This is a genomic window from Palleronia sediminis (assembly GCF_004358695.1).
In the GTDB taxonomy this organism is placed as follows: Bacteria; Pseudomonadota; Alphaproteobacteria; order Rhodobacterales; family Rhodobacteraceae; genus Palleronia; species Palleronia sediminis.
On sequence record NZ_SNAA01000007.1, the window covers coordinates 1 to 56,085 of the forward strand.

Annotated in this window: 51 protein-coding genes, 1 tRNA gene and 1 pseudogene (1 of these 53 only partly in view); 19 read left to right on the plus strand and 34 right to left on the minus strand. The window is 69.1% G+C overall.

All coding sequences use genetic code 11. The features are described from left to right. Nucleotides 1–107: pseudogene (locus tag E2L08_RS07635) on the plus strand (IS5/IS1182 family transposase); the annotation flags it as partial. A 90-nt stretch (nt 108–197) separates the two neighbouring features. On the opposite strand, the gene E2L08_RS07640 reads toward E2L08_RS07635, so the two are convergent. The 3 genes from E2L08_RS07640 to E2L08_RS07645 all read right to left on the minus strand — a co-directional run bounded on the left by E2L08_RS07640 (nt 198) and on the right by E2L08_RS07645 (nt 1,420). Further along, entirely contained in the window at nt 198–404 is a 207-nt protein-coding gene (locus tag E2L08_RS07640) for a cold-shock protein (protein WP_133396484.1), read from the minus strand. A 191-nt stretch (nt 405–595) separates the two neighbouring features. After that, nucleotides 596–733, minus strand: a complete 138-nt coding sequence (locus E2L08_RS16980; protein WP_168771079.1) for a hypothetical protein — start codon at nt 731–733, stop codon at nt 596–598. 63 nt (nt 734–796) lie between these two features. Next, nucleotides 797–1,420 carry an exopolysaccharide biosynthesis protein gene (locus E2L08_RS07645; RefSeq protein ID WP_133396485.1) on the minus strand — a complete coding sequence of 208 codons (624 nt, stop codon included), beginning with the start codon at nt 1,418–1,420 and terminating at the stop codon, nt 797–799. A 73-nt stretch (nt 1,421–1,493) separates the two neighbouring features. Here E2L08_RS07645 and E2L08_RS07650 point away from each other — a divergent pair, with 73 nt between their 5' ends. The 3 genes from E2L08_RS07650 (at nt 1,494) to E2L08_RS07660 (ending at nt 4,745) form a co-directional block, all read left to right on the plus strand. Next, a complete protein-coding gene (locus E2L08_RS07650) occupies nt 1,494–2,120 on the plus strand; it encodes a nucleoside/nucleotide kinase family protein (RefSeq protein WP_133396486.1) in 627 nt (208 codons plus the stop codon). Nucleotides 2,121–2,187: 67 nt separating this feature from the next. Beyond that, nucleotides 2,188–3,342, plus strand: a complete 1,155-nt coding sequence (locus tag E2L08_RS07655; protein WP_133396487.1) for a lytic murein transglycosylase — start codon at nt 2,188–2,190, stop codon at nt 3,340–3,342. 212 nt (nt 3,343–3,554) lie between these two features. Next, nucleotides 3,555–4,745, plus strand: a complete 1,191-nt coding sequence (locus E2L08_RS07660) for an HNH endonuclease (protein WP_133396488.1) — start codon at nt 3,555–3,557, stop codon at nt 4,743–4,745. A 341-nt stretch (nt 4,746–5,086) separates the two neighbouring features. On the opposite strand, the gene E2L08_RS07665 is transcribed toward E2L08_RS07660, so the two are convergent. Next, a tRNA-Arg gene (locus E2L08_RS07665) sits at nt 5,087–5,163 on the minus strand. A gap of 101 nt (nt 5,164–5,264) precedes the next feature. Between E2L08_RS07665 and E2L08_RS07670 the strand changes: the two genes are divergently transcribed. Next, complete coding sequence (locus E2L08_RS07670) at nt 5,265–5,804, plus strand: superoxide dismutase family protein (RefSeq protein ID WP_133396489.1); 540 nt, start codon at nt 5,265–5,267, stop codon at nt 5,802–5,804. A gap of 59 nt (nt 5,805–5,863) precedes the next feature. Here the strand turns inward: E2L08_RS07670 and cyoD are convergent, their stop codons facing one another. The 8 genes from cyoD to E2L08_RS07710 form a co-directional block, all read right to left on the minus strand. Then, entirely contained in the window at nt 5,864–6,175 is a 312-nt protein-coding gene (gene cyoD / locus E2L08_RS07675; RefSeq protein ID WP_133396490.1) for a cytochrome o ubiquinol oxidase subunit IV, read from the minus strand. Continuing rightward, nucleotides 6,172–6,792, minus strand: a complete 621-nt coding sequence (locus E2L08_RS07680) for a cytochrome c oxidase subunit 3 (RefSeq protein WP_133396491.1) — start codon at nt 6,790–6,792, stop codon at nt 6,172–6,174. The genes cyoD and E2L08_RS07680 overlap by 4 nt, the downstream gene beginning before the upstream one ends. Next, nucleotides 6,789–8,912: a cbb3-type cytochrome c oxidase subunit I gene (locus E2L08_RS07685; protein ID WP_240758159.1), complete on the minus strand. Its 2,124-nt coding sequence runs from the start codon at nt 8,910–8,912 to the stop codon at nt 6,789–6,791. Before E2L08_RS07685 ends, E2L08_RS07680 begins: the two co-directional genes overlap by 4 nt. Then, a complete protein-coding gene (locus E2L08_RS07690; protein WP_206076990.1) occupies nt 8,909–10,045 on the minus strand; it encodes a cytochrome ubiquinol oxidase subunit II family protein in 1,137 nt (378 codons plus the stop codon). The genes E2L08_RS07685 and E2L08_RS07690 overlap by 4 nt, the downstream gene beginning before the upstream one ends. Nucleotides 10,046–10,126: 81 nt before the next feature. Further along, a complete protein-coding gene (locus E2L08_RS07695) occupies nt 10,127–11,275 on the minus strand; it encodes a glycosyltransferase (RefSeq protein WP_133396492.1) in 1,149 nt (382 codons plus the stop codon). After that, on the minus strand, nt 11,272–12,261 hold the full coding sequence (locus E2L08_RS07700; protein WP_133396493.1) for a glycosyltransferase family 2 protein: 990 nt from the start codon (nt 12,259–12,261) through the stop codon (nt 11,272–11,274). Before E2L08_RS07700 ends, E2L08_RS07695 begins: the two co-directional genes overlap by 4 nt. Continuing rightward, a complete protein-coding gene (locus tag E2L08_RS07705) occupies nt 12,254–13,435 on the minus strand; it encodes a glycosyltransferase (RefSeq protein ID WP_133396494.1) in 1,182 nt (393 codons plus the stop codon). The genes E2L08_RS07700 and E2L08_RS07705 overlap by 8 nt, the downstream gene beginning before the upstream one ends. Beyond that, entirely contained in the window at nt 13,428–15,464 is a 2,037-nt protein-coding gene (locus E2L08_RS07710; RefSeq protein ID WP_240758160.1) for an HAD-IIB family hydrolase, read from the minus strand. The genes E2L08_RS07705 and E2L08_RS07710 overlap by 8 nt, the downstream gene beginning before the upstream one ends. 171 nt (nt 15,465–15,635) lie before the next feature. Here E2L08_RS07710 and E2L08_RS07715 point away from each other — a divergent pair, with 171 nt between their 5' ends. Next, complete coding sequence (locus tag E2L08_RS07715) at nt 15,636–16,409, plus strand: sulfotransferase family protein (RefSeq protein WP_133396495.1); 774 nt, start codon at nt 15,636–15,638, stop codon at nt 16,407–16,409. A gap of 119 nt (nt 16,410–16,528) precedes the next feature. Continuing rightward, complete coding sequence (locus E2L08_RS07720) at nt 16,529–16,951, plus strand: response regulator (protein ID WP_168771081.1); 423 nt, start codon at nt 16,529–16,531, stop codon at nt 16,949–16,951. Here E2L08_RS07720 and E2L08_RS07725 read toward each other — a convergent pair. The 3 genes from E2L08_RS07725 to E2L08_RS07735 form a co-directional block, all read right to left on the minus strand. After that, entirely contained in the window at nt 16,942–17,334 is a 393-nt protein-coding gene (locus tag E2L08_RS07725; RefSeq protein ID WP_168771082.1) for a response regulator, read from the minus strand. The genes E2L08_RS07720 and E2L08_RS07725 overlap by 10 nt on opposite strands. Further along, nucleotides 17,324–21,580, minus strand: coding sequence for a PAS domain-containing protein (locus E2L08_RS07730; RefSeq protein ID WP_168771083.1), 4,257 nt, complete (start codon nt 21,578–21,580; stop codon nt 17,324–17,326). Before E2L08_RS07730 ends, E2L08_RS07725 begins: the two co-directional genes overlap by 11 nt. Nucleotides 21,581–21,686: 106 nt before the next feature. Beyond that, nucleotides 21,687–21,998 (minus strand): ETC complex I subunit, encoded by a 312-nt coding sequence (locus E2L08_RS07735; protein ID WP_133396499.1) that lies wholly within the window; start codon nt 21,996–21,998, stop codon nt 21,687–21,689. A gap of 330 nt (nt 21,999–22,328) precedes the next feature. On the opposite strand from E2L08_RS07735, the gene uvrB reads away from it, so the two are divergent. Both uvrB and E2L08_RS07745 read left to right on the plus strand, forming a co-directional pair. Then, entirely contained in the window at nt 22,329–24,527 is a 2,199-nt protein-coding gene (gene uvrB / locus E2L08_RS07740; protein WP_133396500.1) for an excinuclease ABC subunit UvrB, read from the plus strand. Nucleotides 24,528–24,717: 190 nt separating this feature from the next. After that, complete coding sequence (locus tag E2L08_RS07745; protein WP_133396501.1) at nt 24,718–25,377, plus strand: hypothetical protein; 660 nt, start codon at nt 24,718–24,720, stop codon at nt 25,375–25,377. A gap of 35 nt (nt 25,378–25,412) precedes the next feature. Here the strand turns inward: E2L08_RS07745 and E2L08_RS07750 are convergent, their stop codons facing one another. From E2L08_RS07750 to E2L08_RS07760, 3 genes are all read right to left on the minus strand, one after another. Continuing rightward, nucleotides 25,413–27,704 (minus strand): glycosyl hydrolase family 28-related protein, encoded by a 2,292-nt coding sequence (locus tag E2L08_RS07750; protein ID WP_133396502.1) that lies wholly within the window; start codon nt 27,702–27,704, stop codon nt 25,413–25,415. Between the two features lie 88 nt (nt 27,705–27,792). Further along, nucleotides 27,793–28,194, minus strand: coding sequence for a DUF4864 domain-containing protein (locus tag E2L08_RS07755; protein ID WP_133396503.1), 402 nt, complete (start codon nt 28,192–28,194; stop codon nt 27,793–27,795). 69 nt (nt 28,195–28,263) lie between these two features. After that, nucleotides 28,264–29,853 (minus strand): lysine--tRNA ligase, encoded by a 1,590-nt coding sequence (locus tag E2L08_RS07760; protein ID WP_133396504.1) that lies wholly within the window; start codon nt 29,851–29,853, stop codon nt 28,264–28,266. Between the two features lie 92 nt (nt 29,854–29,945). On the opposite strand from E2L08_RS07760, the gene E2L08_RS07765 reads away from it, so the two are divergent. Together E2L08_RS07765 and E2L08_RS07770 are read left to right on the plus strand one after the other, a co-directional pair. Next, nucleotides 29,946–30,368: a tellurite resistance TerB family protein gene (locus E2L08_RS07765; RefSeq protein WP_133396505.1), complete on the plus strand. Its 423-nt coding sequence runs from the start codon at nt 29,946–29,948 to the stop codon at nt 30,366–30,368. A gap of 52 nt (nt 30,369–30,420) precedes the next feature. Continuing rightward, on the plus strand, nt 30,421–30,606 hold the full coding sequence (locus E2L08_RS07770) for a PLDc N-terminal domain-containing protein (protein WP_133396506.1): 186 nt from the start codon (nt 30,421–30,423) through the stop codon (nt 30,604–30,606). Between the two features lie 7 nt (nt 30,607–30,613). Here the strand turns inward: E2L08_RS07770 and dacB are convergent, their stop codons facing one another. From dacB to E2L08_RS07785, 3 genes are all read right to left on the minus strand, one after another. After that, nucleotides 30,614–32,098, minus strand: coding sequence for a D-alanyl-D-alanine carboxypeptidase/D-alanyl-D-alanine endopeptidase (gene dacB / locus E2L08_RS07775; RefSeq protein ID WP_240758161.1), 1,485 nt, complete (start codon nt 32,096–32,098; stop codon nt 30,614–30,616). A 69-nt stretch (nt 32,099–32,167) separates the two neighbouring features. Then, complete coding sequence (locus E2L08_RS07780) at nt 32,168–32,776, minus strand: nicotinate-nucleotide adenylyltransferase (protein ID WP_133396507.1); 609 nt, start codon at nt 32,774–32,776, stop codon at nt 32,168–32,170. An 86-nt stretch (nt 32,777–32,862) separates the two neighbouring features. Continuing rightward, entirely contained in the window at nt 32,863–33,420 is a 558-nt protein-coding gene (locus E2L08_RS07785; protein WP_240758162.1) for an HdeD family acid-resistance protein, read from the minus strand. A gap of 229 nt (nt 33,421–33,649) precedes the next feature. On the opposite strand from E2L08_RS07785, the gene ctaD reads away from it, so the two are divergent. Together ctaD and E2L08_RS07795 are read left to right on the plus strand one after the other, a co-directional pair. Next, nucleotides 33,650–35,326: a cytochrome c oxidase subunit I gene (gene ctaD / locus E2L08_RS07790; protein WP_133396508.1), complete on the plus strand. Its 1,677-nt coding sequence runs from the start codon at nt 33,650–33,652 to the stop codon at nt 35,324–35,326. A 5-nt stretch (nt 35,327–35,331) separates the two neighbouring features. Beyond that, nucleotides 35,332–35,868 (plus strand): DUF2244 domain-containing protein, encoded by a 537-nt coding sequence (locus tag E2L08_RS07795; protein WP_133396611.1) that lies wholly within the window; start codon nt 35,332–35,334, stop codon nt 35,866–35,868. On the opposite strand, the gene E2L08_RS07800 is transcribed toward E2L08_RS07795, so the two are convergent. Beyond that, nucleotides 35,865–36,341, minus strand: coding sequence for a GatB/YqeY domain-containing protein (locus E2L08_RS07800; protein WP_133396509.1), 477 nt, complete (start codon nt 36,339–36,341; stop codon nt 35,865–35,867). The genes E2L08_RS07795 and E2L08_RS07800 overlap by 4 nt on opposite strands. A 126-nt stretch (nt 36,342–36,467) precedes the next feature. On the opposite strand from E2L08_RS07800, the gene carA reads away from it, so the two are divergent. Both carA and E2L08_RS07810 read left to right on the plus strand, forming a co-directional pair. Further along, nucleotides 36,468–37,619, plus strand: a complete 1,152-nt coding sequence (carA, locus tag E2L08_RS07805) for a glutamine-hydrolyzing carbamoyl-phosphate synthase small subunit (protein ID WP_133396510.1) — start codon at nt 36,468–36,470, stop codon at nt 37,617–37,619. Between the two features lie 75 nt (nt 37,620–37,694). Then, nucleotides 37,695–39,443, plus strand: coding sequence for a glycosyltransferase (locus E2L08_RS07810; protein ID WP_168771084.1), 1,749 nt, complete (start codon nt 37,695–37,697; stop codon nt 39,441–39,443). On the opposite strand, the gene E2L08_RS07815 is transcribed toward E2L08_RS07810, so the two are convergent. Beyond that, on the minus strand, nt 39,395–40,042 hold the full coding sequence (locus tag E2L08_RS07815) for a GntR family transcriptional regulator (protein ID WP_133396512.1): 648 nt from the start codon (nt 40,040–40,042) through the stop codon (nt 39,395–39,397). The two genes, E2L08_RS07810 and E2L08_RS07815, sit on opposite strands and share 49 nt — an antisense overlap. Nucleotides 40,043–40,141: 99 nt before the next feature. On the opposite strand from E2L08_RS07815, the gene E2L08_RS07820 reads away from it, so the two are divergent. Continuing rightward, nucleotides 40,142–40,834, plus strand: coding sequence for a pyrimidine 5'-nucleotidase (locus E2L08_RS07820; protein WP_133396612.1), 693 nt, complete (start codon nt 40,142–40,144; stop codon nt 40,832–40,834). Further along, nucleotides 40,831–42,030 (plus strand): FAD-dependent monooxygenase, encoded by a 1,200-nt coding sequence (locus tag E2L08_RS07825; RefSeq protein ID WP_133396513.1) that lies wholly within the window; start codon nt 40,831–40,833, stop codon nt 42,028–42,030. Before E2L08_RS07820 ends, E2L08_RS07825 begins: the two co-directional genes overlap by 4 nt. A gap of 11 nt (nt 42,031–42,041) precedes the next feature. Here the strand turns inward: E2L08_RS07825 and E2L08_RS07830 are convergent, their stop codons facing one another. Beyond that, a complete protein-coding gene (locus E2L08_RS07830) occupies nt 42,042–42,497 on the minus strand; it encodes an Lrp/AsnC family transcriptional regulator (RefSeq protein WP_133396514.1) in 456 nt (151 codons plus the stop codon). Beyond that, on the minus strand, nt 42,494–42,949 hold the full coding sequence (locus E2L08_RS07835) for an Lrp/AsnC family transcriptional regulator (protein ID WP_133396515.1): 456 nt from the start codon (nt 42,947–42,949) through the stop codon (nt 42,494–42,496). Before E2L08_RS07835 ends, E2L08_RS07830 begins: the two co-directional genes overlap by 4 nt. Nucleotides 42,950–43,082: 133 nt before the next feature. On the opposite strand from E2L08_RS07835, the gene ilvC reads away from it, so the two are divergent. Both ilvC and E2L08_RS07845 read left to right on the plus strand, forming a co-directional pair. After that, complete coding sequence (ilvC, locus tag E2L08_RS07840) at nt 43,083–44,105, plus strand: ketol-acid reductoisomerase (protein WP_133396516.1); 1,023 nt, start codon at nt 43,083–43,085, stop codon at nt 44,103–44,105. 73 nt (nt 44,106–44,178) lie between these two features. Further along, a complete protein-coding gene (locus E2L08_RS07845; protein WP_133396517.1) occupies nt 44,179–45,126 on the plus strand; it encodes a DMT family transporter in 948 nt (315 codons plus the stop codon). On the opposite strand, the gene glmM is transcribed toward E2L08_RS07845, so the two are convergent. From glmM to E2L08_RS07890, 9 genes are all read right to left on the minus strand, one after another. After that, nucleotides 45,095–46,453 (minus strand): phosphoglucosamine mutase, encoded by a 1,359-nt coding sequence (gene glmM, locus E2L08_RS07850; protein ID WP_133396518.1) that lies wholly within the window; start codon nt 46,451–46,453, stop codon nt 45,095–45,097. The two genes, E2L08_RS07845 and glmM, sit on opposite strands and share 32 nt — an antisense overlap. Next, nucleotides 46,450–47,460, minus strand: coding sequence for a dihydropteroate synthase (folP, locus tag E2L08_RS07855; RefSeq protein ID WP_133396519.1), 1,011 nt, complete (start codon nt 47,458–47,460; stop codon nt 46,450–46,452). Before folP ends, glmM begins: the two co-directional genes overlap by 4 nt. Further along, nucleotides 47,457–48,374: a dihydroneopterin aldolase gene (locus E2L08_RS07860; RefSeq protein ID WP_133396520.1), complete on the minus strand. Its 918-nt coding sequence runs from the start codon at nt 48,372–48,374 to the stop codon at nt 47,457–47,459. The genes folP and E2L08_RS07860 overlap by 4 nt, the downstream gene beginning before the upstream one ends. A 96-nt stretch (nt 48,375–48,470) precedes the next feature. After that, nucleotides 48,471–49,196, minus strand: a complete 726-nt coding sequence (locus tag E2L08_RS07865) for a cell wall hydrolase (protein WP_133396521.1) — start codon at nt 49,194–49,196, stop codon at nt 48,471–48,473. A 212-nt stretch (nt 49,197–49,408) separates the two neighbouring features. Beyond that, a complete protein-coding gene (locus E2L08_RS07870) occupies nt 49,409–51,964 on the minus strand; it encodes a putative PEP-binding protein (RefSeq protein WP_240758163.1) in 2,556 nt (851 codons plus the stop codon). Between the two features lie 64 nt (nt 51,965–52,028). Further along, nucleotides 52,029–52,505, minus strand: coding sequence for a DUF411 domain-containing protein (locus E2L08_RS07875; RefSeq protein WP_133396523.1), 477 nt, complete (start codon nt 52,503–52,505; stop codon nt 52,029–52,031). A 105-nt stretch (nt 52,506–52,610) separates the two neighbouring features. Beyond that, entirely contained in the window at nt 52,611–54,653 is a 2,043-nt protein-coding gene (gene glyS / locus E2L08_RS07880) for a glycine--tRNA ligase subunit beta (RefSeq protein WP_133396524.1), read from the minus strand. Continuing rightward, nucleotides 54,654–55,169 carry a DUF6446 family protein gene (locus tag E2L08_RS07885; RefSeq protein WP_133396525.1) on the minus strand — a complete coding sequence of 172 codons (516 nt, stop codon included), beginning with the start codon at nt 55,167–55,169 and terminating at the stop codon, nt 54,654–54,656. It lies immediately after the preceding gene. Beyond that, a protein-coding gene (locus tag E2L08_RS07890; RefSeq protein WP_133396526.1) for a glycine--tRNA ligase subunit alpha crosses the window boundary here: on the minus strand, nt 55,166–56,085 show its 3' portion. 19 nt of this gene lie beyond the right edge of the window; 920 of the gene's 939 nt are visible here — the last part of the coding sequence; its start codon lies off the right edge, out of view; it ends in the stop codon at nt 55,166–55,168. Before E2L08_RS07890 ends, E2L08_RS07885 begins: the two co-directional genes overlap by 4 nt.

Consider the following 56,085-nt stretch of genomic DNA (forward strand, 5'->3'; position numbering starts at 1 on the left):
TCGGTAGGTTGAAAGACTGGCGTCGCATCGCCACCCGCTACGACAGATGCCCGAAGGTCTTCCTCTCCGCCATCGCCCTCGCCGCAACCGTCATGTTCTGGTTATGAATCCTGACCCTAGTCAGTCACCCCACCCACCCGAACACAAAAAAGGGCGCCTCGCGGCGCCCTTTCCCAAATCCGTAAGACCCGGTCTGCTCAGAGCAGTTCGAGGTTCGCGGCCGACTGGCGGCCGTCACGGCCCGACTCAAGGTCGAAGGACACTTTCTGGTCGTCCTTGAGGCCGGTCAGGCCCGCGCGCTCGACGGCCGAGATGTGGACGAACACGTCCTTGCCGCCCGTATCGGGCGCAATGAAGCCGAAGCCTTTGGTGGGGTTGAACCATTTCACGGTGCCGGTGGCCATCGTGATATCTCCTGTCGTTTGTAGCCTGTTCGCGAAAGTGCAACAGCGTGGCGAAGTATGCCCGGATCGAGTGCGCTGCAGTTCCGTGAGGAGTCGACAGGGGATCGATAGAGGTCTCTTAGCCAACCCTGCATACCAGCGAAACGGTCCCGCGTCCAGCGATCATTGGCCGGACACGGGGTCGTGACGGGCTACAGGTGCTTTTTCGCCGTCCGCGCCGCGCCCTTGGCCAGTTGGCTTTCGGCGCTGCCCTTGCGGCGGCGGGACGTGGTGTGGCGGCGGCTACGGCCGAAACCGGATGCGAGCCGGCGAATCAGACGCGAGATCATGGTCGGTCTCCTTTTCGGTTGCGTGGTCGATGTCTTGAAACGACCGAAGCGGCCCCTGCGTTCCTATCCCCCCGAGGCCGAGATCACGCCGAAAAACACCGAGATCGGCACGAGGCTCGCGCCGAACATGAGGATGTAGCCGAAAAGCACGAACAGCCCGTCGCGGGCCAGCAGGGCCGTGGCGAAACACAGCGTGGCCGCGCCGAGGATCGAGGACGAGAACGGCACGATCTCGAGCACGGGCATCGCCGCGCCGCAGACGATGCAGGAGAAATGGACGAAGGGCCGCGCCGCGCGCGAGATCAGCGGGTGCAGCCGGTCGCGCGCCCGGCGGTCGATCCAGTCCGCGACCCAATGCAGCTTCTGCGCACCGTTATGCAACTTTTCGCCCTTGATCGTGCGCCGCATGACGAAACCCGGCAGCCAGACGCGCTTGCGCCGGATGAATATCTGCGTGGCGATGAGCGCGATGGCCAGGCCGCAGACGCTCGAGAACAGGGGAATGCCCGATAGAGGCGAGACGACCAGCAGCGCCGGGATCATCAGGATCGGCAGGAATCCCGTGGTGCCGAAGGCATCGAGGATCGTCTCGACCGACACTTCCTCCTTGTCGGTTAGCTCGTCGAGGCGGTCCACGATGTCGCGGACCCGATGATTGTTCTCGGGGGGATTTTCGGCCGTGTCCATGCCGCCAAACTCGCCCACGGCGCGAGGGTTCCCCCGTCTGGACAGGGCCGGGCGGATCGGCCCATATCGCGCCATGGCCCAGGACGACCTCGCCCCGCTCGTCGACGCGATCCTTGCCGCGCCCGTCCGGGGCGCGCGTCGGCTGGTGGCCGTCGCGGGGCCGCCCGGCGCCGGCAAATCCACCATCGCCGAGCGGATCACCGCCGCGCTCGAGGCGCGCGGCACCCGCGCCGTGCTGGTGCCGATGGACGGGTTTCACCTCGACAACCGGGTGCTCGCGGCGCGCGGCCTTCTGGATCGCAAGGGCGCGCCCGAGACCTTCGACGCGGCCGGGTTCCGCCATGCCGTCGCCCGACTCGCCGAGGGGGGCGAGGTGATCCTGCCCAGCTTCGACCGGGCGCGGGATCTGTCGGTCGCCGGGTCGGTCGTGATCGCGCCGGAGCACGGCACCGTCGTCGTCGAGGGCAATTACCTGCTGCTGGACGAGCCCGAATGGCGCGATCTGGTCGGGTTCTGGGATCTGGCCGTCGCGCTCGATGTCGACATGGCGACGCTGCGTGCGCGGCTGGTGCAGCGGTGGCGCGATCACGGCCTGTCGCCCGAGGACGCCGTGGCCCGCGCCGAGGGCAACGACCTGCGCAACGCGCGACGCGTCCTTGGCAATTATCTGCCGGCCGACCTGATCTGGCCCGGAAGCTGAGCTTGCCCCCGACCCGCCGCGCGGGTCAGGGTCGCGGCAGCATCGGACACGAAAGGACCAGCACACCATGCGACCGGGCAGACGCGCAGTTACATTCGGACTTCTGGCCGCGGGGCTCGGGGCCTGCGGGCAGCGCACGGGGTTCGGCGCATCGGCCGGCGGGCTGGCCCCTGCCCCCGATCCAGACGTGATCCCCATCGAGAACCCCGGCTGGCGCGGCTGGGTGCAATCGTTTCTGCCCCGCGCCCGCGCCGCCGGCGTGTCGCAGGAGACGCTCGACCGGGCCTTCGACGGGGCCGGCTACCTGCCCGGCGTGATCGAGCGCGACCGCAACCAGACCGAGTTCACGCGCACGCTCGAGGATTACCTCAACATCACCGCCTCCGAGGACAAGGTCGCCACCGGCCGCGAGCAGGTCGCGCGCTGGCGCAGCACGCTCGACGCGATCGAGGCCCGCTACGGCGTCGAGGCCGAGGTCGTCGCCGCCGTCTGGGGCGTCGAAAGCCAGTACGGCGCGCGGCGCGGCGAGTTTCCGGTCGTCTCGGCGCTCTCGACGCTGGCCTATGACGGGCGGCGCGGGGCGTTTTTCGAACAGCAGCTCGTCTCGGCGCTCAAGACCTTGCAGCGGGGCGACGTGGCGCCCTCGCGCATGACCGGAAGCTGGGCGGGCGCCATGGGGCACACGCAGTTCATCCCGACCTCGTACCAGTCGCTCGCCGTGGATTTCGACGGCGACGGGCGGCGCGACATCTGGTCCGAGGATCCGACCGACGCGCTGGCTTCGACGGCCAATTACCTCGCCCGGAACGGCTGGCGCCGCGGCCAGCCCTGGGGGCAGGAGATCACCTCGGCCAACCCCGGCAGCGGCGGCACGGTCATCACCCCGCAACCGGGCGGCCCGAGCTTTCGTGTGTTTCACAATTTCAACGTCATCAAGCGCTACAACAACTCGACCAACTACGCGATCGGCGTCGGGCACCTTTCGGACCGGCTGGCCGGCGCGGGCCCGCTGCGCGGCGCCTTTCCGCCCGACCGCTACGGCATGACCAAGGAGCAGCGGCAGGCGCTTCAGGCGCGGCTGACGGCGGCGGGCTATGACACCGGCGGCACCGACGGCGTGATCGGGTCCAACTCGCGCGCGGCGATCTCGGCCTTCCAGGCGGCCCGCGGCCTGCCGGTCACGGGCGACCCGTCGCTCGAACTGCTGCGCCTGCTGGGCTGACGGCGGGGCGTCGAATGCAGAGTGAAAGCTATACGTTGCGGCCGAGTTTCGGAATCTCACCGTCAGGCTTTACCCTTTGCAACATCGCTGGGTGACGCTGTCAGTGCGCGACATCAATGGGCCGATCGGCCAGTTCGGCATCGTGAGGGGGCCTTCCCGAACCGCGTCCGATCTTCTTACCATCCAGCCGAAAGCAACAGCGGGAGCATCCCATGTCCGTGGAACGAGAGTGCATTTACTGCGGACAAACGAAAGAGGCCACCGAGTTCTCGCACGAGCACATTTGGCCCGATGCACTCGGAGGCGATCATCTCCCCGACTTTTGGCATACGAACGATGTTTGCCGAAGCTGCAACAGCATGTCTGGCGTGTTCGTCGATGGCGCGTTCATCAAGAGCTTCCCCGTTACCGCGGAGCGAGCAAACGATGCGTTGAGCTACCTGTCACCGGATCAACCAACAGGGGCCCTTCCCCTCAACTATCTCGGCGTCGTTCAGAATGTGCGACCCCCTGAGGGCGAGGTCATCGACTACTGGGTGTGTACTGGAGCGAAGGTTCTGCACATCCGAATGGATGGGAAAGAAGATATGTGGAACGCCTACGCTGGGGGCGATCCACGACGAAGCTCGAAGAAGTCCAAAGCAGGGCGGGTCATCGTGAGTCTCACGTCCGCTGAACCGTACTGGGTCTGTACGAGCCTTCGATCTGTCCTTCAGCACTTCCCCAAGGCGAGGCGGTTCGTCACCAACTTGAAGCTTCCAGAGAACGCGACCAAGTTTCAAGAACTCGATCCTTCCGACGCACAGCAAGCCGATGATCTGCGCATCGTCCGCGAGTTCGAAGCACTGCCTAAGCGCGGGGAGCGGGTTGACGCTCAGGTGGCAATCGCCCTTAGCGCGGACGGACGGTTCCTTGCTAAGGTGGCGCTCGCGGTTGGCTATCAACTGTTCGGCCGCGACTTTATCGCTTCGGACCACGCGAAGGAACTCCGCAAAGGTTTCCGCGAAGCCGATCCGAAGAAACGGCAGCAACTGAAGATACACGGCTCGGGCTACTTCCCGGGTGTCGATCTTGGTCCGGTTGGTGATCAGCTGCGATGGCCCGGAGGATGGCAGATCGCGATCCTTCGCCTGCCCGAGAAGCTTGCTCTTGTGACTACGGCACCTACCGGCCGCGTGATGTGCATTCAGATCACCAACGACGCTTCTCTGCTGGATCGCCTCGGCTCTGAGTATCAAGACGGCGTTTGTTGGGTGATTGTCCCACCCGCTCGGACCGCGGTTGGGCCGATAGCCTATCCGGAGTACCTCGCACACATGATTGGAGCCGTGCATGTTCCAAGCCTTACCGCGTTGGAAGCGCTCCGTGGTGATCCATCCATGTTGCCGAGGTCAAGATTGTAGGACGCCGAGTAAACCGGGTACTCGGTACGAAAGCACGTCCCGCCAAATGCATTTTCAACCAACTGCGTGATGAAACGCTTCTACTGTGGCGTAAAGGTTGGCCGTAGCATTCGGAACGCCGGGCGAGGCAAGTCCAGACCCAACCGGAACCTGATTTGACTGGCGCTGCAAGAATTTGTCGAAGCTGCCATTCGCGAAAACCGCAGCGTTCCGCGCTAAGGACCCTTTTCCTGCCGCTCGCCGCGTCCGGCACAAAAGTTCGCTGCGCCTGATCCACTTACGATCTAACTCAGCGACCCGTCACGAAAGCCGGTTTTCCCCGTCATCGGACACGGCGGTTCTGGCGATCCCGGCAGGACTCGAACCTGCAACCGTCTGATTAGAAGTCAGGTGCTCTATCCAGTTGAGCTACGGGACCGCGCCGCCCTGTCATGCAACGCCCGCGCGGCACTCACAAGCGGAACAAGGACCGTCGCGGCCGGTTGATCGGGCGGAACCCAAACCGCAAGGAGATTTCCCATGATCCGCACCGTTCTGTCCGCCGCGGCGCTGGCCGCGACCGCCGCCCTTCCCGTTTCGGCCCAGGATGGCGACGCCTCGGGCGATGGCGATTTCACGCTTGCCGCCCGCGCCGACGTCATGGACCGCGACGGCAGCCAGATCGGCACCGTGTCGCTCAACACCACAGCGTCCGGCGTCACGCTGATCATCGTGGCGCTGAACGGCCTGCCCGAGGGCGGGCACGGCATCCACATCCACGAAACGGGCGATTGCTCGGCCGACGATTTCACCTCGGCCGGGGGCCATGTCGCGGGCGATGCCCAGCACGGGATATTCGTCGACGGGGGGCCGCATCCGGGCGACCTGCCCAATGCCATCGTGGGGGCCGACGGCAATCTCAACCTCGAGATCTTCAACCCGCGGCTCGAGATCGACGAGATGATCTTTGACGACGACGGCGCGGCCTTCATCGTTCATGCCGACCCCGACGACTACAAGAGCCAGCCGGCCGGTGCCGCGGGCGACCGGATCGCCTGCGGCGTGTTCGAGCGCGGCTGACCGCACCCGGCCCATCGCGGGGCGCGCCGGGCGACCGGCGCGCCCTTTTTCATGCGGACTCACATGCGCTCGGCGAGGTTGGCCATGATCCAGAGCGTGCCGAACCCCATGATCGCCAGCAGCAGCACGGTGAACAGCAAAAGCTGAAGATCCTCGCGTTTCTGCCGGGTCAGGTCGATATGCAGGAACACGCGCAGGTGCACCACGATCTGCGTCAGCGCCAGCACGATCAGCGCGGGGATCGCCCAGCCGCGGGGCAGGATGCCGGTCGTCACGGTCGCGAAAGAGGCCACCGTCAGCACCACCGACAGGATCAGCCCGATCGAATAGAGCCGCCGCTCGGCGCGTTCCTCGTCAGATGCGTCGCTCATGCCACCCCCGCCAGATAGACCATGGAAAAGATACCGACCCAGACGATATCGAGAAAATGCCAGTAGAGCCCCAGCCGGGTCACGCGGCTCTTGATCTTGTCGGTGAGCCCGTAGAGCAGGATCTGCCCCGTCAGCGACCCGACCCCCAGAAGCCCCACGGCGACGTGCAGCCCGTGCAGGCCCACCAGCGCCCAGAGCGCGCTGAGATAGCCCGAGCGCTGCGGCGTCGCGCCGATCTCGACCAGGTGGCGCAGGTCGATGAACTCCATCACCAGGAACCCCAGCGCCGAGGTCGCGGCGAAACTGAGAAAGATCAGCGTGCGCCCCCGGCCGCGGTCGTATTTCATCGACAGGCTGGCCCAGCTGAAGGCAAAGGACGACCCCAGCAGCAGCGCGGTCTGGATCGCGATGGACCGCAGGTCCGTCACCTCTTCGGGGCCGGGACCGCCGGCGGTCGCGCCCACCATCGTGCCGAAGATCGCAAAGACCAGCCCGAAGGTCACGAGATCGGTCATCAGGAACACCCAGAAGCCGAACACGTCGACCTCGGCCTTGCGGGCCCCCTCCCCATAGCCGAGGTTCATCCCCGGATGGGCGTTCTGCGCCTTGGCACTCATGTCGCCTGCTCCATGTCGGTTGCGGCGAAGCCCCGGTTGCGGGGCGTGGTCTCGTCGTCGCGGTCCACGCCCTCGCGCAGGCTGATGGCCGCGATCCAGGCCTCGTTGGCCAGCCGGACCGTCTCGGCCGGGATCACCTCGTCGGTGCGGTCGAAGAACGGATAGATGAACATCCAGCCCAGCAGGACCAGCGCGCCGAGGATGGCCAGCCACCAGATCCACCATGTCAGCCCGAAACCGATGGCCGTGGTGCACAGGAACACGAAGACCCCGGCGACCGAATCCCTGGGCATGTGGATGTCGCGATATTCCGTGGGCGTGACATAGGGGCGTCCCTCGGCCTTTTCGGTGGCAAAGGCGTCGCGGCCGGTGATCTCGGGGATCACGGCGAAATTGTAATGCGGCGGCGGCGACGGCGTGGCCCATTCCAGCGTGCGCCCGTCCCACGGATCGCCCAGCGGCACGGCAAGCTCGTCGCGGTGGCGGACCGACAGCCAGAGCGTCACGATCAGCCCGATAAAGGCCGACAGCAGCACGAAGGCGCCGCACAGCGTGACGATCATGTAGGGGATGAAGGCCGGATCCTCGAACGCGGCCGAGCGGCGCGGGTAGCCCAGGAGCCCCACGACATAGAGCGGCAGAAAGGTCAGGCTGAACCCCGCGATCCACAGGAACGCCGTGATCGCCCCGGCGCGCTCGTGCAGGCGGAACCCGAACGCCTTGGGAAACCAGATATGCACCCCCGCGAAGATGCCGAAGATCAGCCCCGGCAGCAGCACGTTGTGGAAATGCGCGACGATGAACTGCGTGTTGTGGACCTGCCAGTTGATCGCCGGGTTGGCGAGGATGATCCCCGAGAACCCTCCGATGACGAACAGCATGAAAAAGCCCGCCATGTAGATCATCGGCACGGTGAAGCGGATCCGCCCCCGCCAGAGCGTCGCCATCCAGACATAGACCTTGACGCCCGTGGGAATGGCGATGATCCCCGTGGCGATGCCGAAGGCCGCGTTGATCGTGGGCGACTGCCCCATCGTGTAGAAATGGTGCAGCCATACGCAGAAGCTGACCACCGCGATCGACATCGTGGCGAGCACGAGCGACGTGTAGCCGTAGAGCTTTTTCGCGGCGAATGTCGCGGTCAGCTCGGAATAGATACCATAGGCGGGCAGGATGAGGATATAGACCTCGGGGTGGCCGAACATCCAGAACAGGTTGGCATAGTTCATCATGTTGCCGCCGAGGTCGTTCGTGAAGAAGTGGAACCCCGCCAGCCGGTCGAGCGCCTGCATCAGCCCCGCGACCGTTAGCGGCGGCAGCGCGAAAACCAGCAGGATCGAGGTGCAGAGCGCCGTCCAGCAGAAAACCGGCATCCGCATGAAGGTCATGCCCGGCGCGCGCAGCTTGTAGATCGTCACGGCAAAGTTCAGCCCCGACAGCATCGACCCGATCCCCGACAGCACGATGGCCCAGACCCAGTAATCCGGCCCCGGACCGGGGTCGAAATCGGCGCCGGTAAAGGGCGGATAGGCGGTCCAGCCCCCGGTCTCGAACGCCCCCACGACGAGCGAGATCATCACCAGCGCGCCGCCCGTCGCCGTCAACCCGAGGCTGATCTGGTTGAGCACCGGAAAGGCCATGTCCCGCGCCCCGATCTGCAGCGGGATGAGATAGTTCATGAAGCCGGTTATGAACGGCATCGCGACAAAGAAGATCATCACCGTGCCGTGGGTCGAGAACAGTTCGGCCCAGTGTTCGTTCGACAGGAACCCGCCCTGGTAGGCGGTGGCCTGGTGGGTGCGCATCACCACCCCCTCGGCCACGCCCCGCGCCATCATCACGAAGCCGGTGAGGATATACATGATGCCGATTTTCTTGTGATCGACGCTGACCAGCCATTCGCTCCACAACCAGCCCCAGCGGCGCTTGACCGTCAGCAGGATCACGATGGCCAGCGCCGCCAGAACCGCGATCCAGGACGCGGCCGAGGCCACGAAACTGTTGATCGACGGATCCTCGAACACCTCCAGCAGTTTCAGATCGCCCCAATGCAGGCGGCCGGTCAACGGGTTCCAGTCGAACCCGCTGCCGGGAATGGGCGTCCAGGCGTCTTCGTTCACGGGCGGGTCTCCTCGTCGGGCAGCGACAGGTCCAGCGCGGCCAGCCGCGCGCTGAGCGACAGCCCCGCGACCCGCTCGACCGGGCGGCCGTCGCCGGGGCCGCAAAGCGCGCCGGGCAGCAGGTTCGCCATCTCGGGCAAAAAGGTCGCGTCGGGCGTATAGGCCGGGCTTCCGGGCTGGGCGTCGCGCGGCACCGGCTCGCCCGTGCGGTAGCGGCCCACCACGCGGTCGAACAGGAACGCGTCGTCGAGCCTGAGCTGGATCGGCCCCGCCCCGTCGAGCCCCAACCGCTCGCGCGCATCGTCGACGGTGCCCGCAACGGCAAGCGCGGCATAGCTCTCCGCGTCGAGCGTCACCCCCGCGCGCCGCGCATCGTCGGCCCAGGCGTCGAACTCCGCGACCGGAACGGCGCGGACGGGCGCGCGCTGGGACGGGAAATGCGGGCCGTTATACTGCGTGTTCTGCGCCAGCGTCACGCCGGGCTCGTCCGCGATGAGGTTCAGCCGCGTCTCCATCCCGGCCATCGCGTAAATCTGCCCGGCAAGCCCCGACGCCATGAAGCTCTGCATGACCGTGTCCGAGGTGATGCGCATCCGCACCGGGTGGCCCACCGGCACGATCATCTCGCCGACCGAGGCGATGCCCTCTTCGGGGTAGAGGAACAGCCATTTCCAATCGAGCCCGACCACGTCGACCCGTACCGGGGGGCCCTCGATCTCGAACCCCATCTCGTCGGCCATCGCCGCGTCGATCTCGCGATAGGGGTCGATGCGGATCACCGCCTGCGTCAGCCAGACCGACAGCGCGATCACGATCAGGGCGGGCACGACCCACATCACGATCTCGAGCCGCGTGTCGAAGCTCCAGTCCGGGGCATAGCGCGCACGGGTGTTGCGGCGCCGGTATCGCCAAAGGATGACGGGAACGCCGATCAGCACCGGCAGGATGGCGATGGAGATCAGGACCGACGCCCAGATGAGTTCGGTCCGCTGCAACTCGGCTATGGGACCCAGGGGCCGCAGGAACCCCCGCGCCTCGGCCCCGACCTCCTGCGCGGCGGCGGGGAACGCCAGCATCGCGAGGGCCAGAACGCATATCGGCAGGAACCGCGCGGTGGCAAAGGGGCGGGCCATGTCGTGTCTCCGGGTCGTCGCATGCCTTTCACGGGGGAAAGCGCACCACCTCACGGGTTCGTTCCCCCCCCGGCCACGATTTTACGCGACTGCCGTCGCGCAAACCCGCTCGCCATCCCATGGCAGGGCCGTCGCGCTGTAACGGGGCGGGGTCGCGGGGCGGTCGCGCGCGGCGATGGCACGGTCGTAAAGCGCCTCGTAGGCGTCGATCATCCGGTCGCGCGTGAAGCGCGCCTCGACGCGGGCGCGCGGCACCCGGCGCGGGATGGCCATGGCACGGCGCAGTGCCTCGGCCAGCCCCGCCGCGTCGTCCGCCGGGGCGAGGCACCCGGCCTCGCCCACCACCTCGGCCACGGCGCCCATATCGGTCGCGGCGACGGGTACGCCGCAGGCCATCGCCTCGACCGCGGCGAGGCCGAAAGGCTCGTCCCAATGCGGCGTGAACAGCAGAACCGAGGCCGCGCCGATGGCCTCGGCCAGCGCGTCGCCCTGCAGATGCCCCTCGTAGCCGATGCGGCCCCCCAGTTCGGGCGCGAGCGCGCGTTCGAAATAGTCGCGATCCTCGATCACGCCGTAGATGCGCAGAGGCACGCCCGCGATGCGCGCCGCCTGCGCGGCAAGGTGCGGCGCCTTGGTGGCCGTGATCCGTCCCGCCCAGACGGCCGAACCGTCGCCCGTCGCGCGATAGGGCCAGAGCGCGGGGTCGATACCGTTGGGCACGACATGGGCCTCGGGCGGCGCCCCCTCGGGCCACCAGACCGCGCGCTGCCGCGTCGAGCAGACGGTAAAGCGCGACCACGGCGCCACCGCGTCCCCGGCCACGCGCGACAGCGGATCGAAGGGCGGGACATGGAACGACGTGACCGTCGGCAGCCGTGCCGCGCGGGCAAGGCGCGGCGGAAAGCGGTGCAGGCTGTTGTTGTGCACCACGTCGAACCCGCCCTCGGCAAGGCGCGGCAGCACCGCGGCAAAGGCCGCGTCCTGATGCGCGGTCAGCGCCGCGGTGCCGTGATACGCGTGCCAGGGAAAATCGGCATCGCAATGACGCGCGACCACCGGGACGAGCGGCACGTCGATCGTGCTGTCGCCCGAGGCGAACAGCGTAACGTCATGCCCGCGCTCGCGCAGGCCATGGACCAGATGCCAGCAATGCGCCTCCATCCCGCCGCGAAAGGGGGTCGCGATGGGGTTGCGGATATGGCCGATGACGGCGATGCGGCACGTGGTCATGTCGCGCTTGCCGATGACCCGGCCAGCGCCGCTTCGGCGGCGGCGACCTGCGCGGTGCGCTCGCGGTTGCTGAGGCCCCGCGCCTCGTCGGCCTGTAGGATATCGAGCACCCGGCGCGTGTTGGCATAGGGTCGCTCGGGCTTTTGACGGCACAGCGCGAAATCGGCCTCGTTCGGCTCGCGCAGAACGACCAGCTCGCCGTCGATCTCGTCGATCAGCCCCATCAGGCGGAAACCGTGCAGCCAATGGCCCATGGTCCGCTCGCCCCACTTGTCGCGAAAGACCTCGGTGTTGCGCAGGACCGAGCGCATGTGATGGATCGGCGGCATGCAATGGGCGTGGTACTGGTGATAGACCCGCGCGCCCCGCGCCCACCAGATCGGGATGCCGCGGGCCTCGAGCGTGCGGCCGTAATCGGTATCCTCGCCGCCATAGCCGAAGTAACGCTCGTCGAACCCGCCAGAGCGGTCCCAGTCCGCCCGCGTCAGGGCAAAGTTCAGAGACCAGAAACACCGGTAATCGTCGCAGCGGGCCAAGGACTTGCGCGGCGGCGCGCCACGGTCTGAATGACGCTCGGCCAGCCGCTCGAACAGGGGCCAGTCGGGGCCGTCATCGGCAGCCCCGTTGGGCAGGTACATCACCTCGCCCATGACGAGCCCCCCGCGCAGCCCGACCGCGCGGGTCACATCGGCCACGAACTCGGGCGCGGGGATGCAATCCACGTCGACAAAGGCCAGCACCTCGCCCCCGGCGGCCGCGGCCACCGCGTTGCGCGCCGCGGCCAGCGGCAACTGGCCGTCCGCGCGCCGCACATGGACCTGCCGGATGGGAAAACCGGTCTCGGGCAGGTCGTCATACGGATCGTCCTGCATGACCCCCACGACCAGCTCGCGCGGCGGCACGGTCTGCGCCGCCAGCCCCCGCACGACATTGCGCAGATGCGCCGCGCGCCCGGCGGCGATGGTCAGGACACTCGTCTCAGGCATGGAACTCGCTCGTCTGTCGGGATTCGGATCGGTGGGCGGGGGCATCCGGCGCGGACCAGAGCCGGGCGGACAGCGCCTCGAGCCAGCGCGCCGCGCCGGCGGCGGCGTCGGGCGCGACCAGCGCCCGCTGCCGGGCGGGATCGTGGCGGGCGCGGGCCGTCTCGACCGCCTCGCGCCAGCGATGGGCCGACGCGGGCAGCGCGGGCAGGTGCAGCGCCGCGCCTGCCCGATCCAGCGCCTCGGCCTTTTTCACCTGCTCGTCGAAATAGCGCCATTCCGGCACGGCGATATAGGGCTTGCCCGCCGCGAGGACCTGCGTCGCCGTGGTGTTGCCGGTCGAGGCGACGACGATATCGGCGGCCGCGATATGCGCGGGCGCCGTCTCGACCCAGCCGCGATGGTGCAGGTTGGCGGGCGGCGTCGCGTGCCAGTCGCGCTGAACGGCGCCGATGGTGATCCACTCGATATCGGGAAAGCTGCGTGCGGCGACCCCCAGCGGCGCCTCGGGCACCCCGGCTCCGCCGCCGCCCGAGATGACCAGCGCCACCCGCGCCTCGGGCGCGATGCCCAGCGCACGGCGCGCGGCCGCGCGGTCGGGCATGGCGCAGTCGATCCCCAGCCCGCCCGCGAAATGCGTGCGCGCCATCATCGCCGCGTCCCATTCGGGCTGGGCCAGCGCGCGGTGAAACGGCGCCAGCAGCCCCGCCGCCCCGTCATAGGCGGCCCGGTGTCCCGGATCGCCGCGGTCGCCATGTTGCACGACCTTGACATGCGGCACCGAGCACAGCCGGGCCAACTGCGCCACCTCGGCGCTGACATCGCAGATCATCAGGGTCGGGTCGGCCTCGTGGAACCAGGTCGTCATGGCCGCCATCGCCGCCCGGATCGTGGACCAGCCCACCGGCGCGCAATGCACCGTCTCGGGCGTGGGGATCGCGTCGAGCGCCGGGCGCGGCGGGGTCTCGGGCTCGAAAAGCGACGGGATCGCCGTCACCTCGACGCCCGCGCGCAGGGGCGGAAAGATGTCGGGCCGCGCGCAAAAGATCCGCACCGGGCGCGTCCGGGGCAGCGCGTTGACCAGCGCGGCGGCACGCTCGGCATGGCCGCGCCCCTGGTGATGCACGAACAGCCCGAAAGGGCGCGCCGCTTCGCCGCCGAGGGGGAAATCACGCATGATCGACCTCGCGCGGCAGGATCGTCGCAGGCGCCAGACCGAACCGCGCCAGCCCCTCGAGCACGCCGTCGGCAAAGGGCGCGGCACCGCGATAGCCGCCCCGGAACCCGTCGAGATCGGGCAGCGCGTTGGCCGGCAGGATGGCACGCGGAAAGGCCGCCAGCATGTCGGCATCGTTGCCGCTGTCGCCCGCGACGACGCAATGCTCGGGCGCGACGCCCGCGCGGCGCGCGACCCACGACACCGCCGCGGCCTTGCCCGCCGCCGCCGGCATCACGTCGATGAACCGCCCGTGCGAGGCCACGACACGCAGCCCCCGCATCCCGGCCAGCGCGGCGCGCACCCGCGCCGCCTCGGTCTCGTCGCCGTAATAGCTGAGCTTCCACGGGCGCTGCTCGTAAGCCGTCTGGGGCTCGATCTCGATGGCCTCGAGCGCGGCCGCCACCTGCGCGCGCGGCCAGTCGAGCGTCGCGGCGAAACCCGTGTCGCGGGTCAGCCGCCCGGCCCCGCTGCGCCGCCAGATCTCGGTGCCGCAGGAGGTCACGAAAAGATCCGGCTGCGGCAGGTCCCAATCGGCCAGCACGCGCCGCGCCTCGGGCAGCGACCGCCCCGTGGCGACGGCGAACATCGTATCGTCCGCGCGGCAGGCGGCCCAGTCGGCAAAGCGCGCCGCGGCGGCGTGATCCCCGGTCAGGGTGCCGTCGATATCGCAGGCCACGAGATGACGCGGCGTGCCCCCGGATCGGGCCGGAACGGGCGTGCGCGCGACCAGCGGCGCGGCGATCCGCTCGGCCCGCTCGGCCCATCGGTCCCAGTCGAACAGCGCATGGGCCTTGGCCCGCGCGGCCCGCGCCCGGCTGGGCCGCAGGTCGTCGCCCAGCCATTCGGCGATGGCGCGGCCGATGGCCTCGGGGCTTTCGGGATCGACCAGCTTGCCCGCACCGAGACTGCGCAGGATGTCGACCGGCCCGCCGTTGCGCGTGGCCACCAGCGGCGCCCCGGCCTGCGCGGCCTCGATCAGCGTCAGCCCGAACGGTTCGTGCAGCGCGGGGTTGCAGAACACCCCGCCCTCGGCCGCCAGCGCATAAAGGTCGGCAATATCGGCGCCGTCGTGACGGCGCGGCAACGCCACCCGCCCCCAGAGGTCGTGACGGTCCACCCGGTCGAACAGGTCCGCGATCACGGCATCCTGTTCGGGGCAGCCGCCGGTGAGACCGTTGCGCAGCCCCGCCACGATGACGAGATTGGCGCGATCGCGCAGCCCCTCGGTCCGGGCATAGGCCTCGACCAGCGCTCCGAGGTTCTTCTTGCGGATCGGCCGCGCCACGGCGAGGATCGCGGGCAGGGTCGCGTCGCGCAGGAACGGGGCGAGCCAGCGTCGCGCCCGCGCGGCCGACCCCTCGCCGCGACCGAGGATACCGGGGTTCACGCGGTGCACGCGCCCTTCGGCCTCTGCATCATAGGCTGGCACCTGCCGCTCGGCCTCGTCGCGGGACGAGGCGACGATGGCCCCGGCCCCCGCGATGGCACGCCTCTCGCGCGCGAGCCGCCGCTCGAGCGCGGGATCGCCGCCCCCGAGGCTCGCGCACTTGTCGCGGGCGAGCGAATGGCTCGAATAGAGCCACGGGATGCCGAACGCACGCTCGGCCGCGGCGGCCAGTTCGGCCGCGTCGGCGAAATGGGCGTGGATCACGTCGGGCCGGATCGCGGGCGCGTCGCGCAGCAGCGCCAGCAGCGCCTCGGTCAAGGCGGGCAGCTCGGCCTCGAGCGCATCCTTGCACAGGTATCCGCGCGTCCCGGTCACGAGCCGGCGGATGGTGCAGCGCGGCGCCACCGTCTCGACCGGGGCGGCATAGGCGGGCGACAGGGACGGGTCGTCGATGGCGCGGGTGACGATGCTGACCTCGGCGCCGCGACGGGCCTGCGCGCAGGCCGCGCCCAGCACATAGGCGATGTGGCCGCCCGTGTCCTCGGTCACGCCGAATTCGGTCGGCGGCGCCTTGAGGCAGCCGCCGAGAGCGATGTGCATCACGCGCATCCTGTCTCCCGTCCTGACTATGTCGTTTTCCCGCCCGCCTCCGGGCGCGGTTCCGAGTCCAAACCCATCCCCCCCCTCGCGGTTCCCCCCGCCCCCGCGCCGCTTGCCCGCGACGGGGGCGCCGCTACCCTTGGCCGGGGATCGTCGCGCCGGAGGGGGGCCATGCCGCCGCATCGCTATGTTTTCGTCGGCGGGCTGCACCGCTCGGGCACGTCGCTGGTCGCGCGCATGATCGCGGCGCTGCCGGGCGTGGCCGCGATACGCGACGCCCCCGTGCCCGAGAACGAGGGCGTCTATCTGCAGGGCGCCATCCCGCATACGCGCCGCCACGGGGCGCCGATGCGTTTCGCCACAGATCCGGCGCAGCACCTTGTCGAGGGCTGCCCCTACGACACCCAAGCCACGCGCGACCGGATCGAGGCCGACTGGGCGCCGTGGTTCGGCCCCGGCGCCTGGCGGGTCGAGAAATCGCCCGTCAACCTGACACGCACGCGGCTCTACCAGCAGCTTTTCCCGACGGCGCAATTCGTGTTGGTGTTGCGCCATCCGCAGGCGGTGGCCGCGGCTGTCGCGAAATGGGTGGACGATCCGGCCCCCGCGATGCTCGACCACTGGATCGCGGCGCACGAGATCGTCGCGGGCGATCTGCCCTACCTGCACGCGGCTCTCGTGCTGCGATACGAGGATATCGTCGCCGATCCGAACCGCGCCGCCGCGCAGCTTGCCGCCTTTCTCGACCGCCCCGCCCCCGCGCCGCCCGACGAGGCGGTGATCGACGGCAATGCCGCCTATGCGCCGCCCTGCCCGCTCGGCCCCGCGCGCGCCGCGCGGCTGGCGCAATGGGGCTATGGCGAGGGCATGCGCGCCCTGCCCCAGCCGGTGCAGGTCGCCCATCCGCTGAACGCTGTGGCGCAGGCGGTGCGTGCGGCCGGGTGACGCGGCGGATCGGCGAATGCCTGCCAAGCCGCACTGGACAAGCGGCAGATGCGCGTGCAGCATGGCACAAAGCTGCCGCTTTTCCGACTTGCCTGAATATTCCGTCTGGGGGACGCCAAGTGGGACCGGAATTCGATATCCTGATCGTCGAGGACAACGTGCTGATCGGCGAGGATCTGCGCGAGATGTGCAAATCGCTTGGCGGGCGGCATGTCCAGTGCGAGCGTAGCCCGGCCGGGGCCGAAAGCGCCTTTCGCGCGATGCGCCCGCGCGCCGCGCTGATCGACATCAACCTGCGCGCCGAAACCGACGGGATCGAACTGGCCGAGAGTTTCCGCCGCGCCGACCCCGACTGTCACATCTTTTTCGTCAGCGGCATGTTCGAGCGGTTCGAGCAGGCGCGCGCGCGGGTTCCGGGCGCGACGCTGCTGGTCAAGCCGGTGGTCGATTGCGACCTGCACGCGGCGTTTTCCTCGGCATTGGGGCGCGGCATCCGGCCGCTGCGCCGCGACAGCGCGCGGGTCGACCCGGCTCAGGCCTGATCCAGCCGCGCGACCATCTCGGACAGCTTGGCGCGCAGCTCGGCGGTATCTACGGGCTTGCGCAATATGCCGTTCTCGCATTCGAATCTCGGCTCGGCCCGGCTGCCCGAGGAATAGCCGGTGAGAAAGACATAGGGCACCCCGACCTCGTCCAGATGGCGCGCGACCGGCGCACTGGTCGTGCCGCGCCCGAGATTCACGTCGAGAATGGCCAGGTCGGGGCCAAAGCTGCGCGCGGCCTCGACCGCCTGTTCGGGCGTGCGGTGCGGCCCTTCGACGGTATGGCCCCATTCCTCGAGGATCATGGCGAGGTCCATGCCGATCAGCAACTCGTCCTCGACCAGCAGGATACGCACCCGCCGCCCGTTACCGTCATCGGGCATCGCCCTCTCCCTCTCCTGTGTCGATGACCCGGTCGACAATGCAAATGAGCCCGTTTTCCGCATAATCCACCGTCACCTCGGCGTCGAGTTCGCGTTCGAGCAGCCGCCCGATCAGGAACGAACCGAACCCCTCGCGGGCGGGCGCGGCGACCGGCGGGCCGCCGGTCTCGCGCCATTCGAGCCGGGCGAACCCGCGCGCCGCAGGCTCGACCGCGACACGGACCTGTCCTTCGGGCGTCGAGAAGGCCCCGTATTTCGCCGCGTTGGTGGCCAGCTCATGAAAGGCGAGCCCCAGCGACAGCGCCTCGGTCGGGTCGAGCATCACGTCCGGCCCGTCAAAGACGAACCGCGCGTCGCCGTGGTCGGCATAGGGGGCGATCTCGGCCTCGACCAGTTGGCGCACGGTCTGCCCCTCCCAGTCGCGGGCCGACAGCGCGTCGTGGCAGCGTGAAATCGCGGCGATCCGGCTGCGCATGTTCTCGGCCATTTCCTCGGCCGTGTCCGACATGCGCGCGGTGAACCGCACGACCGCCTGCACCGTGGCGAGCACGTTCTTGACGCGGTGCTCCAGCTCGGACAGCAGCACGTCCTTGCGTTCCTCGGCGCGCAGGCGCTGCGTGATATCGACGCCCGACGGCACGATCTCGGCCACGCGCCCCGCGGCGTCGCGGATCGGGACGAGCTGGAAGTCGATGACGATATGCAGGTCGTCCGCCATCCGCACCTCGGCGTCATAGCGGATTTCCTCGCCGGCGGCGGCGCGGGCGACCGCGGCCTCGAGCCGTTCGCGGCTCTCGTCGCTCCAGCTCCACCAGTAGCAGTTCCAGAACTTGCGCCCGATGACATCCTCGCGCGTCAGGCCGCCCCGCTCCAGCGCGGTCGCGTTGACCTCGGTCAGGGTGCCGTCGGGGTCGAGCATCCCGACAAAGGCGCGCAAGCTGTCCTGCAACCTTTGCAGCCGCTCCCGGCTGTCGCGTTCGCGCTCCTGCGCCAAGGCCTCGGCGGTGATATCCTTGGCAAAGGTGATGACCCCCAATGTGGTCCCGTCGCGGTCGACCCACGGCTCGACCACGCATTGAAACACCCGGCGGCCGGTATCGCCGGGAAAGCGGCAAAGCAGCCCGTCGGTCTGGAACGCCTCGCTCGGCCGGCCGGTCGCAAAGACCTCGCGCATGGCTGCGAACAGGTCGCTGTCGGCCGCGTCGGGCACCGCGTCGAGCGCCGGACGCCCCAAAAGGTCGGCCCCGCCCAGATCGTCGAGCATCATCGGGTTGGCATAGACCGTCACCAAATCCGCGCCCTCGTGCATCGCGATGCCCACCGGCGCCTGGTCGAAGATGCGCCGCATACGCGCCTCGTTCTCGGCGATCTCGCGCTCCATCTCGCGCTGGCGGGTGATCTCGTGGACGCAACAGCCCAGCGCGAAAACCTCGCCCTCGTCGATCACGGGGTAATAGTCGATCGTGAACTCGCGCAGCCGCTCCGGGTCGGCGGGCGTCCGGGTCGACACCACGTGGCCCAGCGACGGCTCGCGGGTCGCGATCACGCGACGCTGGATATCGGCGATGCGGGCATGGGTCTCGGGGATCAGGTCGGCCTGCGCCGCGCCGATATGATCGGCCACGGGAAACCCGTTGATCGCCGCGAGCGCCTCGTTGATGCGCAGCCAGCGCAGATCGGGGGTCATCAGGCTCAACCCCACCGGCGCCTTGTCATACAGGCTTTCCAACTCGGCATAGCGTTCGCGCAAGAGCCGCGTGTTGTCCTGCGCCTCGCGCTCGGCGCGGATACGATCCGTCAGGTCGATGAACAGCACCACCACCCCGTCGAGCCGGTCGTCGACCGTGCGATAGGGGCGAAGCTGCGCCATGAAGGTCCGATCCTCGGCCTCGATGCGAACCTCGCGCTCGACCGGTTGCAGGGTCCGGCGCACCTCGGCGGCATCCTCGCGCAGTTGCGGGTAATCGACCGTGCTTGCCAGGTCGTGGATCGAGCGGCCGATATCGCGATGCTGCACGCCGTAAAGCCGCGTCACCTCGGGGGTGAACAGCCGCAGGCAATCGTTCTGGTCGATGAAAAGCGTCGCGATCCGCGTGCTTTCGAGCAGGTTCTTGAGGTTGGAATTGGCCTCGACCAGCCGGCGGTTTTTCTCGCTCAGCTCGGCATTGATCGTCTCGAGTTCCTCGTTGATCGACTGAAGCTCCTCGCGGCTCGTCTCGATCTCCTCGTTCGAGCTCTGCAGCTCCTCGTTCATCGACAGCAGCTCTTCGTTGGTCGAGCGCAGCTTCTGCTCGGCCCCCTCGTAGTCGCGTTGCAGCGTCGTCAGCCGCCGCCGTGCCAGCGCCAGTTCGCGCCCCTGGTCGGCATCCGCCCCGGCGGCCTCGGTATCGGGGCCCGGCATGTCGCGCAGACGCACCTCGTTCAGCGCGACCAGCACCCGGTCGCTGTCGTCGGGAAAGGGCGTGCCGATCACGTCAAACAGCCCCGCGCCCACGGTCACGTCGCGGATCTCGGCATCGGCGCCGGTCTCGCGACACTCGCGGATCGCCGATTGCACCGGCAACCGCAGCTCGCGCGACAGCAGGTCCTCGATCCCGATGCCGACCGCGCCGCCCGAGGGCCGGACGAAAGCCGTCATCGCCTCGGACAGATAGATCATGTCGTCATTGCGGTTCACCACCGCAAAGGGCGCAGCGGCACGGCGCAGGAAAAGCCGTTCGGCCTGGTCCTCGAGATCGACCTCGCCACGGATCATGGGCGTTTCCTTCTTCCGGGTGGCGGCGGGCGGCCGCACGGGATGGCGCGACAGATCGGCGATAGCCGAAAAACCGGGCCGGATCGTGTCGTCGCGCCGATATATCCGATGGGCCTGGGACACGGTATGAAAGAACGTATCGCTCCGCCCGAGGGTTTCGGACGGCCCGAGCCACAGGTAGCCGCCCGCCCCCAGCCCGTAGTGAAACTTTTGCAAGAGCGCGTGCTGGCTGTCGGCGGTGAGATAGATCATCACGTTGCGGCAGGAAATCAGGTCGAGCCGCGAAAAGGGCGGATCGCCCAGCAGATCGTGCGGCGCAAAGACGCACATTTCTCGCAGCTCGGGCGAGACCTTCCAGCCGCCCCCCGCCGCGGCGATGCAGCCTGCCCGCAGATCGGGCGGAACATGGGCAAGGGCGTCCTCGGCGAACCGGCCCGCCCGCGCCCGCTCCAAGGCGGCGCGGTCTATATCGGTGCCGAAGATCTTCCACGGACGGCGATCCCCGGTGCTGCGCCGCAGATCGGCGACCTGCATCGCGATGGAATAGACCTCCTCCCCGGTCGAGCATCCGGGCACCCACACGCGGAACCCGTCCTGCCCGCGGCCGAGCAACGGCGCCAGCGCCGCGTCGCGCAGCGCCGCAAAGCTCGGGGGATCGCGAAAGAACCGGGTCACGCCGATCAGGAACTCCTGCCCCAGCCGCGTCCGTTCGGCGGGGCTTGCCGCCAGCGCGGCGAGGTAGGCGTCGACCAATGGCGCCCGCAGGACCGCCATGCGCCGCAGGACTCGCCGAACCAGCGTGCCGGGCTTGTAGCCCGCGAAGGAGGGCCCGTCCCCGGCGGCGAGCCGGTCGAGGATCTCGGGCAGGCGCGTCTCGATCTCGCGGGCGGGGGTGTCGGGCGCGGTCGTGCCGCCCGGCGCCCGGCGGTGGCGCAGCATCCACAGGATGCGCCCCGGCATCTCGGCCGCGCGCGACACCTCGTCGACGAGCCCAGTGGCCGCAGCGCTTTCCGGCATCGCGGGAAAACGCGCGTCGCCGCTGCCCTGCACCAGCGCCATGCCGCCCCGCGCCTTGACGGCCCGCACCCCGGCCGTGCCGTCAGCCCCGGTGCCCGACAGGATCACCGCGACCGCCCGCGTGCCCTGCGTCGCGGCGAGCGAGTCAAAGAACCGGTCGATTGGCGTGCGCACGCCCCGTTCGGGCGCATGGGGCAACAGGCGGAACCGCCCCCCGTCGATCTCGACGAAAACGCCCGGCGGCAGGACATGGATCCGGTCGGGCAGGATCGCGCCGCCATCCTCGATGGCGCTCGCGGGGATGGCCGCCTGGGCGTTCAGCAGATCGCCGAGGATCGCCGGCCCGCCCGGCGCGTGGTGCTGCACGACGACATAGGCGAGCCCGCTTTGCGGCGGAATAGCCCCGGCAAAGGCCTTGAGCGCCGAAAGTCCCCCGGCCGAGGCGCCGATCCCCACGATGACCGGCAGGCTCATCATGTTCCCCGCCCGATGCGCGGCATCGCGCCCCCGGCAACGGGGCGCGGGCCGGTGCGGATCGCCCGTCCGCCTGCGGCGACCCGTCGCGGCCCCGGCGCGCGGATCAGTGGGTCCACGACCCGCGGCGGCCGGTCGCGAAGTTCTCGCCATAGCCGCCGGGGCGCACATTGGCGCGGCGCGTCTTGGGCTGGGTCACGATGGCGTCGATGCCGCGCGACCTCGCGTAGTCCAGCGCCTGCTCGCGCGTGTCGAAGGTCAGCCGGACCTGTGCCTGCGTGTCGCGCGAACTGGTCCAGCCCATGAGCGGATCGACCTCGCGCGCGGTCTCGGGCACGAACTCGAGCACCCATTCCTGCGTTTTCGCGGTGCCCGAGGACATGGCGGTGCGTGCGGGGCGGTAAATGCGGGCGGTCATCGCGGTCGGCCTCTCGGTGGCGTCATATGTTGCGCTTATGGGAAAGGAGGGAACGGCGTGCAAGCCTTGCCGTTCCCTCCGGGCGCAACCCGACCGGCCGTAGCGTTTGGGGAAAGCCGGCCGGGCCACTGGGGTCGTCGCTTGCCCGACCGTTAAGCCGGCTCGACCGCCCCCGCGCAAGCGCGGCGGGCGGCCCGCGGGGCGCCCTCATCGCGAGCGGCCGCTTCCCGCCGACGGGCCGGGCGGGGACCGGCAACACCCCGCCGAGAGCGTGGCTTGAATGTCGCCCCCGGCGGACCGATCTTTGCACCGTCCCCCGAAGGAAAGCCGATGCCCTACGCCCATTCCGATCAGCAGCCTGCCCTGATGAACGCGCCGGCCGGCCCCGTGCGCGAGCGCGAGAAGCTCGAGGGCGGGATCGCCTTCCGCCTGGCCTCGCCCTTCCAGCCCGCGGGCGACCAGCCGACCGCCATCGCCGAGCTGACGCAGGGCGTGCGCGACGGCGAACGCGAACAGGTGCTGCTGGGGGCGACGGGCACGGGCAAGACCTACACGATGGCCAAGATCATCGAGGAAACCCAGCGCCCGGCCATCATCCTCGCGCCCAACAAGACGCTGGCCGCCCAGCTTTACGGCGAGTTCAAGGGGTTCTTTCCCGATAACGCGGTCGAGTATTTCGTCAGCTATTACGACTACTACCAGCCCGAGGCCTATGTCCCGCGGTCCGACACCTTCATCGAGAAGGAATCGCAGATCAACGAACAGATCGACCGCATGCGCCACTCGGCCACCCGCGCGCTGCTCGAACGCGACGACGTCATCATCGTGGCCTCGGTGTCGTGCATCTATGGCATCGGTTCGGTCGAAACCTATGGCGCCATGACCCAGGATCTTTATGCCGGGCGGGAATACGACCAGCGCAAGGTGATGGCCGACCTCGTGGCGCAGCAATACCGGCGCAACGACCAGGGGTTCCAACGGGGCAGTTTCCGCGTCCGCGGCGACAGCCTCGAGGTATGGCCCGCCCACCTCGACGATGCCGCCTGGCGGCTGTCCTTCTTTGGCGAAGAGCTCGAATCCATCGTCGAGTTCGACCCTCTTACCGGTGCAAAGACGGGCGATTTCGACCGCGTCCGGCTTTACGCGAACTCGCATTACGTCACGCCCAAGCCGACGATGCGAACCGCCGTGCAGAACATCAAGAAAGAGCTGCGCCAGCGGCTCGACCAGCTCGTGGGCGAAGGCAAGCTGCTCGAGGCGCAGCGGCTCGAACAGCGCACCAATTTCGATATCGAGATGCTCGAGGCCACCGGCGTCTGCAACGGGATCGAGAACTACTCGCGCTATCTTACCGGGCGCGCGCCGGGCGAGCCGCCCCCCACCCTGTTCGAGTTCATCCCCGACAACGCGCTCGTCTTTGCCGATGAGAGCCATGTCAGCGTGCCCCAGATCGGCGGCATGTACCGGGGCGACTACCGGCGCAAGTTCACCTTGGCCGAGCATGGGTTCCGCCTGCCCTCCTGCATGGACAACCGCCCCCTCAAGTTCGAGGAATGGGACGCGATGCGGCCGCAATCGATCTTTGTCTCGGCCACCCCCGGCGCGTGGGAGCTCGAGCAGACCGGCGGCGTCTTTACCGAGCAGATTATCCGCCCCACCGGCCTGATCGATCCGCAGGTCGAGATCCGGCCGGTCGAGATGCAGGTCGACGACCTGCTCGACGAGATCCGGCGCGTCTCGGCCGACGGGTTCCGCACGCTGTGCACGGTGCTGACCAAACGCATGGCCGAGGACCTTACCGAGTATCTGCACGAGCAGGGCATCCGGGTGCGCTACATGCATTCCGACATCGACACGATCGAGCGGATCGAGATCCTGCGCGACCTGCGGCTCGGGGCCTTCGACGTGCTGATCGGCATCAACCTTCTGCGCGAGGGGCTCGACATCCCCGAATGCGGGCTCGTCGCCATTCTCGATGCCGACAAGGAAGGGTTCCTGCGCTCCGAAACCTCGCTGATCCAGACCATCGGGCGCGCCGCGCGCAACGCCGAAGGGCGGGTCATCATGTATGCCGACCGCATCACCGGCTCGATGGAACGTGCCCTGGGCGAGACCGAACGCCGCCGCGAAAAACAGATCGCCTATAACAAGGCCAACAATATCACGCCCATGACGGTCAAGAAGAACGTCGAGGATATCCTCGCCGGGCTCTACAAGGGCGATGTCGACATGAGCCGCGTCACCGCCAGGATCGATGAAAAGCGCGCGGGGTCGAACCTCCAGGCTGTGCTCGAGGGGCTGCGGACCGACATGCGCAAGGCGGCCGAGAACCTCGAGTTCGAAGAGGCCGCGCGGTTGCGCGACGAGGTCAAGCGCCTTGAGGCGGTCGATCTGGCCGTCTCGGACGACCCTCTTGCCCGGCAATCGGCGGTCGACGCGGCGCAGGATGCCATGACACGGTCGTCGGGGCGGTCGACCGCCGGCCGGCCGGGGCAGCGCGGCGGCAATGTGAAACGGCGCAAGCGCTGAAACATTGCCGCGGGGGCCTCTCCCCGCGGCGGCCGGGGGTATCACAGTCATATCGCCATCCCTCCCTCCGGTCGTGGCCGTTTGTTCCCGTTATGCCCCACGTCTAGCCGTCCGAATCTTAAGGCCGGGTAAACGCGCGATCCGATGGCCGTTCACCCGGTCTTAACCTGCCCTCCGCCATGGTGAGGGCATGTTCAGATTCGTTCTCGCGCTCATTCTCCTGCCGGCGGTCCTTCATGCCGGCGCCTGGCCCCGCGGCGAGGGGTCCGGCTTCATCTCGGTCTCGCAAGGGTTCACCTTTGCCGATGACGATCGGTCCCGTATCGGGCCAATGGCGGCCTATGCCGAGTTCGGGCTGACCCCGCGCCTGACTTTCGGCACCAAGCTCGATCATTTCGACCGCGCGGGCGAGGCATTCGTGTTCCTGCGTCGCCATCTTTCGCGCCCCGATGCCGCCTGGCAGTTGGCGCTCCAGCTCGATCTGGGCCAGACCGAGACCGATATCGACATGGCGGTCTCCGCCTTCGGGGTCGGGGGCCATCTGGGGCGGGGCCTGACCACCCCTTGGGGCCCCGGCTGGATCGAGGCCGAGATACGGCGCAATTCCCGTATCGACGGCGGCTTTGCCCGTACCAATCTCGATCTCACCGTGGGCATCACCCCGCGTGAGCACACGCATGTGATCGTGCAGGGGCGCTTGTACAGCGACGGCACCGATGAGTCGTTCGAACTGGCCCCGTCCTATGTTCGCCCCTTCATCGGTCCCTCGCAGGTGCGGATCGGCGTGGCCGGGCAGACCTCGGGCGATGCGCCCCTCCGGCTCGAGCTCGGCAGTTGGCTGGCGTTCTGACGGGCCGGCCGGCGCGCGGCCGGCCCGTCCTGCCCCTAGTAGGGCGTATCGGCGCGCACCGTCATGTTCACCTTGCCGCGGACCTTTTCGGGCCAGTAAAGCTGCACCCGGTCGTTGCCGCCCCCCTGCATCACGCCGATATGTGGCATGTGATGGGCCGCGTTCCCGCCGCCGTCGAACAGGCGCCCGACCGGCACGACCGATGTCACCGTTTTCGCCCACCCGTCAAAGGGCAGATAGGCGCTCGGGTCCAGCGTCCAGGTCCGCTCGGCGCTGGGGTGGTTGAACTCGAGCGCGGCGGGGTTGATCGTCTGCCGCTCGATCCCGTTGAAGGTGTTGCCGCTGAACTCGACCATGCGCATCCGGGAGTTGTTGAGGCTGGCGCGACTGGTATCAACCTTTTCGATCCGCCCCACGATCGAGTTGATCGCCCGGAACGCGTTTCCGATGACGCTGAACCCGTGGATGAAATGGCCCGCGCCATAGGGTTTGACCACGATCCACGAAAAATACCGCGCGGCATTGATCGAGACGAAACTGTTGCCCGTGACTGTCAGCCCGCCGAACGAGAACTCGTTGTCGAAACCGGGATAGCAGTCATGCTCGTTCGTCCACTCGATCGAGCAATTGTCGATATAGTTGCCGGTCACGAAAGAGCGGATATTGGGCTGGGTAAAGATCAGCCCCCCGATCCGCGCGCCGCCCTGCACCTCGTCGCCCTGGAACCAGTGATTCCCGAGGATCAGGTGCCCCTGCCCGTTCAGAACCATGGTCGTGCCGAACCGTTGGAACCGGCTGTCGCGGATCTTGGCGTCGTTGGCGTTCACGTTCAGCGCGACCGACTGGCGCTGTGTTGCGGGCACCTGCTGCTCGTCCGAGATGAAGTGGCAGCGATCCACCTGCAGATCCTGGCAGCCCCGCCCGTGCGAGGTGATCCCGCGATGCGACGGCTTGGTCACGAAACTGTCGCGCAGGTGAAAGGTCTCGCCCTCGGGCGCCATGAGGATGCCGCTGGCCCGCCCGTCGAGCTGGAACTCGACATCGGTGATCGTGAACTTGCTGAGCTTGGTGAACCCGGAAAAATCCAGCGCGTACTTATAGCGGCGAAAGGTATAGCTCTGCGTCTCGCGCGGGCCGTAAAGCGGCTGCGACAGCTCGACCCAGCGGCCCGCCACGCTTTTCGCGCGGACATAGACCTCGCGCCCGACACCGGCGCCGACGACCTGCGCACCGACCGCGATGTTGGCCACGTTGGCCACGCCGGTCAGACGCTCGCGGAACTGGCCCGGCCGATAGGTGGCCTGCGACACGACGCTTTCCACGGTCCATCCGGCACCGGGCTTGACGTTGAACTGGCCGTTGCGGATCACCCGGCGGATCTCGAACACGTCCGTTCCGGCGGCGCGCGCCATGTCGATCGGCCCATCCAGGTCGATCCGCCGCCCGCCCAGGTCGAGGCTCTCGTGATCCGAATTGGACAACAGCGCCTGGAACGCCTTTTCGAAGGCGATGACCTCGTCGCCGAAGGCGTCGATATAGCTCGGCAGGTCGAAATTCTTGCGCAGGACGAACCGCGCATCGCGGGCCTGCACGACCCGCCCCTCGAACCGGATATGCGTGTCGATATAGACATCGCCCCCCAGCCTGTAGGTCCCCTTGGGGACGATGATCTCGCGCCCGTCGGCGGCGGCATCAGCGGCATTGAACGCGGCCGTCTCGTCCGTCACGCCGTCGCCCACCGCGCCGAAATCGCGCACATCCACGATGGGCAGCATGTCCGCGATAAAGACCGAGGTCACATCCTCGATCGTCAGGTCGTCGATCCGCACGACACCGCCCGTCGGGCCGGTCAGGTCAAGCCCCAGATATCCATATTCCGCGGCTGGCCCCCAGCTCAGATCGACGCCGCCCCGCCGTCCCGCGCCCACGATGGCCGAGACCTCGACGATATCGCCGTATTCCTCGATCATCCGGCTTTCGGCCGCCTCGGTCACGCCATCGACATGCACGTCGTTGCCGCGTCCCGCCCAGCCGGCGATGCGCACCTCTGGCAGGTTGCCCGATATCGCCTTCACCCGCGCGGTCACACGCAAATAACAGCCCGGTATGATCGGCGTTCGCGTCCTGTAGCGCAGGCGTTGCACGCCCTCGGTCTTCACCAGTTCGAGGCAACCGCCGAAATCCTGGTCCGACGGCACGAAAACCGCGCGGTCGTCGAACTCGAGATCGGGCGATCCGGCGGTGCCGTCCCCGCTCGACCAGCGGTCGAGCCCGCGTGCGAAACGGCTCGGCATCAGCACCAGCCCGTCCGTGATAACCTTGTTCATGGCGTCCCCCGATCGCGTCGCCGGCCCCGATCCGGCCGGTGGAGGAACTCTGCCCCAAACGGGTTAAGACGGCGCTATCCGGCCGCGCTCAGACCCCGATGCCGGGTGATTCGACCAGCCGCACGCCGTTGATCTTCCACGCGCCGTCGCTGCGGATCATCTCGTATTCCAGCACGTGGAACGTGCCGCCCCCGTCCTGCACCATGACTCGCTGCAGCTTGTGCGTTCCCATGTCCTCGAGGCCCAGGAACTCGACCGAGGACGGGCGATAGACCATCGGATAGCCGCGCCGCACCATCGTCCCGAACCTGTCCGGCGTGCCGAACATCCCGCGGATCAGGGGCGAGGCATGGGTAAAGGCCGCGTCGAAATCATCGGCGCGAAAGGCCTCGATCTGCTCGGCGATCACCCCCTCGATCGCGGGCTCGGCGGCCAAGGCCGCGGGGGCCGACATGGCCACGGCCAGGATAGCACTCAGAATATGTCGCATGGCATCCTCCCTGCGGCACATCCTGACACGGATCGGCGCGAAAACACGTGCGCGGTTTCACCGCAGGCGTCAGCCCCCCGCAGCAAGCTCTCCGGCCAGCGCCGCATCGATCAGCGCAACGGTCTCGCCGACCCCGTAGATCGCGACGAACCCGCCGAACCGCGGTCCCTGGCTCTGCCCCAGCAGCACCTCGTAGAGCGCCCGGAACCAGTCGCGCAGCGGCTCGAACCCGTGATCCTTGCCCACGGCAAAGACCAGCGACTGCAACGCCTCGGCATCAGCACCCCCATCCCATGCCGCGAGCCGGTCGCGCAGATCGGCGATGGCGGCGCGCTCGGCCTCGTTGGGCAGGCGGTAAGTCTTGGCCGGTTTCACGAAATCGTTAAAGTAGCGCACGGCATATCCGGCCGCCGAATCAAGCTGCGGATGCGTCTCGGGCGTGGCCTCCGGGGCATAGCGCCGGATGAACCCCCACAGCGTCGTCGAATCCTCGGCCCCCGAGACGCTGGCGAGGTTGAGCAGCATCGCGAAACTCACCACCATGTCCGAGGCCGGAACCTCGGCCCCGCCATGGATATGAAACACCGGGTTCGCCAGCCGCGCCGCCGCATCCTGCCCCGGATAGGCGCCAAGCTGCTGGTGATACTCGTCCACCGCCTTGGGAATCACGTCGAAATACAGCCGCTTGGCGGTCTTGGGCTTTTGGTACAGGAAAAAGCTCAGCGATTCCGGCGAGGCATAGGTCAGCCACTCCTCCATCGACAGGCCGTTGCCCTTGGATTTCGAGATCTTCTGCCCGTGCTCGTCGTTGAACAGCTCGTAGGTCAGCGTCTGCGGCGCCGGCCGACCCAGCGCGCGGCAGATCCGCGACGCCTGCGTGACCGAATCGATCAGGTCCTTGCCCGACATCTCGTAATCGACGCCCAGCGCATACCAGCGCATCGCCCAGTCGGGCTTCCACTGCATCTTGACGTTGCCGCCCGTCACCGGGATCTCGACCCGCTCCCCGTCCGGCTCTTCGTAGACGATGGTGCCTTTGGACAGGTTCCGCTCCAGCGTGGGCACCTGCAACACATGGCCTGTCTTGGGGCTGACCGGCAGAAAGGGCGAATAGGTCGCGCGGCGATCCTCGCCCAGCGTCGGCAACATGATCGCGAGGATGTCGTCGAACGCCTCGAGCGCGCGCAAGAGCGCCGCATCGAACCGCCCCTGCGCGTAATACTCCGTCGAGGACGCGAACTCGTAGTCGAACCCGAACCCGTCCAGAAACGCCCTGAGACGCGCGTTGTTATGCGCGCCGAAACTCTCATGCGTGCCGAAAGGATCGCGCACGCGGCTCAGCGGCAGGTTCAGGTCTTCGGCCATCGCCTCGCGGTTGGGCACGTTGCCGGGAACCTTGCGCAGCCCGTCCATGTCATCCGAAAAACACAGCAGCCGCGTGGGGATATCGCTCAGCACCTCGAACGCGCGGCGCACCATGGTCGTGCGCGCCACCTCGCTGAACGTGCCCAGATGCGGCAGGCCGCTGGGGCCATAGCCCGTCTCGAACAGCACGTAGCCCTTTTCGGGCGGGCGATTCTCGATGCGGTCGAGCAGCTTCCGCGCCTCCTCGAAGGGCCAGGCTTTCGATGTCATCGCGGCGGTACGAAGCTCGTCCATGTCGCTCTCCGGTTTGGGCGGTTGCGCGCGTCTGCGTATTGCCGCCATGCGGTGCCGTCAATTAACGTGACCGAAACAGGAAAGGCGCGACCATGCCGGATTACAGCCACGCCATGACACCGCAGGATTGCCTCGTGGCCGTGATGATCGCGATCTCGGCCTCGGACGAATCGCTGCGCACCTCGGAACTCGTCACCATCGAGCGGATCGTGAACCACTATCCCGTCTTCGCGGGCTACGACCAGGATCGCATCCGCTCCACCGCCGAGATCGTGTTCGAACTCTTCGCCGAAGAGGACGGGCTCGACGCGCTGTTCGGCCTCGTGCGCGAACACCTGCCCGACCACCTGTCCGAAACCGCCTATGCGCTGGCCTGCGACGTGGCGGCCGCGGATGGCACGATCCGCGACACCGAAACCCGCCTTCTCGAAGAGATGCGCCACGAGCTTTCGATCTCGCGGCTCAGCGCGGCGGCCATCGAACGCGGCGCGCGGGCGCGGCACATGACGCTCTGAACAAAACCGCCCGCTGCGACGTTCTGTCCCTGATTATGGAAAGGACTGAACGATGGAATATGGATTTTTCGGGCTGATCGTCCTGATCGCGGATGTCTATGCCCTGTACAACGTCATCACCAGCGCGGCCTCGACGGGGACCAAGATCCTTTGGGCGCTCGCGATCCTGCTGCTGCCGGTTCTGGGCTTCATCGCCTGGCTGATCTTCGGGCCGCGCAGCGCCGGGCGGACGGTCTGAGCATCACTCAGGCGTCGTAAAGCGTCCCCCACCGCTTGAGCAGCCCGCGCTGCAACCCTTTGGCGGCCGCGTTCCACGCGCGGCCGCCCTCGGGGCGTTCGCGTTCGTCCATCGACAGCGCGTCGCGGCGCTCGATATTGGCGCACAGGATGGTAAAGACCAGCGGCCGGCCGTTCGGGCCGCCCAGGAACCCGGTCAACGCCGAGACGAAGTTCAGCGTGCCGGTCTTGGCCTCCACCGTGAACTCGACCTCGTCGCGCATGTCGAAGGGCTTGAGGATCGGGCGCAGCTCGCCCTCTTTCTGGCTGGCGAATACGGCATGGGTCAGGGCGCGGGCCGACACGCGGCTGTCATCCCCGAGCCCCGAGTGATCCTCGAGCGCGACATCCTCCAGCCCGTAGGTCTCGCGCAGCCAACCGTTCATCCGCTCGGCCGATTGCGCCAGCGACGTGACCGGGTTGCCCGTCGCGCCCGAGGCATGAAGCCCGACCGTTTCGGCCGTCATGTTGTTGGAATAACGCAGCATATCCTCGAGGATCGGCTCCAGCCGGTCCGAGCGGTGCGTGACCAGCACCGTGCCCGCATCCGTCTCGGCCCGCCCCATCGGCGCGCCGAAGGCGATCCCCTCCGCGCGGGCCAGCATCTCGAAAACCTCGCCCGCATAGAGCCCCGGAAACCGCACCGGCAGCCAGCGCGCGCCCGCATTGCCCAGCGCGGCGCGCGCGACGGTCCACTCGTCGCGCTCGGGGCCGCGCTCGTAGGTATAGATCGGCATGGATCGGTCGACGACGCGCATCCGCGCCACCTGCACGCCGGGCGTCACGCTTCCCGACCGGGCATCCATCGTCACGTCATAGCCGGCGCCCTGTCTCTGCCAGCCGAAATGCACCCGGTTGAAATTGAGGTTCAGCCCGCTGATCGTGGGGTTGTAGCCGACATGATCGGGCTGTTCGCGGTCGACCTCGGGCACCAGCGGCAACGCCCCGGTCCAGACCTTGAGCCCGCCGGTGACGCGCGTGATCCCCGTCGCGGCAAGCTCGCGCGCCATCGCGGTCAGCGCGTCGGTGTCGAGCATCGGGTCGCCCCCGCCCGCCAGCACCAGATCGCCCTGCAACGTGCCGTCCGTCACCGCACCGGCCGCGACCAGCCGCGTGGTGAACCGGTGCTCGGGCCCGAGACGGCCCAGCGCGTAGAGCGCCGTCAGCGCCTTGGCGGTGCTCGCGGGCGGCAAGGGCATGTCGGGGTTCAGCACCTCGAGCACCTCGCCCGTCGCCGCGTCCCGGACGATATAGCCGACCGATCCGCCGAGCGACGCGCGGGCCAGCAATTCGTCGGCCGGGCGCACCGACATCTTGCGCAGGTCCGTGCCGCGCGCGACCGGGCGCAGCGACCGTTCCGGCGCCTCGGCAAAGGCAGGGCCGATGGCCGCGCTCGCACAGAGCGAGGCAAGAAGCTGGCGCCGGTTCATCCGCATCTCGAACTCGCTCCCCATGTCATCCGGCCCGAATATCGCGCAATGCGTCCGACGGGCAACACCCCTCGGGATGACGCCCGGATCAACTCAGCGTTTACCCCAAAGCCCCGACGCCCTGAGCCGGGTCGAGCTTTCGTCGCGCAGCGGCATGTCGAGAAACACCCAGGCCGGCGGATCGGAGCGTGCCAGAAGCCGCGCCGCGTGCTGCGGCAACCGCGCGCGGGCCATGACCCGCGCCGCGACAGCCCGCTGCGCGGCAAGGCCCTGGCCCGGACGCGCCAGCACGGCAATGGGCACCAGCGAAACGATCCTGCGCCAATCGTCCCATTTGTGAAACTCGACAAGGTTATCGGCCCCCATCAGCCAGACGAACCGGACCCCCGGATAGCGGCGAATCAGCGCCGGAACGGTCTCGGCGGTGCGCCGCGTGCCCAGCCGCGTCTCGAGCGCGGTGATCTCGACGCGGGGATGCATCATCACCGCCCGCGCGCAAGTCAGCCGCCTTTCGAGATCGGCGGGCGGGTCGCGCTTGAGCGGGTTTCCCGGCGAGACGAGCCACCAGACCCGGTCCAGCCCCAGCCGCGCCAGCGCCGCGCGCGTCACCGCGACGTGGCCGGCATGGGCGGGATCGAACGACCCGCCCAGCAGGCCGATGGCCTGTCCGGGCCGCGCCAAGGGCCAGCCTGCCCCCCTCATTGCGGGGCCGCGGGTTCGGGCGGGCGTGGCGGTTTCGACTTCATGGGGCCGAGTGTCGGCACCCGCCCCGCCGGGTGCAAGCCCGCTCAGGCGTTGCGGGCCTGCAACGCGATGGCGATGGCCGCGATCCCCGAGGTCAGCAGGTCCACCCCCAGCAGGATGCCCAGCACCGTCAGCGCCGAGACCGGCAGCGCCAGCAGGATCATGAGCCCCAGCAACACCGCCAGCGCCCCCGACGCGACCAGCCAGCCCCAGCGGGGGCGGTGCCGCATCCGCCACGCCATGACGATCCGCACCACGCCCAGCGTCAGGAACATGGCACCGGCGAGGATGGTCAGCGACACCATGCCGGACAACGGTTGCGCGAACAGCGATACGGCGAACACCACCATCAGCAGCCCCAGCAGCCCCGCCACCAGACGCCCCCCGCGCGAGCCGTCCCCGGCGGTGAAGGCCAGCCAGAGCTGCAGGACACCCGCGACAAAGAACGCCGCCGCGGCGAAACCGGTCGCGGCCAGCGACGCGACAAAGGGAAACAGCAGCGCCGCGACCCCGCCGATGGCCAGCACGATGCCCATGGCGAGCATCCATTTCCAGTTCATCATCTCGAGTTCCGGGGGCGTTTCGCCAGGCACATGGGTCATGGACGACTCCTTAAGTCCGTTCACCGGCCCAAGCCGCGGGTCGGGGCGAAGTTCCGGATCGCCTCCGCCCCCGCCCCGCGCGTCCCCTCGTTGCGACGATTTTTCCGCCAGGGCGATGCATGGCTGCATTGCGGACGGAGCCTGCGCCTCGTAAAAGCCGGTATCGCATGGAGGAGAGGTGTGCCCGGCCGCACCCTTCGCAGGAAAGACGCCATTCAGGAGGCACGACATGGCTGACGCAGCCGTTCACGGCCCTGGCGGACACGACGAACGCGGGTTCTTCACCCGCTGGTTCATGTCCACCAACCACAAGGACATCGGGATCCTTTACCTTTTCACCGCCGGTTTCGTCGGTTTCGTCTCGGTGGCCTTCACGGTCTACATGCGGATGGAACTCATGGAGCCGGGCGTGCAGTACATGTGCCTCGAGGGCGCGCGGCTGCTGCCGACCTCGACGGATAACTGCACGCCGAACGGGCATCTGTGGAACGTGATGATCACGGCCCATGGCATCCTGATGATGTTCTTCGTCGTGATTCCGGCCCTCTTCGGAGGGTTCGGCAACTATTTCATGCCGCTCCAGATCGGCGCGCCCGACATGGCGTTCCCGCGGCTGAACAACCTCAGCTACTGGCTTTTCGCCGCCGGCTCGACCCTCGCCATCGTCTCGGTCTTCGTGCCGGGCGGCAACGGGCAGCTCGGTTCGGGGTTGGGCTGGGTGCTCTACCCGCCGCTTTCCACCACCGAGGGCGGGTTCTCGACCGATATCGCGATCTTCGCGGTCCACGTCTCGGGCGCCTCGTCGATCCTCGGCGCGATCAACATCATCACCACCTTCCTCAACATGCGCACGCCGGGCATGACGCTGTTCAAGGTGCCGCTCTTCTCGTGGTCGATCTTCGTGACCGCGTGGCTCATCCTGCTGGCCCTTCCGGTGCTGGCCGGCGCGATCACCATGCTGCTGACCGACCGCAATTTCGGGACGACCTTCTTCGACCCGGCGGGCGGCGGAGACCCGGTGCTCTACCAGCACATCCTGTGGTTCTTCGGGCATCCCGAGGTGTACATCGTGATCCTGCCGGGCTTCGGCATCATCAGCCACATCATCTCGACCTTCTCGCGCAAGCCGATCTTCGGCTACCTGCCGATGGTCTGGGCGCTGATCGCCATCGGCGTGCTGGGCTTCGTCGTCTGGGCGCACCACATGTACACCGTCGGCATGTCGCTGACCCAGCAGAGCTATTTCATGCTGGCCACGATGGTGATCGCGGTGCCCACGGGCATCAAGATCTTCTCGTGGATCGCGACGATGTGGGGCGGCTCGGTCGAGTTCAAGACGCCGATGCTCTGGGCCTTCGGGTTCCTGATCCTGTTCACGCTGGGCGGCGTCACCGGCATCGTGCTGAGCCAGGCGGCCATCGACCGCGCCTATCACGACACCTATTACGTCGTGGCGCACTTCCACTACGTGATGAGCCTTGGGGCCGTCTTTGCCATCTTTGCCGGGATCTATTTCTACTTCCCCAAGATGACCGGCAAGATGATCCCCGAATGGATCGGCAAGACCCATTTCTGGGCGATGTTCATCGGCTCGAACCTGACCTTCTTCCCCCAGCACTTCCTGGGCCGTCAGGGCATGCCGCGCCGCTACATCGACTACCCCGAAGGGTTCGCCCTCTGGCACGAGGTCTCGTCCTGGGGCGCCTTCCTCAGCTTCGCCTCGTTCCTGTTCTTCATCGTGGCGATCTTCTGGGTCATGATAAAGGCGCCGCGCACCGCGCCGGCGAACCCCTGGACGCCCTGGGCCGACACGCTGGAATGGACCCTGCCCTCGCCCCCGCCCGAACACACGTTCGAGCAGCTTCCCAAGCGCGAGGAATGGGACAGGACACCGACGGCACATTAGGCCCGATGCCGGTCCGCTGGATACAGGAACCGCAAAAGGCCCCGGCAACGTCCGGGGCCTTTTCGCACGCGCGGGGCGCACCGCCCTATGCGGCCCTGCGGCTCTGGCCGCACCGGTCGCTGCCCAAGACCGGCTTTGCCATGTTTATCGGCACGACCGCGGTGCTCCTGGCGGTACCGACCCTGCCGCTTCTGGGCACGCCGGTCTTCTGGGGCATCCTGCCCTTTCTCGTTGCGGCCGGGGCGGCGATCTGGCTGGGGCTGATGCGCAGCTATCGCGACGGCGAACTCATCGAAGAGGTGTCGCTCTGGTCGGACCGGCTCTCGATCGTGCGCCACAATCCGCGCCACCCCGACCAGACCTGGGAGGCGAACCCCCATTGGGTGCGCATCGCGCTGCATCCCGAACGGGCGCGCATCCGCAACTACATCACGCTTTCGGGCGGTAATCGCGAGGTCGAGCTCGGCGCGTTCCTCAGCCCCGAGGAACGCGCGGCGCTCTATGACGATCTCGACCGGCTCCTGCGCCAGGTCCCGCGTTAGCCGCCCTGACGGCTCAGCCGCGCCTTGACCCTGGGCCCCGCGGTGCTGAAATCCATCTGCCCGGTATAGCGGCTTTTCAGCTCGCCCATGACGCGGCCCATGTCGCGGATCGAACTCGCCCGGAGGCGCGTCACGGCGTCGTCGATGGCGGCCTCGACCTCGGCCTCGTCGAGCTGTCGCGGCAGGAACTCCCCGATCACCTCGATCTCGCGCCGCTCGTCCTCGGCCAGCTCAAGCCGCCCGCCCTCTTCGTACATGCGCGCGCTTTCCTGGCGTTGCTTGACCATGCGCCCGAGGATCTGGAGCACCTCGTCATCCGACACGCCGCCCGCCCCGCCCTCTTCGGTGCCGCGCTGGGCGATGTCGCGATCCTTGATCGCGGCGGTGATGAGCCGCAGGGTCGACAGGCGTTTCTGTTCCTTGTCGCGCATCGCCGCCTTCATGGCCGCGTTGATCCGGTCGCGAAGCTGCATGGCCGTCTCTCCGTTCAAGATGTCGCGCGGCCTAGACCGCGGCGGGCCGCACGGCAAGCGCCGCGCTTGACCGCCCGGCCGCGCACCAATACCTAGCGGACGATTTGCCCGCCGACAGGAGAGGCCATGCCGCGCCCCAAGCCCACCGCCTGCCTCGCCCTTGCCGATGGCACAGTGTTCCACGGCATGGGCTTCGGCGCCACAGGCCAGGTCACGGCCGAGCTGGTGTTCAACACCGCCATGACCGGCTACCAGGAGATCATGACCGATCCGTCCTATGCCGGCCAGATCGTCACCTTTACCTTTCCCCATATCGGCAATACCGGCACCACCCCCGACGACGACGAGACCGCGGCCCCCTTTGCCGACGGCATGGTGGTCAAGTGGGATCCGACCGCGCCCTCGAACTGGCGCAGCGCCGAGGCGCTGGGCGACTGGCTCGCGCGGCACGAGCGCATCGGCATCGGCGGGCTGGACACGCGCCGCCTGACCCGCGCGATCCGCCAGCACGGCGCGCCCAACGTGGCGCTGGCCCACGACCCCGACGGGCAGTTCGACATCGAGGCGCTGGTCGCCGCGGCACGCGGTTTCGCCGGGCTCAAGGGGCGCGACCTCGCCCGCGAGGTCTCGACCCGCGGCAGCTATACCTGGGACGAGATGCGTTGGTCGTGGCCCACGGGCCACGCCCGCCGCGACGGTCCGGGCCACCGCGTCGTGGCCATCGATTACGGCGCCAAGCGCAACATCCTGCGCTGCCTGTCCAGCGCGGGCTGCGATGTCACGGTCCTGCCCGCCACGGCGACGGCGGACGAGATCCTCGCGCACGCGCCCGACGGCCTGTTCCTGTCGAACGGCCCCGGCGATCCGGCGGCGACCGCGGAATATGCCGTGCCGATGATCCGCGAGATCCTCGAGCGGAGCGATATCCCCGTCTTCGGCATCTGCCTCGGCCATCAGCTCCTGGGACTGGCGCTGGGGGCGCGCACGGTCAAGATGAACCACGGCCATCACGGCGCAAACCACCCGGTCAAGGAACTCGCCACCGGCAAGGTCGAGATCACGTCGATGAACCACGGCTTTACCGTCGATGCCGAGACCCTGCCCGACGGCGTCGAAGAGACGCATGTCTCGCTGTTCGACGGCTCGAATTGCGGCATCCGCATGACCGGGCGGCCGGTCTGGTCGGTGCAGCACCACCCCGAGGCCAGCCCCGGCCCGCAGGACAGCTTTTACATGTTCGACCGCTTTGCCAGTTCGATGGAGGCGCGCGGCGCTTAAGCCCCCCTTAACCCGCCGTGCGGCAGGATGGGTCCGGGCGCCAGGGTCGCGCCCGGCGCCGGGCGGGAGGGGGCGATGCAGACTGGAACGGCCACGATCGGGCCAAGGCTCGGCGACCGCGCGGTGCCCCAAACGCCGATCTGCCCCGATCCGCGCCAGATCGACGCCCTCGGCGCGTCCCTGTGCGCGCGCGAGACACTGTTGCCGCTGGGTCTGGCGGGTGCCGTCACCCCCGTCGCCATGTCCGACCGGCGCCGGTTTCGCCGGTTGCGCCCGACGCTCGAATCGGTGCTGGGGCCGGTCGTCGCGGTGCCGGTCGGCGCGGGGGCGATCCATGCCGCGCTCGACCGGCATCGCGCGCGCGCCCTGACCGCCGCGGCCGAGACCCGTTGCCCCGCGGGGATGAGCCTGCGCAGCCTGCGCCCCCGCCGCTGGCGCCACGCGGCCCTGTTGGGCGTGCTGGTCGCGGCCCTCGCCATGCCGATGCTGGCGCTTTGGCTCGCGCTGGCGGTGACGGCGATCAATGCCGCGCTCACCCTTGCCGCGCTTGTCGTGGCGGCCCTCGCGCCGCGGGCGCCCGCCTCGCGGACCGGACCGGAACGCCCGACGCTGTTGCCCCGCATATCGGTGATCGTCCCGCTGCTGGGCGAGGCCCCGGTTCTCGCGGCGCTGATCGCGCGGCTCGACCGGCTCGACTATCCCCGCGACCGGCTCGATATCGTGCTGGCCGTCGAAAGGGACGACGCGGCCACGGCGCGGGCGCTCGCCACGGTCGCGCTGCCGCCATGGATGCGGGTCGTCGCGGCGCTGCCGGGGCGGGTCCGCACCAAGCCGCGCGCGCTGAACCTCGCGCTCGACCGGTGCCGGGGCACCATCGTCGGCATCTACGACGCCGAGGACGCGCCCGAGCCCGACCAGCTCTTGCGGGTGGCCGACGCCTTTGCCCGCGCGAGCCCGCGAACCGCCTGCCTGCAGGGCCGGCTCAATTTCTACAACGCCCGCGCCAACTGGATCACCCGCTGTTTCGCCATCGAATATGCCGTGTGGTTCACCCTGATCCTGCCCGCGCTGTCGCGTCTGGGCTGGCCCGTCCCGCTCGGAGGCACGTCGGTATTCTTTCGCCGCGACGCGCTCGAGGCGGTGGGGGGCTGGGACGCCCATAACGTGACCGAGGATGCCGATCTCGGCATGAGGCTCGCGCGCGCGGGCTACCGGACCGGGCTGCTCGACAGCACCACCTGGGAGGAGGCGACCGCCTCGCCCGGGACCTGGATGCGGCAACGGTCGCGATGGCAAAAGGGCTATGCCGCCACCTGGGCCTGCCATATGCGCGCGCCCGCCCGCCTCAGGGCCGAGATCGGGATACGGGGGTTCGTCGGGATGCAGATCCTGTTTCTCGGCTCGCTCGGCGGCTGCCTCGTCGCGCCGGTGCTGTGGTCGTTCTGGGCAGTGCCCCTGGGCCTGCCGCATCCGCTGGCCGACACGCTGTCGCGCCCCGCCATGCTGACCGTGGCCTGGGGCCTGGCCGGCGTCGCCGTGCTGAACGGGGGGGCGAGCGCGCTGGCGCTCTGCCGGTTGGGGCGTCCGGGGCTGATCCCGTGGATTCCGCTGCGGCAGCTATACTACCCGCTGGCAAGCCTGTCGCTGCTCAAGGCCTCGGCCGAGCTCTTTCGCGCGCCCTTCTACTGGGACAAGACCGCCCATGGCGTGACCCGGCCCGACACGGCCGCCGCGCCGGATACGGCCCCGGCGCCCGACCCGGTCCCGTCCCCCGGTCAGACCGCCGGATCGCGCAGCGAATCGCTGCGCAGCCGGGCTTCGTAGGCGCGCGAGATATGGCGCGCCAATGCCGCGTGGGCCGCATCGCCGTCGCCCCGCTCGATCGCGGCCACGATCGCGCCATGCTCGGCCAGCGCGTCGCGTCCCCGCCCCTCGATGGCAAGAGAGGTCGTCGCCAGCAGCGCCATCGACCGATGCACCATGTCGAGCTGCTGCACGAGATATCGGTTATGCGAGGCCAAGTGGATCTGCTTGTGAAACCGCCGGTTGGACCGCGCCAGAGCGGCCGGATCGTCGAGCCGGGCGCGATCCTCCTCGACCATGCCGGCCAGGACATGCACCTCTTCGGGGGTGGCGTGCTTGGCGGCGAGCCGCGCGGCCAGCCCCTCGAGCTCGGTGCGCACGACGTAAAGCTCGGCCATCTGGTTATGGTCGAGCGAGGCCACGATCAGGCTGCGCCCGTCGCGCACCAGCAGCGATTGCGTCTCGAGCCGCTGAAGCGCCTCGCGGATGGGGGTGCGCGACACGCCGAACCGCTCGGCCAGTTCGTTCTCGACCAGCCGGTCGCCGGGGCGGTAGAGCCCCTCGTCGATGGCCTCGAGGATCAGCCCGTAGGCGTCGCGCTGCGCAATCTTCGTCTCCACTCGCCGGCTCTCCGTTCTGTCGGGTCGGGGCCGACAATGCCCCGCCGCGCGGCGATGCGAAAGGTTGTCGGCACGCCCCGGCGCGCCTACACCGACGGCATGCGCGATTTCGCCGATGTCAGCACCTGGGTCTTCGACCTCGATCACACGCTTTACCCGCCCTCGGCGGCGTTGTTCGCGCTGATCGAGGCGCGGATGGTCGACTGGATCGCGGTCGAGCTCGACGTCGATCGCGACCATGCCGACCGGCTGCGCCACGCGTATTGGCGCCGCTACGGCACCACGCTGGCCGGGCTGATGGCCGAGCATGGGACCGACCCGCATGCCTTTCAGCACGCGGTGCACGATGTCACGCTCGACACGCTGATGCCCGATCCGGTGCTGGCCGCCGCGCTCGCCGCCCTGCCCGGCCGCCGCATCGTGTTCACGAACGGCAGCGAGCCCTATGCCCGAAGGGTGCTCGAACGCTGCGGCATAGCGGGGCTTTTCGATGCCGTCTATGGGGTCGAACACGCGCGGTTCACGCCAAAGCCGAATCGCGCCGCCTTCGAGGCCATCGTGGAAGAGGATCGGATCGACCCCGCCGCCGCCGCCATGTTCGAGGACAGCCCCGACAACCTGCGCGTGCCGCACGAGATGGGGATGCGCACCGTTCTGGTCGCGCCCGCCAGGGCCCACGCCCCGCCCGTGCCCCATATCCATCACGCGACCGAGAACCTCGGGGATTTTCTGTCGCAGGCGGTGAATCGTGCTGGCCCGCGGGCGCCGGTCGGCCTACCTCAAAGGGCATGAGTGACGTCGACACCGATATCCTGATCTCCGGCGCGGGCATCGCCGGGCTGATCCTCGCAGCGCTGCTGGCGCGCGATGGCTGGCGGGTGCTGATCTGCGACCCCAGCCGTCCGCCCGAGGATGCCGATGCCCAAGGCTCGGACCTGCGCTCCACCGCTTACCTCGTGGGGTCGCGCGCGGTGATGGAACGGGCCGCCATCTGGGACGCGCTCGAACCCCATGCCATGCCGCTCGACGCGCTGCGGGTGATGGATTCGACCGGCTGGCCGCCCCGCCAGACCGCCGCGCGCATGTTCCTGCCCGGCGACCTGGGGCTCGAGAGTTTCGGCTGGAACATGGCCAACTGGCGCGCCCGTGCCGAGCTGGCGCGCGTACTGGCCGATGCGCCCGGCGTCGATTTGAGGTTCGGCACGGGGTTCGCCTCGCGGCTGGCGCGCGACGACGCGGTGCTGGTGCGGCTGACCTGCGGAACGCGAGTGCGCGCGCGGCTGGTGGTCGGCGCGGATGGCCGCGCCTCGCCGGTGCGCACGGCCTGCGGCATCGACGCGCGCATTGCCCGCTATGGCCAGAAGGCGCTGGCCTTCTCGGTCACGCACCTGCTGCCGCATGAAAAGGTCTCGACCGAAAGCTACAGCGCCGGGGGGGCCTGCGTCACCGTGCCCCTGCCCGATCACGAGGGGCAGCACGCCTCGGCCGTGGTGTGGATGAATGACGGCCCCCGCGCCGAGCATCTCGCCGCCCTGCCCGCCGACGCCTTCGAGGCCGAGCTGGCCGAACGCGTCATGCATGTGCTGGGGCCGATGCGGCTGGCCACGCAGATCCGGTCCTGGCCGGTGGTCACGCAGGTCGCCCATCGCCTGACCGCGCGGCGCACGGCGCTGGTTGCCGAGGCGGCCCATGTCATGCCGCCCATCGGGGCGCAGGGGCTCAACACCTCGATCGCCGATATCGCCGCGCTGTCGGATGCCATATCGGGGCGCGATCCGGGCAGCCCCGAGGCGCTGGCGGCCTATGCGCGCGCGCGACAGGGCGATATCGCCGCGCGGTCGCGGGCCATCGACCTGTTCAACCGCGTCTGCCGGAGCCATTCGCGCCCCGTGCAGGCGGTGCGCAGCGTCGGGCTGAAGGCCGCGAACGACATCGTGCCGCTGCGCCGCGCGCTGATGCGGGCGGGGCTCGGCGGGCATGTCGGCTAGGGGCAGGCGGGTCAGATCGGACCGGGCAGCCGCTCTTCGCTGAGCAGGACATTCGCCTCGACATTGCCGACGCCCGGCAGGGTCAGGATACGGCGGCGCAGCACCCGCTCGAAATCCGACAGGTCGCGCGCCACGATCCGCAGCCGGTAATCGTAGAGCCCCAGCACATGCTCGACGGTCTGCACCTCGGGGATGGCGGTCAGCGCACGTTCGGTCTCGGCCAGCGTCGTGCGGCCGCGCTGCGCGAGCTTGACGCCCAGGAACACCGTCACCCCGAACCCCAGCGCGGCGAGGTCGAGATCGAGCCGCCGCCCCGCCAACACCCCCGCCTCTTCGAGCCGGCGGACGCGGCGCCACGCCGCCGATTGCGACAGGCCGAGCCGCGCGCCCAGAGCGGCCGAGCCCAGCGTCGCATCCTCAACCAGAGCGCGCAGGATCGCCCGGTCGGTCGCGTCGAGCCCCGTCACAGCGGCAGCCTTTCGTCGGTCTTGAGCGTCGCGACCTGCATCAACGCCTCGATCTCGGCGATATGGGGCAGCGCGAGGATGCGGTGGCGGTAAACCTCGTGGTAATGGGCGAGATCGCGCGCCACCACCGACAGCCGCAGGTCGACCCGCCCGAGAAAGGTCTGGATCTCGACCACCTCGGGCACGGCGCGGGCGGCGGCCAGGAAATCCTCGAAGGCGCGGGGATCGGTCTTGTCGATGGTGAACCGCAGGCTCACCGCAACGTCATAGCCCAACGCGCGCCAGTCGATCCGCGCGCGCTGCCCGCGCAGCACGCCCTGCGCCCGCAGCCGGTCGAGCCGCCGCGTCGCGAACTGCACCGACACGCCCGAACGCGCCGCCAGCGCCTGAAGGCTCGCGGCGGGGTCGTTCTGTAACTGGCGCAGCAACCGCCTGTCGGAATCGTCGAGCATGAGTATTTGTGGAAACCGAGTTTTGACGCATAGGATCTATCACCGAACGGGCGGAAACGACAATCGCCATGGCTTTTCCTTTGTCGTGCCGCGTCTATCCTGCTCCGCGAACGGGACAGAAGGAGCACGATCCATGCGCGTCTATTACGATCGCGATTGCGACATCAATCTGATCAAGGACAAGAAGGTGGCGATCCTCGGCTATGGCAGCCAGGGCCACGCCCATGCGCTGAACCTGCGCGATTCGGGCGCCAAGAACGTGGCCGTTGCGCTGCGCGAGGGCTCGCCCTCGGCCAAAAAGGCCGAGGCCGAGGGCCTTCAGGTCATGGGCATCGAAGAGGCCGCCGCGTGGTGCGACCTCATCATGTTCACCATGCCCGACGAGCTTCAGGCCCAGGTCTATCGCGACCACATCCACGACCATCTGCGCGAGGGCGCGGCCATCGCCTTTGCCCACGGGCTCAACGTGCATTTCGGCCTGATCGAGCCGAAAAAGGGCGTCGACGTCATCATGATGGCGCCCAAGGGGCCGGGCCACACGGTGCGCGGCGAGTACCAGAAGGGCGGCGGCGTGCCCTGCCTCGTCGCGGTGCACCAGGATGCCTCGGGCCGCGCGATGGAGCTTGCGCTGTCCTATTGCTCGGCCATCGGCGGCGGGCGTTCGGGCATCATCGAGACCGATTTCCGCCAGGAATGCGAGACCGACCTCTTCGGCGAGCAGGCCGTCCTCTGCGGCGGTCTGGTGGAGCTGATCCGCATGGGGTTCGAGACGCTGGTCGAGGCCGGCTACGAGCCCGAGATGGCCTATTTTGAGTGCCTCCACGAGGTGAAGCTGATCGTCGACCTGATCTACGAGGGCGGCATCGCCAACATGAACTACTCGATCAGCAACACCGCCGAATACGGCGAATATGTCAGCGGCCCGCGCATCCTGCCCTATGACGAGACCAAGGCCCGCATGAAGGCGGTGCTGCGCGACATCCAGACCGGCAAGTTCGTGCGCGACTTCATGCAGGAAAACGCCGTCGGCCAGCCGTCCTTCAAGGCCACGCGCCGCCTCAACGACGAGCACCAGATCGAGCAGGTCGGCGCCAAGCTGCGCGAGATGATGCCCTGGATCAGCGCCGGCCGCATGGTCGACCGCGAAAAGAACTGAGGCCCGGTCGGCGAGCCGGATCATGCGGCCCCGGATTCCGGTCCGGGGCCCTTTCGTTGCAGGGGGGCCGCGCATGACAGACCGTCCGACGCCGGGCAACTGGGCCTCGGTCATCGCCCTTGGCGTGATCTGGGGCGGTACCTTCATGTTCGTGTCGCTGGCGCTGAGGGGCCATGGCCCGCTGACCGTCGCCGCGGCGCGCACCGCGCTGGGGGCCGTGGCTCTGGTGCCGCTCATGCTGGCCTTCGGACGGCGCCTGCCGCGCGGGGCGCGGGCCTGGGCCTATGCCGCGCCCATCGGCGTTCTGAACACCGCGCTGCCCTTTTTCCTGCTGAGCTGGGGGTTGCAATACGTGCCCTCGGCCTTTGGCGGGCTGTCCATGGCCACGCTGCCGCTTATGGTCATGCCGCTGGCCCATCTCTTTTCCGACGAGCCGATGTCATGGCGCGGCGCGTCGGGTGTGGGCCTCGGTTTTGCCGGGGCGCTGGTGTTGCTGGGGCCGGGCATCGCGGGCTTTGCCACCGGCCCGTTGCAGGCTTTGGGCCAGATCGCCTGCATCGGCGCCGCGTTTTCCTATGCGATCGCGTCGATCCTGACGCGGAAGGCACCGCGGATCGACGCCATCACGCTGAGCTTCATGACGCTGGCGATGGGCGCGGTCGTGCTGGTGCCGGCCGCCCTGATCGTCGAGGGGCTGCCCCGCCCCACCGGTGCCCTGCCCGACGCGGCGATCCTGTTTCTGGGGCTGGTGCCCACGGCGCTGGCCGCGCTGATCCGCACGCGGGTGATCCAGACCGCGGGATCGGTCTTCATGACGCTGACGAACTACCAGGTGCCGCTCTGGTCGGTGCTGTTCGGCGCGGCGCTTCTGGGCGAGGATCTGCCGGTGACGTTCTTTGCCGCGCTGGTGCTGATCCTGTCGGGGCTCGCCCTCGGCCAGGCCCGCGCGTTGCGCGCGCTGTTCGGGGGCCGCGCGGCGCGGCCCCGCCTTACCCCGAAGCCGCCATCGACGCCGCGCTGATGCGGTCGGCGATCCCGTCGACCACGTCGACGAGCAGCGCCTCGTCCTCGGTCTCGGCCATGACGCGGATCACCGGCTCGGTGCCCGAGGCGCGGATGAGCACGCGGCCCGAGGCGCCCAGCCGCTTTTCGGCGGCGGCGATCTCGGAGGTCACGCCCTTGTCGGCCAGCGGGTCGCTGCCGCGCGGATAGCGCACGCTGACGAGCTTTTGCGGCACGCGGGCGAATTGCTCGGCGAGATCCGAGGCGCGCCGCCCCGAGGCTATCATCGCCGAGAGGAATTGCAGCCCCGCCACCAGCCCGTCGCCGGTCGTGGCGTGATCGGTCATCACGATATGGCCCGATTGCTCGCCGCCGAGATTGAAGCCCCCCTTGCGCATCGCCTCGACCACGTAGCGGTCGCCGACCGCGGTGCGGTGCAGCGCGATGCCGCGGCCCGACAGGAACCGCTCGAGGCCGAGGTTGCTCATCACCGTGGCCACCAGCGTCTGACCGGCCAGCCGGCCCGCCGCGGCCCAGTCGCTGGCAAAGAGCGCCATGATCTGGTCGCCATCCGCGACCTGCCCCTTTTCGTCGATGATCATCACCCGGTCGGCATCGCCGTCGAGGCAGATCCCCAGATCGGCGCGGCGTTCGCGCACCAGCCGCGACGCGGCCTCGGTCGAGGTCGAGCCGCAGCCCTCGTTGATATTGGTGCCGTCGGGCTCGACCCCCAGCGGGATGACCTCGGCGCCGAGTTCCCACAGGATTTCGGGCGCGACGCGGTGCGCGGCGCCGTTGGCGCAGTCGATCACCACGCGCATCCCGTCGAGCTGCTGGCCCGCGGGCAGGGTCGCCTTGACCCGTTCGGCATAGCGGAACCGCCCGTCGTCGATCCGCTTGGCACGGCCGATATTGCCGGGGCGGGCGGGGGTCACGCCCTCTTCGACGAGGCGCTCGATGGTGGTCTCGGCCTCGTCCGACAGCTTGAACCCGTCAGGGCCGAAGAACTTGATGCCGTTATCCTCGTGCGGGTTGTGGCTGGCCGAGATCATCACCCCCGCATCGGCCCGCATCGAGGGCGTGAGCATCCCCACCGCGGGCGTCGGCACGGGGCCGAGCAGCAGCACGTTCATCCCCGCCGAGGTAAAGCCCGCGGTCAGGGCCGTCTCGAACATGTAGCCCGACAGCCGCGTGTCCTTGCCGATCACGACGCGGTGCACGCCGCTGCCTTCGCGGCGGAAATAGCGGCCCGCCGCCGCACCGAGGCGCATCGCCATCTCGGCGGTCATCGGGTGGACATTGGCGGTGCCGCGCACGCCATCCGTTCCGAACAGTTTACGGGTCATTCCGCGTCTCCGGTTATGCTGGCCCGCCAGAGGGTCAGGGCCTGGACCGTTTCGGCCACGTCGTGAACGCGCAAGAATTGCACGCCCTGCGCGGCCCCGTAAAGCGCCGTGGCGACCGAGCCGGGCATCCGGGCCGCGGGCGTGTCGGTCCCGCCCAGCGTGCCGATGAACCGCTTGCGCGAGGTTCCCAAAAGCACGGCGCAGCCCAGCGCGTGAAACAGCGACAGGTGTTGCAGCAGCGCGAGGTTGTGCGCCAGCGTCTTGCCGAAACCGATGCCCGGATCGACGGCGATGCGCGCGCGCGGGATGCCGGCGGCCTCGGCGGCGGCGACCCGTTCGGCGAGGTGGTCGTAGACGTCGAGCACGACATCGCCGTAAGCCGGCGCGTCCTGCATGGTCGCGGGCTCTCCGCCCGAATGCATGAGACAAATGGGCAGGCCCAGCGCCGCGGCCATCGCGGCCATCTCGGGATCGTGGCGCAGCGCCGAGACGTCGTTGAGCATGTCGACCCCGGCCGCCGCCGCGGCGCGCGCCACGTTCGCGCGGCGCGTATCGACCGAGATCGGCCCGGCCGAGGTCGCGCGGATGGCGCTCAGCGCCGGCACGACGCGGGCGGCTTCGGCCTCGGGGGCGACGGGGGCGGCGCCCGGCCGGGTGCTTTCACCGCCGAGATCGAGGATATCGGACCCGGCGGCGATCAGGGCGCGGGCATGGGCGGCAGCGGCCTCGGGCGCCTCGAACAGGCCGCCATCCGAGAAACTGTCGGGCGTGACGTTGACGATGCCCATGACGCGGGGCCGGTCCATCGCCAGCCCGGCAAGGGGGGCACGGGGCGCGCAAAGCGCGTCGCGCGTCGCGGCGTCCAGCGTCCCGGCCGCGACGATGCGGGGCGGCGCCCCGCGCGACAGGATGGCGGCATGGGTGAACCAGCACGCCCCCCCGGCGAGGCTCAGCGCGCCCTCGGGCCGCAGCCCGCCCGATTGCACCAGCGGACGTGCGTAGGTCACGCGGCCGGATCCGTCAGGCGGGTGACGGGCAGATCGGTCGGCACCTCGACATCGCCCGCGACCAGCACGCCGCGGGCCTGCATCGCGCGGGCGAACCACGCGATCAGCCCGCCGGTGTCGCGGGGCTGGACCGAGGGCGGCTCGACCGCGTCGAGCACCAGCTTGGACGGCGCCCAGACGGTCAGGCGATTCTTGCGCATCGCCCAGTCCATCTCGGTGCGGGTGCCGGTCACGACGCAGCGCGGATCGCGCGCGGCCAGCCGCCAGCAATTCTGCTCGATGGCCAGGAGGTCGATGCGGCGCTGCGGACCGGTCATTCCGACCTGCACCGTCCCGCCCTCGGGGGCGCTGGTGCACAGGATGGCGGGCGCCTCGGCCTCGATCCGGTCGAGCCAGGCGGGCAGATGGGGCGAGGCGATCTCGGCGTCGCCGATCAGCACGATCAGCGGGTGCGGCGTGTCGTCGGGCGCCGCCGGCGCCGCGCGTCCCTCGCGCGCGGGGGCCACGCGCACGATCTCGACGCCCAACGCCCCCGGCCCGAGGTCGAGCTTTTCGACACGCACAAAGCAGCGCAGTGCCAGCGGCTCGGCCAGGATGCGCGCCGCGACCCTATCGGCAAGGGTTTCGAGCAGGTTCAGCCGTTCTTCGGCAAGAGCGGCGGCGATGGCCTCGGTGATCGTGTCGTAGGACAGGATGCGGTCGACATCGTCGCCGAGATCGGGGTCATGGGGCCGCACCTCGACCACGACGTCGAAACAGACCCGCTGGCTGCGGCCGCGTTCGGGCTGAAAGGCGCCGATCTCGACCTCGACGATGTGATCGCGCAGCGAGATGCGGTCATGCGGCACATCGGGGGCCAGGGCGCGGGCGCGTTCTTCGGGATGTTCGAAAGCCAATGTCGTCTCGTCGCGCATCAACGCGGCTCTCCCCTGCCGGTGCGCGAGCGGCTTAGCCGATCCCGCGGCCCGGCGAAAGGGCCGGGCGCGCGATCCGCGCCCGGCGCCGTGGCCTCAGGTCTGGGCGTAGAAGTGGTGGAACCCGATGGTGGTCGTGCGGTCAAACACCGACGCCCAGGAGGGGTTCACCGCCTTGGTATGGTAGAAGGTCGCGCCGCCGGTGAGCGTCCGCTCTCCGCCGTCGAGCATGATGCGGGCGATCTTGCCCATCCGCTCCCACGCGGCTTTTTCGCGGACCACGTCGGGGATGCCGTCGCAGGTATAGGAGAACTGGCATTTCCATTTTTCGCCGGTGCCCTGGTTCACGACCTTGCACACGGTCGAGGGAAAGCGGCCGCTATCCACCCGGTTGAGGATGACTTCGGCGACCGCGAAAACGCCCTTGGCATCCTCGCCGCGGGCCTCGAAATAAAGCGCCTCGGTCAGGCATTCCCACTCGGCATCGCCCGTGGCGGCGGCCAGCGCGTCGACGCCCGCACGGGTGTAGTCGGGCGCCCGGCCCGCGGGGGCCTGCGGCACGGCGAGGATCGCCGAAAGCAGGTTGCCGCGCTGCGCGGCGATCTCGGGGGCGGTGCTGCCCAGCAGGGCGGCGGGTGTCGCGTCCGCCCGTTCGAGCCAGGCGGCCGGTTCGGCGGCCCCGGTGTCGCGCGCGGCGTCGAGGTCGATGGTCGGTTCGCTCTTGGTGCCGAAAACGATATCGGCGTGACCGATCCCGGTGGACAAGACGAGGCCGGCCAGGGCCAGCCGAAGGGCGGCCGCCCAGTCACATGCTTTGATCATTGTTTCCCCAGTTCCCTAGTCGGGTTTTGCCGGCCCGGCCCCCTTCCCCAAGGCGGTCGGACCTGCGCTGCAAGCGCCGCCCTTTTGCGAAAACGGGGGGGAGGGATCAAACCGCGGGGGGCCGAATCCTGCGCAGGTTCCCGCCGACACGGCCCCGTGACCGCGAAATCGCCGGATTCGTGGCATTCAGGCCTGCCAGGATCGGCGAAACCCTACCGGTCGGGCGGCGCGGTCGGCGAGAGTCCGCTCCCCCGGATCGCCAGATGCGCGGCCGCGAGCCGGGCGAGCGGGACGCGAAAGGGCGAGCAGGACACATACGCGAATCCGCGGTCGCGGCAAAAGGCGATGGAGTCGGGGTCGCCGCCATGCTCGCCGCAGATGGAAAGCGTGATGCCGGGGCGCACGGCGCGCGCCCGCGTGGCCCCGATGGCCAGCAACTCGCCCACGCCCTGCGTGTCGAGCCGGGTGAAGGGGTCGTCGGGGAACACGCCCTGCGCGACATAGGCCGCCATGAACCGCCCCGCGTCGTCGCGCGACAGCCCGTAGGTCATCTGCGTCAGGTCGTTGGTGCCGAAGCTGAGGAAACTCGCGTGATCGGCGATGTCGCCCGCGCGCAGCGCCGCGCGCGGCGTCTCGACCATGACGCCCAGCGCGTAGTCGAAATTCTCGCCCGTCTCGACGCGGATCTCGGCGGCGACGGTGTCGATCCGGGCCTTGACGATCTCGACCTCGCGCCGGGTCGAGATCAGCGGGATCATGATCTCGGGGGTGACGCGCGGCTGCGTGGCCAGCGCCGCCTCGAAGATCGCGCGCACCTGCATGTCGTAGATCTCGGGCAGGGTGATGCCCAACCGCACGCCGCGCATCCCCAGCATGGGGTTCACCTCGGTCAGGGCGGCGATGCGCGCCTTGACCTCGGCCACGGGCAGGTCGAGCGCGGCGGCAAGATCGCGGATGCCCTCGGTATCGGCGGGCAGGAACTCGTGCAGGGGCGGGTCGAGCAGCCGGATCGTGACCGGGCGCCCGGCCATGATGCGGAACAGCTCGGTGAAATCGGCGCGCTGCACGGGCAGGAGCCGGTCGAGCGCGGCCTGCCGGTCCGACGCGGCCTCGGCAAAGATCATCTCGCGCATGATGGTCAGGCGGCCGCCGTCGAGAAACATGTTCTCGGTCCGGCACAGCCCGATCCCCTCGGCCTCGAACCGGCGGGCGATGCGCGCTTCGGCGGGGCTGTCGCAATTGGCGCGCACGCCGATATCGCGCCGCTCATCGGCCCATGACAGCAGCGTGCGGAACGAGGCGTCGAGCTCGGGCTCGATCAGGGGTGCGACACCGGCGATCACCGCACCCGTGCCGCCGTCGATGGTCAGCAGATCGCCCTCGGCCAGGTCGAGCCCGCCCGGCCCCGTCAGCCGCCCCGCCCCGTCGTCGAGCGCGAGATCGCGCGCCCCCACGACGCAGGGCACGCCAAGCCCGCGCGCGATCACCGCCGCATGCGAGGTCGGCCCCCCGCGGATCGTGAGGATGCCCTGCGCAAGATGCATCCCGTGCACATCCCCCGAGGCGGTTTCGCGCCGCACGAGGATCGCGGGTTCCTCGCGGGCGGCGGCGGCCTGCGCGGCGGCGGCGGAAAAGACGATGCGCCCGGTGGCCGCGCCGGGGCTGGCGGCGATGGCGGTGGTCGCCGCGCGCAACCCGGCATCCGGCGCGATGCGGGGATGGAGCAGGTCGAGCAGCGCGCGCGGCTCGACCCGCAGGACGGCCTCGGATTCGGGAATGATCCCGTCGGTGGCCAGCGCCACGGCAATCGCCACCGCCGCGGGCGCCGAACGGGTGACGCGCACCGCGTCGAGAACGTGCAGCGTGCCGTGGCCGATGGTGAACTCGATCTGCATTTCCTCGCGCAGGCGGGTGCGGCACAGCGCGCCCTGCTCGACCAGCGCGGCGAATATCTCGGGGCAGCGATCCTCGAGCGCGGGGCCGCGCGGATCGCGCGCCACGAACAGGCTGTCGGCGCCGGGCAGCAGCGCCTCGCGCCCCTGCGACTGGCTGCGATAACGGCCGGTGATCTGCGGCTGGCCGGTCGCCCCGTCGACGAACTGGATCAGCCCCGAGCCCGATTCGCCGCGCCGCGGGTCGCCCACCCCCAGCGCCATGCGCTGCACCACGAGCCCGAGCCCCGCATCGGCCGGCGCGCCCTGCGCCTGCCGCATCAGCCGCGCGCTGACCCCGTCCCAGGCCCGCGCCATCGCGCGCAGCACATCGCCGAGCTGCCGCGCGGGATCCTGCGGAAAGGGTTCGCCCAGCGCCGCGCGATAGGCGGCGAGCAGGTCGGGGATGGGGGCGGCGGGGTCGAAATCCTCGGGGTCGAGCCGCGCGACCTGCACCGCGTAGGCATGGATGAACCGCCCGTAAAGCGCATCGGCCGCCGCCGCCCCGACGCCATGGGCCAGCCGCGCATGGGCCGCGTCGCACATCCCGATATTGAGCACCGAGCGCGGCCCGCCCCAATCGTCGGCCGCCGAGGACGGGCGGACCGAGACCAGCACCCCCTCGCCGAACCCGGCGAGCAGCCCCGCCGCGTCGAACCGCGCCCCGTTCGCGATACCGCGCACCGTGTCGAAATCGAGCGCTTCGGTCCGCGGCACCGGCAAGCCAAGCCGCACGAGGCGTTGCAGGCATTTCGCCCGACCGCCATGCGCGGCGGCCCGGATCGGGGCGGTCGGCGTGATCGGCGTCGCGCCGGGGACGGAAGGGTTCTGCTGCACCGCGGCGCTCCTGTTGCCCCGCAGCATAGGGGGCGGAGGCGGCGCGGTGCAAGCGGGCCGCGGGTCAGGCGGCCGGGTAGCTCGTGAAGATCTCGGTGCTGCCGTCGCGCCGGATCAGGTGCACGTCATAGGCGTCGCGCGCCTCTTCGGGGCCCATGCCGGGCGAGCCGTAGGGCATCCCCGGAACGGCCAGCCCCACCGCGTCGGGCCGCGTGTCGAGCAGCTTGCGGATATCGGCGACGGGGACATGGCCCTCGATCATGTAGCCGTCGATCCGGCCGGTATGGCACGACCCCATCTCGATCGGGATCCCGTTCTCGAGCTTGTAGCGGCTGAGCGCGACGCCGGCCGACGCCTCGACCGTCACGTCGAAACCCTCGGCCTCGAGGATCTCGATCCAGGCCGTGCAGCAGCCGCAATTGGGGTCTTTCAGAACGAGCATCACAGGGGCGGCGGCGAACCCGCGGCGCGGCAGGACCGCCAGCAGGCCCAGGCTGGCCGCCCCCATCATCACGGCGCGGCGGGTGAGGATCGCGGTCATCGGGGCATCCCTTTCGTCCATTGTGTCGGGCGCGACCCTAACCGCCCTGCCCCGCGCCGGACAATGCGTCCCGGCTCACGATAGGGTGTGCGGGGGCGGCGGCGCTCAGCCCTCGATGCGGGACAGGTCGGCCGCCCGGACACAGAGGTTGCGGATATCGGCCAGCAGGTTCAGCCGGTTGCGCCGCGTGATCTGCGCGTCGGTATTGATCTGCACCGCCTCGAAGAATGCGTCGATGGGATCGCGCAGCCGCGCGAGCGCGGCCATGGCGGCGCCGAAATCCTCGGCGCCCAGCGCCGCCTCGATCCGCGGCCGCTCGGTCGCCAGCGCGGCGAACAGCGCCCGCTCCTCGTCGGTCTCGGCGTGTTTCACATCGGCGCCGAAACTGTACTCGACGCCATCGGCCTCTTCGGCCTGGGTGAGGATGTTGTTGGCGCGGCGATAAAGCTGCACCAGGTCCCCGCCCGCATCGCTGTCGAGAAACCCCTGCACCGCGCGCGCCCGCTTGACCAGCAGCGTCAGGTCGTCGGCATTGGTCATGGCAAGGCAGGCGTCGATGACGTCGTGCCGGATGCCCTCGTCGCGCAGATGCACCTTTAGACGGTCGTGAAAGAAGGCGAGGAGGGGGCCTGAATTTTCTGCGAAAATTCGGTCCAGCGGCAGCCTCAGCCCGTTATCCAGCACCAGCCGGATCACCCCCAGCGCCGCGCGGCGCAGCGCATAGGGGTCTTTCGAGCCGGTAGGCGTCTCGCCTATGGCCCAGAAACCGGCGAGCTTGTCGATCTTTTCGGCAAGGCTCACCGTGACCGAAACCGGGGCCGAGGGCACGGCGTCCGAGGGGCCGAGCGGGGCGTAATGCTCGGCCACGGCCTCGGCGACCTCGGCCGGGCGGCCGGCGGCCTCGGCGTAATAGCGGCCCATGACGCCCTGAAGCTCGGGGAACTCGTAGACCATCTCGGACACGAGATCGGCTTTGCAGATGCGCGCCGCCTCTTCGGCGAGATCGGGGTCGGCGCCGACCGACGGAGCCAGCTCGCGGGCCAGCGCGGCGATGCGCGCAACGCGGTCGGCCTCGGTCCCGAGCCTGGCGTGGAACGTCACCTGCGACAGCGAATCGGTCCATTTCGTCATGCCCGCGCGTGCCACGGCCAGGTCGTTCTCCCAGAAAAAGGCGGCATCGGCGAGGCGCGCGGACAGGACGCGGCGGTTGCCGGCAAGGATCGTGGCGCCGCCATCGGCGGTCTCGCGATTGGCCACGGTGACGAACCCGACGATACGGCCGTCGCCCGGATCGCGGACGGAAAAGAACTTCTGATGTTCGCGCATCGAGGTTTGCAGCACCTCGGGCGGCAGCGACAGGAACGCGTCGTCGATGCGGCCCATCAGCACGACGGGCCATTCGACCAGCCCCGCGACCTCGGCCAGAAGGGCGGCATCCTCGACCAGTTCGAGCCCCTGCGCAAAGGCCTGGTTGGCGGCATCGTTGCGGATATGCTCGGCCCGTTCGGCTGGGTCGAGCATGACATGGGCGCGGCGCAGCCGTGCCGCGTAGTCGTCATGGCCCGACACGCGGATCGGCCCCGGCGACATGAAGCGATGCCCCTCGGTCAGATCGCCCGCCGCGATCCCGTCGACGACGAGCGGCACGACCTCGTGCCCGTCCTCGCGGCTCAGCACGCACAGGATGCGGTGCAGCGGCCGCACCCAGCGCAGCGCGCCCCGCCCCCAGCGCATGGATTTGGGCCAGGGGAAATCGCGGATCGTGCGCTCGAGCACCTCGGCCACGATCTCGGGGGCGGTGCGGCCCGCGCACCGGATCGTGGCGAAATAGACCTGCCCCTTCTTGTCGTCGCGCAGTTCGAGATCGGCCACTGCGACGCCCGCGCCGCGCGCGAATCCCTCGACCGCCTTGTCGGGCGCGCCGAGCTTGGGCCCGCGCCGGTCCTCGACCGTGTCGGGCGAGCGTTCGGCCAGCCCCTCGACCGTCAGCGTCAGGCGGCGCGGCGTCACATATGCGCCGGCATGGGCATAGGTCAGGCCGGCCTCGACGATGCCCTCGGTGAACAGACGGCGCAGATCCTCGGCCGCGCGGGCCTGCATCCGGGCGGGGATCTCTTCGGAGAAGAGTTCGATCAGAAGGTCGGCCATTTATTCGAAATCCTCTCGGGGCGGGCAATCCTCGCCGACCTGCGTGCCGTCATAGGCCAGTTCGCCGCAATCGTTGAGCTGGTGCCAGACATAGCCGCGCCCGCCCTCGGTCACGGCCACGATCCGGTCGACGCCGTAGCCCACGTTCTTGATGCCGAGAAACGCCTGCGCCCGCCCCTCGGACAGGTCGGCGGCGATGGCGCTGGCGTCGTAGCAGTCGAACCAGAACGGCGCGGTCAGCGGCTCGGCCCCTTCGTAAAGGGTAAAGCTGTCGGTCAGCGCACGCGGCTCGGCGGTGGTGTCGAAACAGGCCCGGAACCGCAGCGGGGACGATTCGGCGTCGATGGCCTCGATATTCGAGACCGGCAGGGGCACCTCTTCGCCGCCGCGCGCGGTCAGCAAGATGTCGCGCGGCTCGACCCGTTCGTACCAGTGAAAGACCTGGAGGTAATACATGCCCGCCCCGGCCAGCACCGATCCGACGAGCACGACGACGATGGCGATGCGCGCGATCATGCGCCGGCCCGCGGCGCGGCGGGATCGTGCCCCCCCGCCTCGGTCGTGAGGAAGGCATCGGCGCAGGCCCGCGCCAGCGCGCGCACCCGCCCGATATAGGCCTGCCGCTCGGTGACCGAGATCACGCCCCGCGCGTCGAGCAGGTTGAAGATATGGCTGGCCTTGATGCATTGGTCATAGGCGGGCAGCGCCATCACGATAGGCCGCCCCGTGCGCGGATCGGTCGCCGGCGCGGCGAGGGTCGCGGCGCATTCGGCCTCGGCCTCTTCGAAATGGCGCAGCAGGATCGCGGTGTCGGCGGTGTCGAAGTTCCAGCGCGCATATTGCGCCTCGGCCTCGCGGAACACGTCGCCATAGCTGAGTGGCGTGGGCGCGTCGGGGCTGTTGAAGGGCATGTCCATGACGTGATCGACGCCCAGCACATACATCGCCAGCCGCTCCAGCCCATAGGTCAGTTCCCCTGAAACGGGGTGGCAGTCATGGCCGCCGACCTGCTGGAAATAGGTGAACTGGCTGACCTCCATCCCGTCGCACCAGACCTCCCAGCCGAGGCCCCAGGCGCCCAGCGTCGGGCTTTCCCAGTCGTCCTCGACGAAGCGGATGTCGTGCAGCGCGGCGTCGATCCCGATGGCCTCGAGCGAGCCGAGATAGAGCGCCTGCAGGTCCGGCGGGCTCGGTTTGATGATGACCTGGTACTGGTAGTAATGCTGCAACCTGTTGGGGCTGTCGCCATAGCGCCCGTCGGTGGGCCGCCGCGAAGGCTGCACATAGGCCGCCGCCCATTGCCGCGGCCCCAGCGCGCGCAGCGTCGTGGCTGGGTGAAAGGTGCCCGCCCCAACCTCCATGTCATAGGGTTGCAGCACCGCGCAGCCCGCGCTTGCCCAATAGGACTGGAGCGCCATCAGGATATCCTGGA

Excerpts from the sequence above, each read along its gene's own strand:
- E2L08_RS07640 (WP_133396484.1), bottom strand. The coding sequence starts at position 404 with ATGGCCACCGGCACCGTGAAATGGTTCAACCCCACCAAAGGCTTCGGC.
- E2L08_RS16980 (WP_168771079.1), bottom strand. The coding sequence starts at position 733 with ATGATCTCGCGTCTGATTCGCCGGCTCGCATCCGGTTTCGGCCGTAGC.
- E2L08_RS07645 (WP_133396485.1), bottom strand. The coding sequence starts at position 1,420 with ATGGACACGGCCGAAAATCCCCCCGAGAACAATCATCGGGTCCGCGAC.
- E2L08_RS07650 (WP_133396486.1), top strand. The coding sequence starts at position 1,494 with ATGGCCCAGGACGACCTCGCCCCGCTCGTCGACGCGATCCTTGCCGCG.
- E2L08_RS07655 (WP_133396487.1), top strand. The coding sequence starts at position 2,188 with ATGCGACCGGGCAGACGCGCAGTTACATTCGGACTTCTGGCCGCGGGG.
- E2L08_RS07660 (WP_133396488.1), top strand. The coding sequence starts at position 3,555 with ATGTCCGTGGAACGAGAGTGCATTTACTGCGGACAAACGAAAGAGGCC.
- E2L08_RS07670 (WP_133396489.1), top strand. The coding sequence starts at position 5,265 with ATGATCCGCACCGTTCTGTCCGCCGCGGCGCTGGCCGCGACCGCCGCC.
- cyoD (WP_133396490.1), bottom strand. The coding sequence starts at position 6,175 with ATGAGCGACGCATCTGACGAGGAACGCGCCGAGCGGCGGCTCTATTCG.
- E2L08_RS07680 (WP_133396491.1), bottom strand. The coding sequence starts at position 6,792 with ATGAGTGCCAAGGCGCAGAACGCCCATCCGGGGATGAACCTCGGCTAT.
- E2L08_RS07690 (WP_206076990.1), bottom strand. The coding sequence starts at position 10,045 with ATGGCCCGCCCCTTTGCCACCGCGCGGTTCCTGCCGATATGCGTTCTG.
- E2L08_RS07695 (WP_133396492.1), bottom strand. The coding sequence starts at position 11,275 with ATGACCACGTGCCGCATCGCCGTCATCGGCCATATCCGCAACCCCATC.
- E2L08_RS07700 (WP_133396493.1), bottom strand. The coding sequence starts at position 12,261 with ATGCCTGAGACGAGTGTCCTGACCATCGCCGCCGGGCGCGCGGCGCAT.
- E2L08_RS07705 (WP_133396494.1), bottom strand. The coding sequence starts at position 13,435 with ATGCGTGATTTCCCCCTCGGCGGCGAAGCGGCGCGCCCTTTCGGGCTG.
- E2L08_RS07710 (WP_240758160.1), bottom strand. The coding sequence starts at position 15,464 with ATGCACATCGCTCTCGGCGGCTGCCTCAAGGCGCCGCCGACCGAATTC.
- E2L08_RS07715 (WP_133396495.1), top strand. The coding sequence starts at position 15,636 with ATGCCGCCGCATCGCTATGTTTTCGTCGGCGGGCTGCACCGCTCGGGC.
- E2L08_RS07725 (WP_168771082.1), bottom strand. The coding sequence starts at position 17,334 with ATGCCCGATGACGGTAACGGGCGGCGGGTGCGTATCCTGCTGGTCGAG.
- E2L08_RS07730 (WP_168771083.1), bottom strand. The coding sequence starts at position 21,580 with ATGAGCCTGCCGGTCATCGTGGGGATCGGCGCCTCGGCCGGGGGACTT.
- E2L08_RS07735 (WP_133396499.1), bottom strand. The coding sequence starts at position 21,998 with ATGACCGCCCGCATTTACCGCCCCGCACGCACCGCCATGTCCTCGGGC.
- uvrB (WP_133396500.1), top strand. The coding sequence starts at position 22,329 with ATGCCCTACGCCCATTCCGATCAGCAGCCTGCCCTGATGAACGCGCCG.
- E2L08_RS07745 (WP_133396501.1), top strand. The coding sequence starts at position 24,718 with ATGTTCAGATTCGTTCTCGCGCTCATTCTCCTGCCGGCGGTCCTTCAT.
- E2L08_RS07750 (WP_133396502.1), bottom strand. The coding sequence starts at position 27,704 with ATGAACAAGGTTATCACGGACGGGCTGGTGCTGATGCCGAGCCGTTTC.
- E2L08_RS07755 (WP_133396503.1), bottom strand. The coding sequence starts at position 28,194 with ATGCGACATATTCTGAGTGCTATCCTGGCCGTGGCCATGTCGGCCCCC.
- E2L08_RS07760 (WP_133396504.1), bottom strand. The coding sequence starts at position 29,853 with ATGGACGAGCTTCGTACCGCCGCGATGACATCGAAAGCCTGGCCCTTC.
- E2L08_RS07765 (WP_133396505.1), top strand. The coding sequence starts at position 29,946 with ATGCCGGATTACAGCCACGCCATGACACCGCAGGATTGCCTCGTGGCC.
- E2L08_RS07770 (WP_133396506.1), top strand. The coding sequence starts at position 30,421 with ATGGAATATGGATTTTTCGGGCTGATCGTCCTGATCGCGGATGTCTAT.
- dacB (WP_240758161.1), bottom strand. The coding sequence starts at position 32,098 with ATGGGGAGCGAGTTCGAGATGCGGATGAACCGGCGCCAGCTTCTTGCC.
- E2L08_RS07780 (WP_133396507.1), bottom strand. The coding sequence starts at position 32,776 with ATGAGGGGGGCAGGCTGGCCCTTGGCGCGGCCCGGACAGGCCATCGGC.
- E2L08_RS07785 (WP_240758162.1), bottom strand. The coding sequence starts at position 33,420 with ATGACCCATGTGCCTGGCGAAACGCCCCCGGAACTCGAGATGATGAAC.
- ctaD (WP_133396508.1), top strand. The coding sequence starts at position 33,650 with ATGGCTGACGCAGCCGTTCACGGCCCTGGCGGACACGACGAACGCGGG.
- E2L08_RS07795 (WP_133396611.1), top strand. The coding sequence starts at position 35,332 with ATGCCGGTCCGCTGGATACAGGAACCGCAAAAGGCCCCGGCAACGTCC.
- E2L08_RS07800 (WP_133396509.1), bottom strand. The coding sequence starts at position 36,341 with ATGCAGCTTCGCGACCGGATCAACGCGGCCATGAAGGCGGCGATGCGC.
- carA (WP_133396510.1), top strand. The coding sequence starts at position 36,468 with ATGCCGCGCCCCAAGCCCACCGCCTGCCTCGCCCTTGCCGATGGCACA.
- E2L08_RS07810 (WP_168771084.1), top strand. The coding sequence starts at position 37,695 with ATGCAGACTGGAACGGCCACGATCGGGCCAAGGCTCGGCGACCGCGCG.
- E2L08_RS07820 (WP_133396612.1), top strand. The coding sequence starts at position 40,142 with ATGCGCGATTTCGCCGATGTCAGCACCTGGGTCTTCGACCTCGATCAC.
- E2L08_RS07825 (WP_133396513.1), top strand. The coding sequence starts at position 40,831 with ATGAGTGACGTCGACACCGATATCCTGATCTCCGGCGCGGGCATCGCC.
- E2L08_RS07835 (WP_133396515.1), bottom strand. The coding sequence starts at position 42,949 with ATGCTCGACGATTCCGACAGGCGGTTGCTGCGCCAGTTACAGAACGAC.
- ilvC (WP_133396516.1), top strand. The coding sequence starts at position 43,083 with ATGCGCGTCTATTACGATCGCGATTGCGACATCAATCTGATCAAGGAC.
- E2L08_RS07845 (WP_133396517.1), top strand. The coding sequence starts at position 44,179 with ATGACAGACCGTCCGACGCCGGGCAACTGGGCCTCGGTCATCGCCCTT.
- glmM (WP_133396518.1), bottom strand. The coding sequence starts at position 46,453 with ATGACCCGTAAACTGTTCGGAACGGATGGCGTGCGCGGCACCGCCAAT.
- E2L08_RS07860 (WP_133396520.1), bottom strand. The coding sequence starts at position 48,374 with ATGCGCGACGAGACGACATTGGCTTTCGAACATCCCGAAGAACGCGCC.
- E2L08_RS07865 (WP_133396521.1), bottom strand. The coding sequence starts at position 49,196 with ATGATCAAAGCATGTGACTGGGCGGCCGCCCTTCGGCTGGCCCTGGCC.
- E2L08_RS07875 (WP_133396523.1), bottom strand. The coding sequence starts at position 52,505 with ATGACCGCGATCCTCACCCGCCGCGCCGTGATGATGGGGGCGGCCAGC.
- glyS (WP_133396524.1), bottom strand. The coding sequence starts at position 54,653 with ATGGCCGACCTTCTGATCGAACTCTTCTCCGAAGAGATCCCCGCCCGG.
- E2L08_RS07885 (WP_133396525.1), bottom strand. The coding sequence starts at position 55,169 with ATGATCGCGCGCATCGCCATCGTCGTCGTGCTCGTCGGATCGGTGCTG.